The sequence below is a fragment of the Flavobacterium sp. 5 genome, from assembly GCF_002813295.1.
Lineage (GTDB): Bacteria > Bacteroidota > Bacteroidia > Flavobacteriales > Flavobacteriaceae > Flavobacterium.
On record NZ_PHUE01000001.1, the window covers coordinates 230,687 to 288,357 of the forward strand.

The window sequence follows — 57,671 nt, forward strand, 5'->3', positions numbered from 1 at the left end:
GCAACAGCTGGCGGCGGCGGTACTGGCAGCAGTCCAATAACCCCAAATGGAATAATACAAACTGGTCAGGGATTTTTGGTAAAAGCTAAAGCTCAGGGCAATATGATTTTTACCAACAGTATGAGAAAAACAAATACAGCTAATCCTTTTTTTAAGCAAAGTGCCTTAAAATCCAATACTGCAGAACCTGATATTGAGAGACACCGTATCTGGCTCAGCCTTGGTAGCAGCAATGGCGCTTTAAATACCATATTAGTGGGTTATGCAGCAGGAGCAACTAGCGGAATTGACTATGGCTATGACGGATTAAAGTTTGGAGGCTCAGGAAGTGAGCTGTATTCTGTTATAGCGGGCGATGCATACAGTATTCAGGGTAGAGCTTTGCCTTTTATAGCTGATGACAATGTTCCATTAGGTTTCAAAGCTGCAGAATCGGGTACTTTCACTATTGCAATTTATAAAACGGACGGATTATTTTCCGGAAATCAGGATATACTGATCAAAGATAATCTCACAGGAACAACAAACAGCATCAAAACTGCACCTTATAATTTCACCAGTGCCATTGGAACTTTTGACGGACGTTTTGAAATAGTTTACACAAAAAGCAGCTTAGGCCTTGACCCGCAGACGGCACTTGAAAACAGCGTAATAGTATACACAAAAAACAGTACACTATTTGTTCAAAGCAGCAGTGTTATAACTTCTGTTCGAATTTTTGATATACTCGGAAGATTACTTTCCGAAAATAAAAATATAAATGATACCCGCTTCCAGAGTGGCAAATTAAGTTTAACCAGACAGGTTGTTCTTGTTGAGGTCACAGATAACGAAAATAAAAAAGTTCTCAAAAAAATAATCCTTTAAAATATCCATAGGTTTTCTAAAGCCTAGGATTTAATGTTTGATGCCAATATACTTGATGTATGAAAAAGATGCCCCTTGTTATTATACTGTTTTTTTTAAGCAATACTGCATTTTGCCAGGATCCTCCAGATTTTGGCGATCCAAATGACGATAATCCTACAGATGCACCTATAGACACCCAATTACCTGTATTGTTAATAGGAGCCATTTTTTTTGGAATATATGTGATTACGAGAAAAAAAGACAGTCCGCTTAAACGGTTTACAAATTACTAGAAATGTTCCTGCAGTCATTAAGAGCGGAAAGGTTTTGTATATTTGACTAGCTGAATAATATGGGTTTTGTCGCATCTACAAATAACTTTTGCCTTTAAAGATTTAAATCTGATCCAATAAATACTAAAGGTCACTGTTATCCTAAGTCTATTATTCTTCAAACGGTTTATTTTAAATTAAGATTTACATTGAGTTATAGAGATGTCGAGGAAATAATGAAAATGCGTGGAATACAAGTGGATCATTCGACAATTCAGCGCTGGGTAATGTAAATATCTCAACAATATAGTCGAACAGGACCATCGCTTTATTAAGTGGAGAATACAAAATAGTTTAAGTTTCAAAAGTTTTGAATCTGCCAAAACAATCTTGGGAGGAATTGAAGTTGTACACATGTTGAGGAAAAATCAGATGCTTAAGCCAGGTACAACTATGTTTAAATCATTTGTAAATTGACGGCATAGTTTTCTGCTTTACAATTTCTTTCTGTTTTTAAATGGCAGATACAACAGAAACTTTAAAAAAGGTCAAAACAGGTATAAGGTGTTCAAATTTAAACCCTTACTGACAGTGCACAAAAAGACAAACAACGCCATTAGAACACAATGGCGTTGTTTGTCTTTTTGTGGGCGATAAGGGGATCAAACTTGTAAGTTTAAATTTCGTTCACAATCTTTAAATCTTGCAATAGATGGTTCGAATTTTGTACCGTCATAGCCACTATTGTATATAATCTTTTATTTAACGAAATGAAATCTGAACCAAATTAATTTAGTTTTTTTTTTAAATATATAACATGTACAACGCGTTAAAAAATTAGATCATTTTAGACTATCAAGAAAGTTTAAAAATACTATAAATAAAAAAGACAACGCTATTGGATGAAAATGACATTGTCTTTTTTTATTTTTTAGAAATGAGGGGGCGAAACCTTTTCAATTACCTTATCTTGACTAAAGTATAACTTTTCTCATGAAAATTTGTATCGTTTACAACGATATAATGAAATACTTTGTAAATTACCCTATTGGTATATTTGTTCAAAAATAATATTGTAAAACTCTATTTTACTGGTATTTTCAAAAGGTTTACGGAGCCTCTTTCTCTGCGAGCTGAAAAGCAAATGGTTACAAAACCCACTAAATTCAACAATTTAGTGGGTTTTTCTTTTTAGGACTATATCAAATTATTCATAAAATATCAAAATTTAGGTGTATTTCGAGGTGTCTGTAAAATGCTTGGACACAAAAGCCTTATAACTACACAACATTATGCTAAAGTTTTGGATAAAAAAGTAAGTGATGATATGATAATTTTGAGAGATAAATTTAAATCAAAAAATATAACTATTGAATCGGTTAATTCTAATTATTAAACGATTCAGCAAAAATTTTTTCACCTCTTCAATGCAAAATGCCCTTTAAAACTCCGTCCATCTTCCAATTGAATCGAATACCAGTAATCTGTTGCGGGCATTTGTTGACCAATATAAGTTCCATCCCATCCTTCACCTGCTGGATTGATTTCTTTTATCAATTTTCCATAACGATCAAAAATTCGAACAGTTGTTTTTGCATTGAAAACAGTATTGATTCCTTTTAAGTTCCAAGTATCGTTATATCCATCTTGATTGGGCGTAAAATAATTTGGAATCCCCAAAAGAGCTATCTCTTTTGAAACTAATCCACAGCCATTCATATCTTTTACAAATACTGTATGAATTCCAGCTGGAACATTAACAAATACATTGTTTCCTTGATAATCTCCAAATTCATTATCTAAAGAGTAAACATAATCACCTGCACCCTTTGCCAAAACGGTTATACTATTTTCTGTAGATAAATCAACAATATCAATCTGTACTGTTGCCTTATCAGAAGCGTTTACTGTAATCGTTCTTACTCTGGAACAGCCTTGACTATTGGTGGTTTCTACCTTATAAATTCCTTTTTTATTGACTGTCAAATCATACTGATTTTCGTCTATAATAAGGTTTCCATCTAATGTCCAAGTATATGCATAATTTGCCTTTTGAGTTTCATCTACTAAGCCTGCGTTGATAACTTTGGTGAAAGTTGGCAAATCACTACACACCAATTCATCTCCTGACAGTTGAATATTCGGAACTGGGTTTACTTTAAAAGGAATAGTTATAGTTGCCTCGCAATTAGGATTTACAGCATTGACAACCTCAACTTTTATATCTTGCGTGGCACTTACGAATGGATTAGGCAAAGGGCTAGCTAAAGCATTACCATTAGCATCAAAATAATTGACAATCATTCCTGTTTGATTGCCTAAAATAGTATTTTCAAAAGTCGAAGTATCAAAAGGAAATTTTCCATCCTGTTCTGCTGGATTAATTTCATCATCACAAACCGTTGTAAACGAAATAGGAATAGAAAAAACTTCAGGCAAATCATCTACTACAAATGCAATTGTAGCGTCGTATGAGCAAGCGGTTGGCCTATTGTTTGTTACTTTTACTTTTACAGTTTGAGTTGCTGTCACAAAAGGATTGGGCAACGGACTAGACAGTGGATTATTATTTTCGTCCAAATAAGAAATCGTAACATTTGTTAATCCTCCTAGAATTTGGGATTGAATTGTTGATGTATCGAATGCGAATAAACCATCCTGATTGTCGTCGCAATTTTTTTCCACAAGGGATTTTGCAATAGGAATTGATTCTACATTTAAAGTGATATAGCCCCCTAATCCCAAACAATCATTATTGAGTCTACTATCAACACGAACGTATATTTTTTGAGAATTGGCATAGCCAATATTACTGTAATTTGAAATATCTGTTATGTTGCTTTTTTCAGATAAAGCATCATTCAAGTTTTTATAATAGGTAATATCCAAAAGTTGTCCAGAAGGAAAAATAGCTTGAACCTGACTTGTAACACTACTAAAATCAAATGTTGCAATTCCATCCGTGTTGCTTCCATAAGCAACATCATCACACTGAGTGAAGGTTTTAGAAAAAGTCAGTGGAATTTGAGTTGTCGAAATAATCAGGTTTAATTTGGCAATTCTAAAGCAGGAATTAGCATTGCTGACTCTCACATAAACAACATCGTTACTCACTATGTTATTGGTATAACTTGTTGGATTGGCTATTGGATTGCTATTGTTTTGAGCATCGGTTATCGTCTTAAAGAAACTGATTGTTTCGTTTGAAGCATTTGCAGTTATTTTAGCAATGGCTTCTTCCAGATTAAAAACACTAAAACCGTCAATATCGTCATCACATTGTTTTAAATCAACTACTGCAGTAATCACAGGTAAAGCCAAAACTGTAATTTTAAATGAGGTTGTTGCTACACAGGCAGGATTATCCTTATTAGCTACTTTTACAAAAATAGTTTCGTTAGCTGCTATATTTTGATAGACAGTTGGCACTGCAATACCTTGTGTAAAACCTGCATCTTTATAATACGAAATCAAAAATTGAGAAGCTGATTGTCCATTTAAAATTGCAGTAGCTCTTTGTGTTAAATCGAAACTAATACGACCATCACTATCGGTTCCTACACTAGTATTATCACAATCAGATAAATCTGGAATGACTGTTGCTAAACCTGGTAATGGACTGTCAAATACATCAATTACAAAAGTTGTGGTGCTTTTGCAATCAGCGTTGGCAGTACTAGAAACTTCGGCAGTAATAGTTTCCTGTTGGTACGCAATAGTATTGGTATAAGTGCTCGGTGATGGAATAACAACTGTATTTGCAAAATAATTCACGGTATACAAATTGGGATCTTGTCCGTTTAAAATGGTTGCATTTTGAGTCGTTAAATCAAATGTATGAAAACCATCATTATTGTCATCGCAAACCAACATATTCTGAGGTTGCGTTGCAGTAGGAACTTTGGATATAACAATATCTCTGGTTTTGGTACTACTTCCACTTGGACCATTAGCAGTAACTGAGACTGTAAAAGTTCCAGCTGTCAGATAAGTATGTGTCGGATTGATATCCGTTGAAGTTGTTCCATCTCCAAAATCCCATGTTGCCGTACTGACAAGCTCATTACCGCTTAAAGAAAAAGAACTAATATCTCCAAAACAATTATCTTGAATAATTATTCCAATATTAAAATAGGATTGAATAAATTGTGGAAGACCTATTTCTCCTTTTCCATTTCCGAGAGAAACCGCATTTAAGACAAAATTACATCCTGTTCCTATAATATCTGGATTATTAATTGAACAAAGATAATGCTGGTCCATAACAGTTCCATATATTTTACCGTTTGTAGCCAATTGTAAAGCATCCAAAATAAGATTACTATTTACTGGAGCTGAAAATACTACTTTTTTTGTACTCGGAATATCTATGGATTTCAAATCAAATTGATATATATAACCTGAATTGGCAATATATAAAACGTTTCCTGATGGTGAAAATTCAGCACCATAACTAGTTTCCCTATTCAATAATATTTTAATCGGGTTTTTAATAATTCCCGTTGATGAATCAAAATCGAAAAGTTCAGTATCTGACCAACCACTACAATTTATTATTTTTTTACCATCTGGCGAAATTTTTAAATAACCAGTAAAATCAAAATCTGTGTCATCTCCTATATTACTAACGATTGGTACTAGATTTATTCCTGAAGATGTAACACTATATGCAAAGAAAGTATTATTACCAAATTCATGAGTTAAAACCCAGTAATCATTACCATTAGCATTTTTTACCGAAGTAAGTTTTTCACATGTGGGGGTAATTAATACACTATTTTTATTTGAATTTATATCACCCAGTCCATTATCTAAAGACATATCCACTTCTGAATAAGAAAGCCCTCCTTGGCCAAATGCTGCAACGGTAAAAAGATAGTAGATAGTAGAAGAACCTGGCTTAGGTACAATAATTGCAGACTGAGTACTTGATGAATCCCCTAATAATCCTGCTCCATTTGGCATAATCTGGTGATTCTTGTTCCAAACGCTAGATCCATCTGTATAAAATAATAACCTACCGGAAGAATTTGAAATAGTCGCACAACCTTCATGAGTTGACATTTGACTATCATTTAGAGCAACTGGAATCCCGCTATTAAAGTCTACTCCAGCATTTTCACCAAAATACCAAACATTAGCTTCGCCTTGTGCTAAGGACACTATTGAATAAAAACAGAATAAGAAGAGTAATTTTACTTTCAATTAATGTATTTTTAGATTTGTTATTTTGAATATGCCTACAAAATAAGCTCCTTCTTTTTCGTGGCCCGAGCTATAGCGAATAGGCGAAGCAAATTTATCTTTCCTATTCATTTGTTTTTTTGGTAAATATAAATATTCATAAAGAACCAAACTACAACTTTTTTAGGGTTGCAGTTTGGTTTTTCTCAACTTGTGGGCACGAGCCAGAGGCATCGCGCTAGCCTTTGATATTACTTCTGCTCGGACCAGCTGGGATACATCTAGTGATTCAACCCACTAATTACAAGGGAAATTACTATTCTTCTATTTTATAATCAAAGAAAGTATATTTTGAGTTTTTGTCACCCATGACTTCAACAGCAGTAAACTTTATCCCATCATCTGTAAGTTGGTAATCATAAATATCAGTGACACCATCATAATTATGAAGTTCATAATATTTCCCATTTTCAACCCACCATTTTCCATTCTCTGTATTTTGCGTTACTTTTCCTTTTTTATCTATTGCTATAAACAACAAAGTACTCGTGCCATTTTCAAATCTACAAGAAACCCAATATTTAGTCACCCCATTTTGTTGCTGGTCCATTTCTGAACCTTTCCAACAACCCACTAATTTAGTATCAAATGTTTTTGCCTCTACTTTTTCAATTTTTTGACCGAAAACTGTTTTTGTAAATAGCAACAGCAAAACAAGTATTATTTTTCTCATGTTTTAAATTATTTAATCTTTATTAATCTCTATAAATCACGAACTACATCTGTCCAATCAACTGTAGCACAACACACAAATAAGCAACTCTTTTTGTGAAATTTATATTTTCTACTTATTTGTCTTTTGCTAAATATAAATTTTCATAAAAACAACAAACTATAACTTTTTAGGGACACAGTTTGTTTTGCTCACTTAACTTTTAAGCTACGAGTGTGACACTTGCACTTGTACTTGCCCAATGGTCTTATCGTCGTCATCTCTAGTTTGTGGGCACGAGCCAGAGGCATCGCGCTAGCCTTTGACATTAATTCTGCTCGGACCAGCTGGAGTATTATTTTTGGTAAATTAATTATTAATATCAATCTTTTTCCCACTATCATTTACAAAATAAGTAAACCTTTTACTAACTGAATATTTTACAGATATTTTACAAGTTTTGTCGAATAACTTACTATAAAAACCACTACTGTAATCTATCGATTCATTCGGCATTAAAACAACACAATCCCTGATTATATTTTCTATAATAAAATCTTTGTCGTTTTTGTATAAAGTATTTGAAGCAAAGTTTTTATCATAAAGGTTATTGGCAAATTTGAGTTTTAAAGAATTTATTTTTTCATGATTCTCTTTTTGTTCTTTGCAAAATATCGTATTTCTAATAATTGGTTTCACAAATGGCGTCCCAATTGTTTGCGGTTTTCCCTCTTTGATAATAGACTTTCCTTTTATCACTGTTATAACAATATTTTGCTTCGATAAATATATTGTATCTTGACTATTATTTGTTATTTCAAATTCCAAAGTAGGAAAATCAGAACGGTACACATCGCTTCTAAAGCCTAAATATGTTATTTTTATTTTATTATCCAATTGTTTATCAATAAATGTATTACTCAATAAAAGCAAGCTAAAAACGCAAACATAAAAAACTTTTTTCATAATATTTTGTTTTAAAATCCTGGTATATTTTGATAATTATAACTTTTTGGACCTTTTGTATAACCAGATTGATAACTTCTATATTGCTGAGTCATACTGCTGTCAAACTTGTTTTTTAATGAAAAATCAATTGAATATTGATATGCGGAAAATTCCGAATAAGAAGAATTATAATTACTTCCGAATTTCATTTGTTGATATGAATGTACAAATTCGTGTCCAATTGTACTTTCCAAAAACATTGATGGATAACTTGCAAAAGTATCTGAAATATAAATACTATTTCCTCCTATTGTTACACCACCTACTGCTTGTTTTCCAACATATATTAATTCGTCTTTAGAATTGTATTTAGCAAGTCCGCCATCTGTTGCTATTCCTTTTTTAGGCATTTGACTGCCCCATTTAAGAGATTTTACATTATATTTAGTTTTATAATCTGCTCCAAATTTCTCTTTAGCATATGCGTCAAGATCTTGTTTTTCCTGTATTCTATGCATGGCATGATTGAGTCCACTAACCATCAGTCCAGTCGCTGCTCCTTGCCAAAAATTACCCCCAGTTAAGGCAGCACCGGTACCACCTGCAACTGTACCAAAGGCAATCATACCTACATCTGAACTTGCAAATTTACCAGCACCATGATAATTGCTGTTATTTCCACCACCACTCCATGCACTACTAGCAATACTGCTCAATGCACCCGCTGCAAAACCACTCCAAAATTTACCTCCAGAAATTGCCGTCATCGCCCCTTGAAAAGTTCCATGTGCTGCAGCTTGAAATGCAGCTTGCGAATAAAAATTCGTAAACATATTTCCTGCAGCGGTCCCTATCCCAAACGTAACAGCTGCACTAGCTGCTCCAATAAAAGTGGCTTTTGCTAAACCGCCTACACTAAACGGAACATCAGCTAATAATGCTGTTAGGGTATAGGTTGCCGCAGCAATTACTGCTCCTATAATTACAGCTACACCTAATGTTATAAGCTCTTCCCCACTCGGATCTGTGTACTTCAATGGGTTATTCCAACAATACCCATATTTATTGTAGTTTTGGGTATTTTCAGGCTCTTGCACATAATTATCCGGTTGTAAAAAACGGTGCAATTTTGGATCATACAAACGACCATTCATGTGTATAATCCCTACTCTCTGTAAATGCTCGTGACCTGTATATCCACGATCCAGAACCGTTAATCCTGCAAGTATATTCCCTGCACCATCTTGTACTTTTACAATATTTCCCCAGGCATCAAACAAACGTTTTTCTACAACTGCTCCACTTTCATCACTTATTGCGACAATTGTACCTTGATAATCTCGATGCAAATATAAATAATTTTGTGTTGTACCATCACTTTTTAAAACTATTGGTGCACTGTATCCATCACCACCAATATAAGTAACAAACTCTACTGCTTTTGTTACTGTATTGTATTTAACTTCCATTGTGCCATCAGCAGAGTAGTGTTTTTGATACGTTCTTAAAAGTTTATCTGTCTCAATTTGCAAACCACCATAAAACATACTGCTACGATCGTTACCATCATTGTAGGTAAAACTTATTTTATCTACTCCTATTTCTTCAATCTGCACAGGACTTTTAAAGGTATTATAAGTAATATTCAACTCTCTAGATGTTCCTGTACCTATATCACTTGTTTTGCGTATTTGTACATCATCAAACCAAATATTTCCAAGTCCATTATTATCTAAACGAATATTAAGTTTTTTAATATTTGCTGGGACCAGAACAGTTTTTATAAGTTGATACCATTGATTTTTCATGGTAGCTTTTACAGTACTTAGCTGGGTGTAATAATTGGTCTCCGTTGCCGTTTTCATAAATAAATGCAATTCCGCTTCAGGATTATCTGTATATACCCATGCTGAAAAAGTATATTCTGTAGCTACTGCATTATCAATACTAATCCATTTATCGGAGTGAGTATATTGTTGTGTTGTTGTTGTATTTGCAAATTTTATTGAATTATTTCCAGTATGAGAGTTTGTGGTATCATAACTGTAAAAGTTTGTAGCAGGAGATTTGACTGCTCCCCAACCAGTACGATCTTCCATACTATCATTAAAGATTCCTTCTCTTAGTCCATAATAACCTGAAGCTTCTGGATTTAGTGTTATTGCTTTGTTCTGATACGTTTTAGATGTATCATATTCATAGGTACCTATACTATTTTGTGTGATTCTTCCCTTATCATCATAATTTTGAGCTTCCTGAATTCCAAGTCCATTAGTATATGCAGTTAATCGGTCTAATCCATCGTATTGAAAAGTTTCATTTCGGCTAAACAAACTATTGCTACGGCTGTTTAAATTCCCTCTTTTAATTTCAAACGACGTACCAAGGGTCATAATATTAGTATTTGTTGCGGTTTTATCGTGTTTAATTTGTGTAGTATAACCATAAGTATCATAACTATTGGTTATTCCAATTCCGTTACCCAAAGCAGCCGTTAACAATTGTCCTCTCTCATTTACTGAATTGGTTTGCCATAAAACTTGTTGCGTTGTGTTATCTAAAATTTGCCAAGGAAAACCATTTTGATACGTGTTTTTTACTGTTTTGGCACTCGTTTTTCCAAAGGCAGTCGCAGTCGATGTTTCGGTATCTATCCTACCCAAACTATCAAAAGTAATTGCCTTGATAAACGTAGCATAAGGAGTCGTTTCTATTGTTTTGATAATTCTTTTTAAACTATCATATTCAAATGCAGTTGTAGTTGTTTTTGACTCCAAATTATCTACATAAGTACTAATTGTAATTTGATTAAAAGCATTGTAAGCATAAGTCGTTTTACTATTGGTATTTGTACCATTTATAGTTTTCTCAGTGGTTTTTCCAGCATCATCATATGTAAAAGCGGTTGTGCCGTTTGGGGTAGTTTCGGTTTTTAACTGACCAAAAGCATCATAACTATAGAGGTAAGTACCTGCACTTGGATCTACCATTTTTTCTTTATTGCCCCAGCCATTTATATCAATAGTCACTTTGTTTCCTTGATAATCGGATTCTTTAAGTTGACCGCTGGCATAATACTTAAAGTTAATTGTTCCTCCAGGATCAGTAGTCTGAACTTTATTACCCAATGCGTCTACAGTTGCTGTAGTGGTTTTGCCATCATCATTACTAGTGGTAGTTAATACTGAATAGGTTAATGTTTGTATTTTGCCCGTTGGAGCCGTTATTGTTGTTGGTCGCATCAAATAATCATACTGATACGTAGTCCATAAACTAGGTGATGAAGAATAAGGCTCACTCTCTTTTTGTTTTCTTCCTAATCCATCATATACAACTTGCTTAGATATAAGCGAATTAGTAGCAAAACCATTGGTTGAACTAATTACAGCCCGTCCTAAAACATCATATTGCGTAATTGTTTTAGCTCCCAAGTTATTAGTAGTCGTAGTAGTATACCCACCAGTTCCTAATTTTGCATAAACTGTTGTTGTTGAAATTGGTGTTATTGAAGTATTGCTAACAGTTGTATTTGTTAATTTTCCCCAATTATCATAGGTAAAACTACTGATAACCCCCATATAATCTTTAGAAGTCCCTACCTGCCCTAGTCTATTATAGGTAAACTCAGTTACAAAATTCTGATGATCCGTTTTTTTAACAACAAAACGTTTCGTGACATCATATTCATCTGCAATAGTTCTAGCAACAGGAGGTGTTGTAGCAGTAGGAGCCGAAATGGTTTTTGTTAACAGATTTCCTACTGCATCATAGGTCATGTCCTCAACAATAGCATAGGTATTATGCCCCTTTTTTTCTGTTTTTGTTAGATTATTTCCTGTATATGTATATACTTCTTCTGAGGTTCGCGTATCGTTTGAAGCTACATTATTAGCGGACGTATTTATTTTTTTTGGTCTTCCAATATAGTAAGTGCTTCCTGTACCTCCTTCATTACTGTCATACTGTGTATCTACTGTAGTAGATCCTTGTAAAGTAGCCCCACTATATTGTTTAGTCACATTTTTCTTTTCTAGACCAAAATAACCAGTCGCATTAACAAGACCATCATAGGTATATGTCTTTTCGGATTTTATACCAGATAATGCATCCAAAGTGGTTTGTGAATTCAGCAATACATTATACACTTTTGAAGTAGGATTGGTGTAAGTCGCAAAAACATTAGTTTTGGTACTAATTAAATTTGTTGGAGTTGTAGCAAAAACGGACGACCCAAGTGTACTAGTCCAGATAATAGTGTTTGCTCCTCTAAGAGCAACATCATTATATTGCGTTGTCCATATTTTTGTATCAGAAGGGGATAAATACCAACTACTCCTAGCTGTTCTAGTAAAACCAACCGTTCCGTAATTGTAATTCGACACATAGCCTCTATACCTAAAATCTTGATATTTAGAAACATTATTAATGGTAGCCGTTAATTTGGATACCAAATAACTTCCTGAATTCCTTATTATCTCAATATTAGGATAAGTTACAGCGTTGGCTGAGGAATAAAAATCGGTCGAAGCATTTCCTACACTACCTCCAACGGCTTCCATTGGTAAATAATCAATGGTTTGTTTAATATTACCACTAGACTCTGTTACCGATTTTAATCTATTATCGGTATCAAAATTTTTATTGAATTGGTAATATTCAATTTTATTGTAATGTCCTCTTACTATGACCAGATCTGTATTGGCTCCATTATATCTATAATTGGATGTAACCGGTATAGGTATATCCGGAGATCTTGAAGAGAAAACACCTGAATCATACGTCAAGGGAAAACCTGAAGCACCAACTTTACCAATATTATTGGTAAAAGCAGTTACCTGCCATTCCGTATCATGATCATTTATAGTCCAATTAGGTTTTAGATAAACACGTCTAACCCTAACCATATCCGATTTTCCATCCCCATTGATATCCATTGCATAATAACTACTCCAATGCCTATGGGTTTCATAATCCCCACCTGTGTCGGGTCTGTATTCAACAATATTCTGACTCTCTTTTACAAAGAATTCTCCTCCACCAGGTTTTGGATTGCTATAATAGGTATGCCATAAAGTATGTCCTTCACCTCCTTCGGTATCGGGTAGCATAATATCGGTTTTTCCATCTCCATTATAATCACCAAAAAGCATTTGTTTGGTAGCTGAATATTTGTCTAAAGCACCCGAACCTATAACTTCTAACTCAACCCAAGGAGAAACTGTTAATTGTTTAAAATTTACAATAGTATATGTTCCATTCTCCGCGATTACCATCACATCTGATTTGCCATCGCTATTAAAATCAGAAACATAAGTTGTAGTGTTATAATAATTCAAATAAATTCCTGAATTATTAGCAACTTTACTAAAGCCTATCGAACCTAAAGTAGTAGATGCATTAGGATTTAAATCAGCTAAATAAATATCTTCTCCATTGGGTTCGATAATTATATCACACCGGTAACCCCCATTTCCTCCATTAGTATTAGTGTAAATTTTGCGTTCTCGATGCCATTTTTCTTTTCTATTAATGATTAGCATTTCGCTAAGTCCATCACCATTAAAATCACCTTCCAAGATCTTACTTCTCAAACTAGGAGTCATAGGTTCGTTACAATAATCATGAGATCCGAGATCACTAGTGACATTTGGAAAAGTCATTACGTCAGCAGTTTGTACAAAATTATTCATAGTATCAGTTGTTATGGCTTTTGAATAACTCACTTTCAAACTATTATTTACCAAATTATATACCTCAAACACTTTTGAATTTGTGTATTGGTTTACGAGAACTATCGATTTAAATTGATTTACTGTATTATTAGAAAGTGTAGTTGCTAAAAATTTTAATTTCGTTGGATCAAAGCTGAAAGAAATTGGTGCATTTCCACTATCATTTTTAAACAAATTTGTGAAAATCTGATTATTTGCTACAAAATCTAATGTGCCGTCACCATCAAAATCACCAGCTAAATTTACTTCACTAAAATTAAGATTATTACTATAGTCTTTTTCTATTCTTGTAGTGATTGTATTAGTCGTGTTATACTCAAAAACAACAGGATTAGATTCTTCATCCTGAGCATTTACTTCATTTACTTTCTGTACCCTTTCATATCCAGAATCATCAACTATATGAGTTAATTTATAGGTCCTAAAAATTGAATTGTTGGCATATACCTGAATGTTTTGTAAAATTTGTGATGCATAAATAGGTACACCTTTAAAATAATCACGTTCTACTCGTTGAGCAGCTCTATAATTAAAAACAATTTTATCCTGAGCGGTAACACCTGCGGTAGTATTCCCACTAAAAACAATGGTGTCAATATACAATTGATTAGTACTATTGTACGTTACTGTTTTAAAGTTGTAATTAATAAAATTTCCATATACATCTTCATAACGAACAATATACCAAGAATTCACAGAAACTGCATTTTGATAAGTACCCGAACCTGTACTACCATACCAGCTACGAGAACCATCTGGAGCAGTAACTATAAAGAAAGCCATATTTCCTTGAATAACATACTCAATTTTAGTATTACTCTTATACTCCGTTTCATAAGTAGACCCTGTAGCCCAATACGTACCTGTTTTAAGTAATAATCGCTGACCATCTAAAGCTAACTTATCATCGGCATCAAAATCAACTCCATCTACAAAACCGTCAATATCTCGACGAGTACTTATACGGCTAATAGCTGAAATACTGTTAATGTTCCAGCCCTGGCCAGCAATCCCTCCTCTGACTCCACTGCTGTAGGTAAGATTTATTGTTGGCGCAACACTTTTTATACTAGGAGGAATTGCAATGGGTAAGTTATAGGTTGTAGTACCCGATGCGGAAATTTGTAATTCTCCTTTTGTATCAGTAAAATTTTGTGAAAAGGCAAAAGAAGTAACTAAAACTAAAATAAAAATGTATAATTGTTTCATAAGCGAATCTTATTGTTTAATAATTTTGATAGTTTTTTGATCTCCATTAGCGTATATTAAAGCGACCACATAAATTCCATTTGGGTAATTTTGAAAGGAAATATTTTGAGTATTTATATTTTCAGTTTTAGAATATGTTTTTAATACCTTCCCATTTACCTCATAAATTACAATTGATGAAACGTAATTTTCTGGAGCTTGTAACCATTTAAGGTATAACTCTTCTTTTACAGGATTTGGATAATAGGATATCACATCTTCTGATGAGAATTTTTTCAAATCTTTATCCGTAATCGCTTCAATGTCTTTCGGAATTTCTTTTGACAATCCAGAAGGTTTAGACGTACATCCTGAGAGACACAACGTTCTATTTGTTTGATTACCCGCTAAATCATAACTAAAAGTCATTTTATTACTTTGTGCGCTAGAAACTACACTAAATAAAAACAATAATATAACAAGAAATTTATTCATATTTAAAATTTTTCGCAAAGAAACTTTTAAATTAATTATTATACAATACCCACTTTTAGTGATATTTTATCACAAATTATTATATTAAAATTCTTGCAAAAATCATATATAAAAAAAAAGACACCATCACTAGCATCTTTCCTATTTCTTCCTCCTCCTTCTTCTCCAACTCCCATTATATTGCCAAACCCTCAACCCCTCATAAAACTTCCCTCTCAGATAAAGCCCTATAAACCAAACCACAATTATTTTATACTATTCCATATCTCAAATATAGAATGTCTGGTAAGTTATGTTTTCATCATTAAGTCTCTTTCTCCGCCAGTATAAAACAAAAACCCTTTAAATTATAAGATTTAAAGGGTTTTCTCTTTTAACTAATAGCCCATTTATTCTAATTATACCAATCATTAATTAAAAAAAAGAACAAATATTGCCTCTCATTGTGGATTAATAAGATTTATTCTATTTTCAATAAGTTCCATTTGATGAAAATTTAAAGGGTTAAATTTTTTAAAAGCAAAAACCGACCAAATACATAGTATATACTTGATCGGTTTTGCCAACTTAAATATGCAAAATTCAAATCTTTTATTAGAAGATTTAAAATTTTTAAGTGATTTAGTGTGTATTGTTTTTTAAATTTAAAAAAATTGATTTTTACTCTTCACAAAATTTATAAAGTTAAGTTAACACATCCACACTTAAAAAGATGGAAAAAGACTGGTTTTAGTAATTTTATCTGATGCAAAATCAACTGAAAGTCCATCTCCATAATTTTCTTGAAAATATTCTACACGAATTGGCTGAAGTCCTTTCTTCAATATTATTTCAGCTCTTTTTTCGTTAAAACCATGTAATCCATCATTATCAATTAGTAGTTCATTATTGATATAAAATTTACTACCATCATCAGAACCAATATAAAAAGTGTATTTTCCATCGGCTGGAATGTTTATCAATCCATTATACACTACACCATAACTAGCGGCATCATGTTTAATTTTGCTCAAATCAAAATTAGGAACGTACCCTTTATCAACTGGAGTAAGTTTATTAAAATCTGGCATTTTAGCCCAAGTTCCTTTATACAAACTATAATTTAAGCCTGTTTTTTTGTTATAAAATATTTTTGAAACAGCAGAGCTACAAACACCATTTCCTTCTGGGCATGCAACAGCATTTACACGTGCTGGAACTGCAACTTCAAACGCTTTTGTGCAAAGCTGTGAATTGCGGGTTGGAACAGAGCCATCCGTTGTATAATATATTTTATCACTTCCATTTGTTATAAACTCAACCTTTGCTTTCGTTTCAGAATCTACCTCACTTGCTGTTTTAAATTCAGGTCTTCCAGCAATGTTTCCGTATTTTTTAAGTAACTCATAATAAGGTCTGAAAGCTTTGTTAGTCTCGCAAGCAGATTGAATCACCAAAAGAGCATTATTCCAACGATCAGAAAATTTATCAACACCTGCTTTTACATCCCCCAGATTGTATTCTAAATTTTGACCAAATTCAGAAAGTGATATAATTCCAGAAGCGTTATACAATCCGTTATTCCAATTATTTGTTACACGAAACGTTTCGAATTTTTTCAAGTATTTAAGCTGTCCTTTTTTACCTGAAAGAAGTTGTTGATCGTAATCAGGGAATTGCACCTGAACTGAAACTGATTTATTAGTTGCGAATTCTGGTAAATAAACTTTAGTCTCAAAATCGTTTCCGACATAAAACCAACTACCCACTTTGGGGTCAGCACTGTATGGAATATTTTTTCCATTAACAGTTACACTTGTTGGTGGAAAAGAACATGGAAAACGAAGTTCATAACCTCTAGAAGTCAACATTCCTGGAAACGAGCCTTCAACTGGTGCTATAGTAATATTCATTGTATTACCTGAACGTTCCGATGTTATTGGAGTATAAGTGTAAGCGTTTTTCTTGAAATTATTATTGTTACCCTCATCTTCATATAGCCTCAACGCTCCTTTTTTACCAGGATAAAAAGAAAGAATTAAAGGATTAAGTGGTGCTTCATCGGTTCTTGAAACTTTTGGCTGCATAGGAATAATAGCTCCTTCTTTTACAAAAACCGGAATATCTCCTAAAGTAAAAGGCATTGTGATTTTTTTGCTTCCTTCCAGAATGCTTCCTGTGCTGCATTCGTACCATTTACCCTCAGGTAACCATGTTTCATGCGAAAGAAAAATACTGCCATTATCGATAGGCTTAGTAATAGGGTGTACTATCATATCACGACCAAACATATATTGGTTAGGTATAGAATAGGCGTTTTCGTCCTTTGGATAATCATAATACATTGGATGAACAGTAGAAACACCTGTATCATAAGTATTACGAGCTTCGTTATATAGATAGGGTACTAAAGAATATCTTAACAAATAAGCATCTCGCATAATTTGAAAATTCTCAAGCGGATATGCCCAAATACGACGTTCATGCTGCGGTTCAGAAGTAGCGTGAGTTCTAAATATTGGACTAAAAACCCCCCATTGAATCCATCTTGTATAAAGTTCAGGAGAACCCGCATCACCTTGGTGCCCACCAATATCATGACTCCAGTAACCAAATCCTACATTGGCTGCTGTAGATGTAAAATAAGGCTGATAATCCAATGATTTCCAAGTTACGTGAGTATCTCCAGAAAATCCGATTTGGTACCTGTGATTTCCTAATCCTCCCCAACGGTGAAATATAAGTGGACGTACCTTGTTTTGGCGTTCCATATCACTATAATGAACATAATTCAAGTAGAAAGTAGGGTTTACACCAGGAATATTGGTATTCCCCCATTGTTGCCAGTCAAGCCACCAAAAATCAACACCAGCCTTTTCAATTGGATGTAATACGAGATTCATATAATTGGTAGCAAATTTTTTATCCGTGATATCAAAAGGCACAAACTTTTTTGTAGCAGGATCAATTCCCATAGCTTTGGCCATTTCTGGATACGCTTCCTCAAAAGGCTGGATTCCTGAGGCTGGATGAAGATTCAAACAAGTTTTAAGATGTTGTTCATCTGTCCATTTTAAAAACTTTTCCGGAGAAGGGAAAAAATCCTTATTCCAAGTAAACCCTGTCCATCCAGCATCTTCTCCAGCCTGATCTCGTTGTCGTTGTCCGTTTTTGAAAAATTCAGGCAATGATTTTATATGCCAGTCAATATCAATTACAAATACATCAAGTGGAACATCGTGAGTCTTGAACTCATCAACAAGTTCACGAAATTCAGTATCAGTATATTCTCTATAACGTGACCACCATGCACCAAATGAAAATCGAGGAGGCATGGCAATTTTACCTGCAATATCCGTGTAGTCTTTTAGAACAATTTTATAATTTGAATCATAAGCAAAAAGATATAAATCCTGAGGTTTATCTCCTGGACGTGCCATTACCCAAGCCCATTCTGTATTGTCAAAAAGCGGGCGCTCACTATCATCTATCAAATACCATCCATCACGTGAAATGATACCTTGCTCAAGTTCCTTGGCAGCACCGTCAACTCCATCTAGAGTACGGGTTGTACCCAAAAGGTTTCCATTATTTGGCATTCCTGGTTTCCAAGTAGTATTTTTACCATTAACAATAAAATCAATACTCAAATTGTTTTCTGTGAACTTACCTGAACCTATTTTATATTTAAGTTTTACCACATCCGTAGTAATTTGGAGGACACCATTAGTCTCTTTTTTTGTAAAAGAGGGTACTGGAAGGTTACGATTAACAAAAGTTAAAGAAGCATTGTCTATAAACTTTGCATCTGCACTCCATTCCATGCGTATTACCCGTGGCGAAAGTACCGTAAATCTGGCATTCCCAGATACTACGGTTGCCAATGGGTTGGCTTCAGGTTTTAATTCCTGAGCAAATAACGTTGCCGAAGCAAAGCAAAAAATTGTAACTAAAAATTGTTTTGTTTTCATATTCTCATTCAAAATTAAAGCAAAATAATATGCTAAATCATTTTAGCATAAGCGTGCATTTTTTTTATATTTTTTATACTAATAAATTGATATTAAACAAAAAATGTTTTGAAATAATGTCAATCTATTCACTTGAAAGTATTTGTTTTTAAATAAAGTGTAATACATTTAATAGTGCTATTAAAAGATCAGACACTCTATTTTTAGGTTATTTTTTAATAAATTTCTTCACATATTCTGTACCATTCATTTGAATTCGCAGTATATAAATACCTGAAGTCAAATTCCCCACATACAGATCATTGTCAATTTTTTTAAGATTACTCAAAAGCCTACCTTGAACATCATAAATTTTTATATCTGCGGATGATAAATTAATGTCCGAAACAATATGTAATATCTGATCAACAGGATTTGTTGTTATAATTTCATGGCTTAGTTGTAGTTCTTTAATTCCTAAAGTACTTTCATAAAATTGTGCTTTCGTTATTACTTCCCTGTTTTGTAAAAAGTTTGACCATTCTAGTTTGCAAGTAGCAGCACTGCTATTTTCAAAATATTCTAATTTGATATCATATTTCTGACCAGCTACAAGAGAAATTTTACCTCTATATTCTCCTATATTATCAACCCAACCATCAATAATCAATTGATTGTTAACCCATAATCTTCTTCCGTTATTGCTCGTCACATAAAAAGTATATTCACCACTATACTTTGGTTGTACCTGACCTGTCCAACGTACCGTGAATTGATCTGGATTTACACTAGCATTTGGAGAAGTAAATGCCCAATCAAAATTAATACTAGTATCTACTCTGTTGAATACTGGTGTTTGAAAATTCATTCCATTAAAATAGCTTCCAGATATACCTGTTCCATTACCAATCATTGGATTTACATCTGGCATTAAATCAAGCTTCCAACGTTGGGCATTATTATTATTGTCTTCCCACTGTTGTATATTCGTGCCTGGTTCAGAAAGATTATTGTCAACGTCAAGACATTTAGTTGTGCCTTTATGGGTTATTTTGAAATAACCATCAGGCATTAAATCCAGTTTCCAGCGTTGGGCATCATTATCAGTATCATCATATTGGTGTACATTCCCACCATTATTACTACTATTATTATCAACATCCAAAACCTGGTTTGTTCCCTTGTGTTTCAACTGATAAAACCCATCACTTTCTAGTGTAACATACCAACGTTGCGCATCAACATTACCACTATCCGTCCATTGATGTACATTGGCCCCTGGAGTAGAACTGTCTTTATCTACACTTATGACCTGATTGGTTCCTTTGTGGGTTAATTTGTATAATCCTCCAGTAACAATTGGGATTTCGATTAATTCCAATTTCCAACGCTGTCCATCGCTTCCATTGTCTGTGTATTGTTTAACATTAGCAAGCGGAACATTACTATTTTGGTCTACCTCTAAACATTGATCGGTTCCTTTATGTGTTATCTTAAAATAACCATCTGTCATAGCTTCCAAATTCCAATGTTGTGCATCAATCCCAAGGTCAGTCCCTTGTTGCACATTTGCATCAGGCTGAAGACTTCCATTATCAACTTCTAAACATTGCTTACTGCTTTTATTAAGTATCTTATAAGAACCGTCTGACTCAAGAGTAATAGTCCAACGTTGCGAATCGTTACCACTATCTGTATTTTGTTGCACATTAGCCCCTGGCTGACTACTATTATCTGCTACTTCTAAACATTGATTAGTACCTTTGTGTGTCAATTTATAAATACCTCCAGTAACAATTGGAAATACGGGTAATGATGCGCATGAATTATCAGGTACTCTTGCTTTTACCCCATAATTGGTCATAGTTACTGGTTCTATTAAATCATTTGCATTAAAATACATGTGATCAATAGCAATTTTTCTATCTCCGCTTGATGCGTTTTCATAACGATGATAAACAATATAGTATTCGTCACAATCACCCATTTTTATAACGGAATGATGTCCTGGTCCTTTATCTTCTATATTCGAGCTGAGTACACTCCCCTGATATGTCCAAGGTCCCATAGGTGAATTAGAAGTTGAATATTGTACATTATAACTATCATTACCCCAATAACCATTAGAATACATCATATAATAAATGCCTTTGCGCTTTACCATATAGGGTCCTTCGGTATAATTCTGAGGTGTTATATTTGTAGAGGCAGAGGACAAAGTAACCATATCAGAATTTAATTTACGTACCGCTAATTTGCTTTTGCCTGATCCTCCGTAATAAATATAGGCTTGTCCATCATCATCCGTAAATACCATTGCATCAATGATATCGTCTGTAAATGGATCCGTTGCAATAAGGGGTGAACCCAAATCTGTAAATGGCCCAGTTGGAGAATCCCCTACTGCAACTCCAATTTTAACTTCGGCTGTATAATAGAAATAGTATTTATTATTTCTGTATGCCACCCCTGGAGCCCAACCATTATTATCAGCCCAGCTACATTGAGGGCCAATATCAAAAATAACACCTTCATCTACCCAATTTGTCAAATCTAATGATGAATAAGCATGAAATTGTTTCCCTGCGGCGGCTGTAGGATAGATGTAATATTTGTTATTAAAATAATGAATTTCGGGGTCTGCTCCCGAAAATAAAGGATTTCCATTAGTTTGTGCTATCACAGGAGTAGCCAAATATATAAACATTAAAAAGACAGTAATACGCAGTCTCCATTGATCCATCAGATTATAACTTTTTTGTATAATTTGTATCATAATTTCTATTTTTAAGACATTCTAAAAACTATATTTTTATCATTTTTAACTTCAAAAAAGTAAGTTTTTAGAATGTCTAAATATTAAATCAATTCTAATTTCTAATAAGAAGAAAATATTATTTGGTATTATTTTTTAATAAATCGTTTTGTATTTTTTGTTTCATCTTTATCAAAAACAACAAAATAAACTCCTGATTTTAAATCTGAAACATCCAAACTATTACCCTTCATTTTTTGTTCCAAAACTGAGCTTCCTGTTAGAGAAAAAACACGAACTTGAATTCCTGTCATTTCGGAAGTAAAGAAAAGTGTATTCTCTACTGGGTTTGGATATACATTTATAGCCATTGGCATAACCTCATCAGTTTTTAATGTAGATTTGGATAATTTGGATGTCCCTGTAGTGAGTTTTATTAAATCCAACTTCCAACGTTGTGCATCGTTACCAAGATCGGTCCATTGCTGCACATTGGTTCTGGGTTCTGCCAGATTATTTGCTACATCCAGACATAAATTGGTGTTTTTATGGGTAACTTTAAAATAGCCATCACTCATAAGTTCAAGTTTCCAACGCTGTGCATCGGTACCAAGATCTGCCCATTGTTGTACATTGGCGCCAGCTTGAGTACTATTGTTAGCAACATCCAAAACCTGGTTTGTTCCTCTATGAGTTAATTTATAAAAGCCATCTGCTTCCTTTGTAATAACCCAGCGTTGTGCATCATTCTCACTAGTGGTATATTGTTGCACATTTGCACCTTGAAGAATACTAGCATCACTTACATCTAAGCTTTGATTAGTTTCTTTATGAGTCAGTCTATAAATCCCTCCTGAAACAATTGGAACTTCAATAAGATCAAGTTTCCATCGTTGTGCATCATTATTGGTAGTAAGATTATCTCCCCATTGGTGCACATTGGCTCCTGACTGATTACTATTGTTATCAACATCCAAACATTGAGTAGTTCCTTTGTGAGTCAATTTACAATAACCATCTGACATCATTTCGATTTTCCAACGCTGTGCATCGGTACCAAGGTCTGTCCATTGTTGCACATTGGCGCCAGCCTGACTACCATTGTTATCAACATCCAAAACTTGAGTGGTTCCTTTATGAGTTAATTTATAAAAACCATCTGCTTCCTTTGTAATAATCCAGCGTTGTGCATCATTACCATTGTCTGTACTTTGTTGCACATTTGTTCCCGATTGACTGTTATTTTGAAAAACATCCAAACACTGAGAAGTTCCTTTGTGCGTTAATTTATAAATACCTCCCGAAACAATATTTTGTGCAGGACAGGATTGATCAAGTACCCTAGGTGCAACACCATAATTAGTCATATTAACTGGATCAATCAAATCGGAGGAATTGAAATACATTCTATCAATAGCAATTTTTCTGTCCCCTGATGTGCCATTTTCATAGCGATGGTAAATCATGTAATACTCATCACAGTTTCCTATTTTTAATACTCCATGGTGCCCTGGCCCTTTGTCTTCTGAGTTCGAACTTAAAACCTTACCTCTATATGTCCAAGGTCCCATAGGTGAATTAGAAGTAGAATATTGTACATTGTAAGTATCATTAAACCAAGATCCATTAGAATACATCATATAATAAATACCTTTACGCTTTACCATATACGGTCCTTCGGTATAGTTTTGAGGTGTTATATCTGTAGGTCCAGTTGATAAACTAACCATATCAGCATTTAATTTGCGCACCACCATTCTGCTTTTCCCAGATCCTCCATAATAAATATAGGCCTGTCCATCATCATCAACAAAAACATCCGCATCAATAATATCATCCGTATAAGGATCTGTTCCAATAAGTGGAACTCCTATATCTGTAAAAGGTCCAATGGGTGTATTACCTACAGCCACACCTATTTTGGTCTCTGCTGTATAATAAAAATAATATTTATTGTTACGGAAAACTACTGCTGGTGCCCAGCCGTTATTTTGTGCCCAAGGACTATCTGGATAAAGATCAAAAATAAGACCTTCGTCGTACCAATTGGTTAAATCATTTGAAGAATAGGCATGAAACTGTGTGCCATAAGTAGCTGTAGTATAAATATAATATTTATTGTTAAAATAATGAATCTCGGGATCAGCTCCTGTAAATAATGGATTACCGCTGAGTTGCGCCTGAGCAGGAATCACAATACCTATAAACATTAAAAACACTGCAAAACGCAATCTTAATTTATCAATCAGATTATAACTATTTATTTTAATTTGTATCATAATTTGTAGTTTTTGGTCTTATTTTTTAATAAATCTTTTTGTGATTTTTGTACCATCTTTATCAAAAACAATAAAATAAATTCCTGTTGCTAAACCAGAAACATCCAGATTATTATCCGTTACTTTTTGTTCTGAAACTGTACTTCCTGTTTGTGAAAAAATACTAACCTGAGTTCCCTTCATATCCGTTGTAAAAAACAGCGTGCTCTCTACTGGATTCGGGTATATATTTATCGGTAATGTAGCAACTTCGTTTTGGTTTTTTAATGAGAATTTCGATAATTTGGATGTCCCAACTGGAATCAATTTCCATTGTCCACTAGATTGATTTGTATTTTCCCATTGTTGTACATTTCCTCCGCTTACAGTACTAAAACCGGCTACCTCAACTAATTTCCCGCTATGTTTCGCTACCAATTTATAATAACCATCTCCTGTTGAAACAGCAACGAATTGCTGATTAGCAGCACCAACATAAGCCCATTGATGAACATTGGCTCCATTGTCTACACTCACTCCTGCAATATCTATAGCCTTACCACTATTAATCGCTTGAATTTCATAAGCTCCATCTGCTACATCAATGAATTTGAATTGCTGATTGTTAACTCCTGTATAACTTCCTTGTGCAATATTACCTCCATCAGCAGTGCTTAATCCCCAAACGTCCATATACAATCCGCTATTGCGATTTTGCAAATAGTAAGTTGTGTTTCCTAAACTAGCAGTACCGTTGGTACGAATGCGTAAAGATGTTGTCCTGTCATTCCAATCTCCTGCCCAATCAGTAGTAGAAGTAAACTCTTTTGAAGCTCCTGTAAAATTATCTCCGTCATAGACAGTTACTTTATATCCTTCAGTGATTTTTAAAGAAGTAATATCGTTATCTAATATCCCTTTGGCTCGGAGTTGCGCCAGAGTGTAATCTCCAACATTAAGACCAGCTGTATACCCTGTAAAGGTTATATCTTGATAAACATTAACTAAAGAACTGTTAGTGTCCACTATTTTTAAGGAAGAAATTCTATCATTCCAATCGGCAAGCCAAGCGCTATTCGCTGTAAATATTTTGGAAGTTCCTGTAAAATTATCATTCTCATAAACCGTAACAACATAACCCGAAGGAATAGTTAAAGAAGTGATATCATTATCGGTAACTCCTCTTGCCTGTAGTTGTGCTAAAGTGTAAGTTCCTGTTGAAAGTTGAGAATAAAACCCAGCGTAATTAATATTTTGATAAACATGTACCTTGTTTAAACTAGCAACAGATTCAAACAAATGAAGGCCAGTTGTTTGAGTAGATAAATCTATCGTGCCATTTGGCACTGAATTCCAATCTGAATTAATTAAAAAATTAGATTTATTCACAGCATTAGCCCATACATAATTACTTGTATAATTGATGACACTTAAATACCTATCTTTCTGAGCTTGTGTTAAATTTCCCATACGAACAAATTCTATAAGCCACTTCGCAAAAATTCCTTTGAATAAGCCACCATCTCCTTGCCCATTTTCGTTCAGAAAAAATACTCCCCCATTATAATTTCTATAATTCATCATGAACTCACATGCCTTGATACCGTCATCTATATATGATTGTGTACCTGTAACAAGATTGAGTTCCAAAGAAGCTGCAATGAACATACCTGAATTATAAGAGAATTGCCAGTCAGGATCCATATTTGTTGGAGTGTCCCAAATACCTCCTTGAGCATTAAAAACATTTGCTTTCATCCAGGCATGAATATCTTTTGCCATTTGCAAATTGGTATTATCTCCTTCTAATTGATACAATTTGGCTGCAATAACGATTGCGGGTCCGTTTGCAATAGAATTTCTACAAGGAGTTGTACAGCCCTTTTTCCATGACATTACACCATTTGAATATCCTGTTTTAATTTCTGTCCAAATCTGATGTACTGCATCTAAAAACTCTGGATCTTTGGTAGCGTTATAGCAATTGAAACATGCTAAACAAAGCCACTCCAAATCATCGTAAAAATCATTATGATACGTTCCTGCACCATACGAATTGTATTTTCTGATGCCTGCAATTATACTTTTCATTCGGTCTTTATAAACCGTATTGCGAGTTCTTTGATACGCATCCGCTAATGTTTCAAGCGTATGTGCCTGTATCCAATACCCATAACCATACGGATCATTATCTGAAGCACTGTTATGTTTATAATAACTTTTATCTGCAGACATAAAAATAGTATTAGTTCCATTCTGCAAGTTTTCTGCTCTTTGATCGGCTGTTTGTGCAAATAAATTAGAAACGCATAGCAAAAAGAATATAGTAGCACATACGCTCCTAATTTTAAATAGATTTTTCATAATTTACTTTTTAAGATTAATAACCAGATAATAAATGATGTAAAATAAAAAGCCTAACTAAATCAACTTAGTAGAAATAGTTAGACCTTAAAAAACTTATTTCTTTATAAATTTTATAGCCATTTGATTTTTATTTGTAATAATAAAATACGTTCCTACTTTTAATTTAGAGACATCAACACTATTATTGTTATCTACTTTTTGTTTTAAAACTAAACTCCCTGTTGGAGAAAAAATACTAATATTTATTCCTGCCATCTTCGTACTAAAGAAAAGCGTGTTCCCTACTGGGTTTGGATAAATAAAACTTTTTTCCTTTTTAGGACTAGCTAAACCAAGACTTGTAGAAATATTTTTTATGCTTATTTTATTAGTCTCTAAATTAACAGTTACCTTATATGTTCCTGTTTCTCCAACCTGTACTTTCCACATGTCATCAGGAGTTGTACATCCGTCTACTTTTGTAAACGCTGTGCCAGATAGAGTTTGGTCTGTTTCCGATGCGTACAACCATGCATCCTCGCACAAGCCACCACCTGAATGAAATTTGAATTTCCCTTCGGTACTACCATTTGTAGCGGACAATATTCCTGTCCATTTAAAAATGTTTAAGTTCTCATTAGATTGCTCCATCAATAACCCTTTACTATCATTACCTGCAGAAGTTGCGTCTCCAACAATTGATAATGACTCTAGTATTGTTTTTTGGAAACTTACTTTTTTAGTTTTAATATCAACAGTAACCTTATATGTTCCTGTTTCTCCAGCCTTTATTTTCCATTTATTATCTGCAGAAGTACATCCGTTAGCTATCGTAAAACTATTATTAGATATTGATTGATTATCTGTAGTTGAATACAACCAGATATCGTCACAGATGCCATTTAACCCTGAATGAAATTTTAATTTCCCTTCTGTAGTTCCATTAGCTGCTGATAAAGTTCCAGTCCATGTATAAATGCCAGCATTATCAGTAGATTGCTGCATTGGAAGTCCTTTGGGATCCCATCCTATTGAAGTAGCATCACCAACTATTGCCAGAGAAGTAATCATTTTTTCTATATTGATTGTTTTGGCAACGACATCAATAGTAATCTTATAACTACCCGTTTCTCCTGCTTTTACTTTCCATTTATTATCTGGTCCCGTACATCCCGGAAAAATTTCATATGTATTTGCAGATAAAGATTGATCGGCAACTGAGGCATACAACCAAGTATCATCACACCAATTATTAGGACCAGAATGAATTTTAAATCTTCCCTGCGAAGTACCATCGCTTGCAGTTAATGTTCCTGTCCATGTAAAAACATTAGGGTGATCTAGATCATGATTCATTGGCAGTCCTTTGGGATCCCAACCTATAGAAGTAGCATCACCTGTTATAGACAAAGTGGCAAAATCATGAAGCTTTTCTATTTTGACTACATTTGTAGCAACATTCACCGTTATTTTGTACGTGCCATTTTCTCCAGTTTTTACTTTCCATTTATTATCTGGATAAGAGCAACCATTTGCAATAACCATAGATGTTGAAGACAAAGACTGATCGGAAGAATTTGCATAAATCCATACATCATCACATTGTCCTCCTGTTCCATTATGAAATTTAAATTTCCCTTCGGTTTTACCATTACTAGGAAATAAATGACCTGTCCATGTAAAAACATTCAAATCTTCAAGCGATTGATTCATAGGTAATCCTAACATATCAAAGTTCATGAGATCTGTAGCATCTCCTACAATAGATAGTGAATTGATTGCTGGTGTTTTTTGAATCACATATTTTAATGTAGATTCATCAAATGTTACACTGTAATTACCATCCGAATTTATCGTAAATGAAATTGTATTACTACTATCAGTAGTTTGCATAGCATTTCCAGATAACCCTACTGCACCTCCCCATTCAAATCCATTTGCATTTTTACTCTGAATAAATTTTAATGTGTATGTCTGACCAGCCTTTAAATTTAGTCCATCAAATTTCCATTTCTTATCACCAACATTTATCATTGGAGTTAAATTTGCATTAAAACTACCTTTAAGAAACATTGTATTTACCATACTTAAATCAATATTCTGATTATTGTCTGGTATAAGTGGTATGTAACGAACCGTACTTGTAGACCAAGCTGAATATACAATACCATTATCTGTAACATATCCTGTTCTGCTGATACGATTTATGTTTTTGCTTCCTGCTGTCTGGCTGATTACAACTTTTAATGAATCAGCATTGTGTTTTGTTACATTAATTTCATGAGTTGCATAATCATTTGTTTTGTAACCAAATCCATCACCATCATCATGATAAATTTCGCCAGTAGCAGTCCCATCTTCCAATGGATTTATCAAATAGGTAATATTGTCACTTTTATAATCTGTTGTACTTTGAACTACTTCTGTAATAGGAACTACTGAACCCGGTCTTACATATAGAAGAGCTTGGTATTTATCATCTTCAGTAGCTTCAAGCTTTACTTTATTCCAATTTCCTTTTGGCAGATTTGGATTCACAGCCCATCTCGGTATTACCAACAAATCTTTCCCGACCATAAAGGCCTGCTGTTCGCTTCGTAAACTCAAATCCGTATTATCAGCAAAAAATACTGGTCTCATCAAAGGCATTCCTGTTTGCGAAGCCTCTCTTAATAGTGTGTACATATATGGAAGTAGACGATATCTGCGATTAACTGCTGTTCGGGATACGTTTTCAATTTCCGAACCAAAAGCCCAAGGTTCTTGATTAATAGATCCCGATACAGAATGATTTCTTGAAAAAGGATAATAAGCACCAAGAGCCATCCAATGACCAAGTAAGTCAGGGGTGCAATCGTTGTTAAAACCACCAATATCAGCACCAGAAATTGGTTGACCAGAAAGACCTAATGTTATAGACATTGGGATAGATAGTTTTAAATGTGCCCAGGTAGATGAGTTATCTCCCGTCCAAGTAGCAGCATATCTTTGACCTCCTAAAAAATTAGAGCGCGATAAAACAAATGGCCGTTTATCAGGGTTTGCTGCTGCAATTCCTTCACGACTTGCTTTGACCATCATATAGCCATATACATTGTGATATCTTAAGTGACTTCCCGCAGGCATGTCTCCGCCTCCACGATGTAAATTGTCTTCCGGCATGGTTTTGTTTGAAGTTTCAAATACAGAAGGTTCATTCATGTCATTCCAAATTCCATCTATGCCTTTTGCCATAAAATCTTTATACAACCCACTCCACCATTTACTGGTTTCTGGGCGGGTAAAATCGGGAAAGGCAACATCACCTGGCCAGACTTGACCATTAAATTCTGTACCATCAGCTTTTTGTACCCAATGATTACCTGCTTTTCCTTGATCATACACGAAATAACCTGTCTCTTTTTTTACGCCAGGGTCAATCATGTAAACAGCTTTGAAGTTTTTAGTATGCAAATAGTCATTCAATCCTTTAGGATTACTAAATGTACTAGGATCAAAAGTAAATATCTTAAACTTGTCCATATAGTCAATATCCATCCAAAGTACATCACACGGAATTTTTCGATTTCTGAATTCGTCAGCAATACTTTTTACCTTTGAATCTGGGGTATAGGTAAATCTGCTTTGCTGATAACCCAGTGTCCATAAAGCAGGGAGATCAATTTTTCCCGTTAAATCTGCAAGTGTTTTCAATAACTCCTGAGGGCTATTTCTTTCGATGACAATTACCCTGAATCCAGGACCATCAGAAGTTATAGTTATTGGATTTGATATTACAAAAGATTGTTTCCAGGTATGATCAGCAATAATTCCAAAAGCAGTACCATTGGGACGGATACCCATAATCCAGGGATGTGACTGATAAAGACGGGTACCATTATCAATCCAATAATTTGGCGCTTCACTATTCCATAATGTTACTTGAGTATCATTACGTTTCAGTGGTCCCGAAACTTCTCCGTTACCATAAAAATCAACACTTCCTGTATAAGAGATTTTTACTACGCTTTTACCATTTGCTGTGCTAAAAACAGGTTTTATTGACCATGATGAAGGAACACTTCCCTGGTTAGTAAAATCATTTACAAAAATCAGAGACGGTAATGTACCAGCAGGATTGAAATTGTTTGGGTAAAAAACTGCAACATTGTCGCCAACCATATTTGAAGTCTGACTCCAGGATATGAATATATTCAATACCAACATAGGAACTAATGCGAGTAGTTTAAATCCTTTTTTCATAATTGTTTAGTTTTCATTTTTTTTGTATTCAAAATTTATTGAACCTCAAAGAGATTTTTTTTTATATTTTTTTATGATTTTTTTTCCATCTTTAATTATTACAATTCAATACAAATGCAGTTAATACAGAAAAATATTGCGAACAATAGAGCTAGTTCAAAACACTTTATTTGAACACTTTAGAAATAATAATAAATAAAAAAAGGATATTAATATTTCTTTTATGCAGAGTAAAGTTTTACATCATATTTTAAATTTTATAGTACTTACCTTTTTAATATACCTTATTAATTTCTCTAATAAATCTTAAAAAAAGAAACCAAAACTCTCCAATCCTATTTAGATTGAAAAGTTTTGACTTCATAATTGGTAATTAATTTAATTAACTTGAAAATATATTTATTAATATGTCTATAGCTTATTTAGCTGAATAGTCATTTTTACAGGATCTACGATAAGTTCGTAATTACCAGTGGTTTCAATATCCCATTTGTTATCACCACTTACAGTATTGTTAAAATACATTGGTACAGCATCAGCATCAGGTATAAGTATAGTATGAGTTACTTTTGGCATTAAGCATGGAGCACCCCAGTCGCCTGCCTTAAAAAAAAGTTTAAATCCTTCATAATCTTTTATTCCTGCCGGACCATTAAATTTTCCTTTATAAGAAAAGACTCCATTTTTAGCATCCCAGTCCATTGGTTTAGCCTTTCCAATATCCCAGCCAATGCCATCTATTGCATGTCCAACCATATAAATATTTGGATAAGGTGCTTTTGCAAAAACATACGTTTTTTGTTCAATATCCATATAAAAAGAATAACGACCTGCTTCGGTTACTTTAAAAACATTATCAACTGTTCTTGGCTCAGTTTCATTATACACTATAGTATTTCCAGCCGCAGGATCGTAAGAAGGTAATTCGCTCCCTGGTTCCTCAATAACCTTGAATGACCCTACGGAAAAATCGCCTACATAAGTATATATTGATCTTTCCGTTATTTCTGGCAAACTTTTACCTGTACTGTAATCCCAACTACCACTTATAGCATCACCCACCATAAACAACGGTAATGGCCCTAGGCTATAACTTGTAGCAACAAAACTCGATGTAGATACTTCAGGAAGCTGATATTGTGTTCCGCCATTTACCTGTGCTATTATCTGCACTTCAAGATTCGTTAGAGTACCACCTGGGCGTTTAAAATGCTTCAGCAAAATAGAGTTCAACTGTTTTACTGTATAGGATTTAGTAAAAACACCAACAGGAATCTCTTCTGTAATCACTGTTTTTTTAGTTACATCATCAATATCTTTACTGAAATTATTTCCTAAGATATCCATACGGAAGAAGTACGTCAAGTTAGTTCCCTCTCCTCTATCATTTCCTTTTGTCCATGTAAAAGTTATTGCATTTTCATTGGTATTTTCATCAATCAACACAACATCTTTACTAGAAAGAGTTAAAGTCAAAGGATTGGCAAAATTTGGTTCCTGAAGCCAATCCTGATTATCAAGTCCTTTCTCCTCGCAAGAAAAAAGAACTATACTCATTATTATAAATGAGATAATATTTTTTATGTTTTTCATTTCGTTTTGTTTTAATTAGTTGGCCCAGAAAGGTGATTGAACTAAATTTGGATTTTTTTCGATTTCTGCTAAGTATATTGGAAACCAGTAAAATGCTTTTTTATATACTCTTGTCTGGTACGCTGTTCTTTTATAGAATTCAGCTTCATTTTTACCATTAAAGTTCATTCCATAAGCAGGACCATTTAGAACGGTTTCTGCTAATTTCCATCTTCTTAAATCATCATAACGTATTCCTTCAGTACAAAGTTCAACTCTTCGTTCCATTCTGATAATTTTTCTGATACTTGCCTGATCACTATCGACATGAATATTTTGAGTATCAGTTGCTCCTGTTGTATAGGTTCTTACACCAGCTCTCTCTCTGATTTTGTTAACATATATCAAGATATCTGCATTGCCAGGATCTGACTCATTAAGTGCTTCGGCATAGTTTAAATAGGCTTCTCCTAATCTATATAGAATTCCTTGACGCGGTGCAAAATAATCCCGAAGAGGATCTCTTGTCGGATCTGTTCTTTTTCTTACCAAATATCCATTTTGTGGCGCATCATGTGTATGGTTATTATCTTTTCCACCGCTAAAAAAATCAAGTTTTCTACCTTGATCCTTACCTGCATTTGCACCATCTGTATACCATGCCCTATCAAAGTTAACTGCCAGATAAAATCTTGGTTCACGATTGCAATACATATTATAAGTACCCGCTACAGTAACTAAGCCAGGACTTTTAACTTCATTCCATTTTGTTGACCCATTGGTCCAATACCCATCTTCAGCAGAAAAACCATTTTCTACATATCCAGAAGCTGGGTCTGTTATAGGCAATCCATTTGCTGTAAAAAAAGCATCTACCAGAGATTGTGTTACACCATATCCTCCAGCCCCTCCGCTTCCGCTTGGTGCTGTATGTCTGTCATATTCTTTGGATTCAACACTTGGACGAGCAAACAGTACTTCTTTATTTCCTTGATTATACTCTACAAGATGTAATTTTTGACAAGATAAAAAAGGATCAATTTTTCCTGTAACAGCATTCATTTCTACATACAATTTATAACCAGCTACTTCTGCACTTATAATCAAATCTTTGCTGGCATCTGCTGCAATTTTCCATTTATTGGCATCATAAGAAGCGCTAAATAATGGTTTTCCATCTTTGGAAAGGTGACCAGCATAATCTGGATTACCATTAACAAGAGGACTTGCTGCAAAAAGCAACATTCTGGCTCTAACTGCTTTACACATAATTGATGTGGCACGACCATATTTACTATCCGTGTAAGATGGGGGTAAAACTTTTTCAGCCTCTTTTAATTCATTATCAATCCAGCTTACAATCTCATCATAAGGAGTCTGACCTACCTGCAAATCAGAAAGATTAAAATCTACCGGAGTAATTTCATCTGGATTAAAAGGGACTGGTCCATACGTACTTATTAAAAGTGAGTAGTAATATGCTTTTAAAAAACGGCACTCACCAATCATCAGCTTTACATCACTTTCAGTTAAATTTTGTGAAGGTATTGGCTTAATATTTTTAATTAATATGTTGCATTCCCTGATTCTTTGAGGCAAATTATTCCAGTAACCTGGACCCCATGTTGAACTCACCGCCCAGTCACCAAGTGCGAATGGTATAACCTCCCAACCATATTGACGCCATCTCTCTGACGGGCTCATATCGTCTGCCAAAATTTCCCATCCTAAGCTACGGGTATACCCCCAAGTAGGGTCTGGAATCCGAGAGTAACAGCTTGCCAGCCAATTTTCTGTTTTTGTTTTACTTTCAAAAACAGCATCCAAAGTAAGCTCGACATCATCCTCTTTATCTAAGTAATCGGAACACGAAGACAATAAAAATAATCCTATAAAAAGGAATATTAATCTGATATATAAATTTTTCATTTTCATTATTTTAAAATTATAGACTTATATCTAATCCAAAAAGAACAGATTTTGTTGATGGATATTTTAAACCATTTGATGTGTCTAACTCAGGATCCCAAAGTTTAAAATTTGAAATGTACCATAAGTTATTACCGCTAACATATACTCTTAACCCTTGTAGTCTCATTTTTTCTGCGGTATTTTTCTTCAATGAGTATCCAAATTCCATAGATTTCAATCGGCCAAAACTCATATCTTTTTTCCACCAAGTAGATGGAAGAGCATTATTAATATTTGGTCCATAGCTCAATCTTGGATAAAATACATCTTGATTAGGATTTTCTTCAGTCCAACGGTCTTGGTAGTTACCATAAATATTTCCCAAAGTACCCTCACCACTTCCTGGTATAAAAGTGCTTCCTCCTATGATTCGTTCAGATTTTGCTATCCCTTGAAAGAAAAAGCTAAAATCGAATTGTTTGTATTTGGAGGTATTTCCAAAACCATATACAATTTGAGGATCAGTTGTACCACCTATAAAACCTTGGTCTAAACCATCTATTTTTCCGTCGCTATTTCTATCTTCATATTTTATATCTCCTGGACGTACTGCCACTCCAAACTGTGGGATGGCAATACCGGGAGCTAACACATTATCCGAAACAAAATCTTCCTTAGTATATAACCCTGTTGCTATATACCCATATAATGTATTGTGCGAAATACCTGTTGCAGAGCGGTAAGTTCCTTTAACAGTATCTGCTTCATCCTTTTCGGTAACTTTATTTTCAACAAAAGTAAAATTGGCACGCCAGCTCATAAAGAAATCGGGAGTTATCTGCTTATTGAAATTTAGTGCTACTTCAAATCCTTTATTTTCCATTTTTCCAATATTAGCAAAAGGCGCATTGATAAATCCTGCTTGGGTTGGAACAGTATTACGTCGGATAAGGATGTCTTTCCTTTTGTCCTGAAATACATCTACTGTCAAATCAATCGTATTCAATATTCCTAATTCTAAACCAATATCAGTTTTTGCAACTTTTTCCCATGTCAAATTGGTTACTCCAATTTCTCCTTCCTCTATACCTTCATATTTTACACCTTGCCCCGTACCCCAATTATAGTCTGAATTATTATTATCACTAATTGTAGTTTGATAAGCAAATCTTCTGTTTCCTCCGATATTATCATTTCCAGCTAACCCATAAGATCCACGAAGTTTAATTTTATTAAAAACATCCTTAAGAGACTCCATAAATTTTTCTTCGCTTGCTATCCAGCCCATAGATACAGATGGGAAGAATCCATAACGCTGCCCTTTTGCAAAATTCTCTGACCCATTGTATCCAAAATTTACTTCTCCAACATATTTTCGGTCAAAAGTATATGAAGCCCTTCCTGCCAATCCTTGATGTTTAAATGCTTGAGGTGGTGTTCCATCATCATAACTGTCTTGATTATATAACAATAAACCTGTTACATCATGTTTTCCAAAAGCATGACTATACGAAACATTCGCTTCCAGATAAATACGTTTATTTCCAAAATAATCATGCTCATAATCTTTATTGAACCCTAGATAGTCTTGACCATAACTCTGAATGCTATGAATTAAACTTCCATCAAGATCTCTTTTAGTAGCTACATCATAATAGTTAGGTGATTTACCACGCTCCACTTTATTTTCAGAAAAAGAATCAAACGCATAGGTAAATTTCGCTTTCAATCCTGGAGTAATAGATTTAAAATCTTGTTCCAATGATGCCAAACTTTCAATTTTGCTACCACTTAGTTTATAAAATCCTTGCTGTGTACTCATAGCCCATGGGTTTGGACGATTTATAACCTTAGGAAAAGTCCCGTCTGAATAGACTGCTGGATGAGCAAAAGGAGTGGTTTCAAAAGCAGTATTGAACAAATCATCAGTACTGCTATTTCCTTTGTTAAGATTTTGTAAAAAACCTCCAATATTTAATCTGAATAAAGTTGTTTTAGACAAGTTTACATCAACATTTGAACGGATATTTGCTCTGTTCAATCGCGTTTCTGTATCATAAGATAACTTTGGATCCGCAGCTAGCATTCCTTTCTCACTATAATAAGAAGCTGTTAATGCATATCTCAGAATTTCCGAACCTCCAGCAATATTTAAATTAGTTCTAGACGTATACGCATAATCTTTGGTGATTTCGTCCACCCAGTTTACATCTGGATACAGATCAGGATCATATTTATTAGCAGTTTTTGCAATACGATCTGCTGAATATGGTTCTACTTTACCACTGTCAACAGCTAATTCATTTAGCAAACTCATGTAAGGTGCAGCACCAATAAATTTTGGCAATTTAGTAGGTTCCTGAATGGAAAATTCAGTTCTTACTTGTATTTTTGGAGTACCAACAAAACCTCTTTTAGTATTTATCAAAATAACTCCATTTGCACCCCTAACACCATAAACAGCACCCGCAGCAGCATCTTTTAAAACTGAGAAAGATTCAATTTCTGAAGGGTCAAGATCGTTTAGGTTACGTTCAATTCCATCTACTAATACAAGCGGATTTTGCCCTCCCGCAAAAGTAGAGATTCCACGGATTTTTATATCCGATTGATCATAACCTGGTTCACCTGATCTTTGAACGGCCATTATACCTGTTACTTGACCTGCCAGATTGTTCCCTAATGTACGAGAAGTTCCTACCTGTAACAACGAAGGCTTTACACTACTGATAGCACCTACAACGGATGCTTTTTTCATCGTACCATAACCTACAACTACAACAGTCTGAAGATCGTTAGTTTCATCTGCCATTTGTACATTTATAGTTGTAGCATTGTTCAAAGGCCTTTCGGTATCTTTCATTCCAATATACTTAAATACTAGTATCGCTTGGGGAGACGATACAGTAATAGTAAAACTTCCATCAAAGTCTGTCGTTACCGCGTTTTTTGTACCTTTTTCAAATACAGTAGCATTGGGTAATGAAACCCCTTTAGAATCAGTTACTTTTCCAGTAATTTTTACGGGGTCCTGTAAATAGATGGTTTCTGCATAACTATTTCCAGTGCAGAGCAACAGAAATAGCAAACAAATAAATCCAACCTTACTAAACTTTAATTTACACAAGGTAAATAAGCTCAGTTGAGTTGTTGACATTTTCCAAGTCGTTTTAATTTTCATTTGAGTTTGATTTTTTTTTGGTTGTTAATTAGTTGGGTTGTTTTAAATTAAAAAATGACTTTTTATAGACTTTATAGTATTCAAATTATAAATAGCATTACAACTACCTAAAAAGGTCTTAAACTTTATAATTTTGGATACATATTAAATTATTAAGGCTTTTTTTATTAATACTATAATTTATATCACTAAAAAATATCATTTTAATTTTTGACCAAATTAGGATATAGATAACATAATTTTAGTCCCATTTTGTTTCATAATTATGTTCAAATGGTTCATACAGCCCTTAAAAACACTAGGAAAATGTAATATGAATCAAAACAAACGCTTATGGCACAAATGGAAGGGTAATTTTTAACGAAAAAATTAACAAAACGATAACAAACCATAAAATATTCATAATAAAGGAATTGATTACACTTTAATTTTTATCCCCTACAGTTTTTGCAAAACCTATTATTTTAAACATTATATCGATGAAATGGTTAATCGAATAATGAGGATCTCAAAGGTTTTTAATCGTTTAGTACTAAAGAAAATTTGAAACTTTTTTATAACTGATAAGCACCCATTAAGATTTTTCGAAATGGAATAAACCAAAAAATAATATTTGGATAAAAACTAGACAAGGGAATGCAATCGTATGTTAAAAAGTTAGAAAAAAAATCACTTTTATACGAAACACTTAATGATATAGATCATTATTTATGGAGTGAATTATGGTATTTTCTTTATACTCAATTGATAACAAAAGTCATGCTAAAAAAAAGATGTATTAACATTAACCTTTTTCTATTTAAAAACAACAATTGTTATTTCTTAAAACCATAAAAAAAAATAAACAAATAATGTTTATAAATGGATAACATTTTAATTTAAAATCTATAACAATATTTTTAAATTATTTAATCAAATGTTGTTTTACTCCTTCGTTAGTTATAGCAACGGGGTTTATCAAACCATTTTCATCAAAATGCATTTCTTCTATACAAGTTTCTCTAGAGTTTGCATCAGTTTCGGTAAGCGGCCGTCTATGGTAGACAATATAATAATTATCCGAATTTGGTGTTTTTATAACGGAATGATGCCCCGCTCCTCTCGCAATTTTCGGATCCTGTTCTAAAATTTTTCCAATTCTTTTGAATGGTCCCATTGGAGAATCTGAAATAGCGTAAGCCACACAATAATCAGGACCTGTCCAACCTCCTTCAGACCACATGAAATAATATTTATTGTTTCTAATAAACATAAATGGACCCTCAACATAATTTTCAGGTGTAATTTCTTTGAAAACAGTTTTGTCTTCAAAAGGAACAAAACCAGTAAAATCAGCCTTTAATTTTGCAATATTACAATGTTTCCATCCTCCATAAATTAAATAACATTGCCCGTCTTTATCTTTAAATACAAACTGATCAATTGGCTGTGCACCATTATAAAATTTATCAACTAATGGTTTACCTAAATAATCTTTGTAAGGCCCTTCTGGTTTTGATGCAACAGCAACACCAATCCCTCCTATTTCGTTATCATTCTGAATGTCATTTGCTCCAAAAAATAAGAAATATTTATTTTTATGTTTAATAATCGAAGGTGCCCATATTGCTCTATTTGCCCATTTTACATTTGAGGTATCTAAAATTTTGGCATGTTTTGTCCAATGTGTTAAATCTTTTGAAGAAAAAGCATCCAAAAAAACTTGTTTTTCATAAGGAGCTGAAAAAGTTGGGTAAATCCAATAGGTCTTATCAAAAATAATTCCTTCAGGGTCAGCGTACCAACCTTTAAATATAGGGTTGTTCTTTTTTATATTATTAACAACTTTTTCTTGCGCAATTGTTTTACAGCAAGAAATAACAATAAGAAGAGAGAATAAAACTTGTTTCATCGTTTTCATGTTTGTAATAATGCTAAGCAAACATACTAAACCGATTTAGCAAAAACAAGATTTATTTTATTTTAAATATTTTTAAAATAATTATACCGTTAAAATAATATCAAATTAGCACATTGGGTGTAATTCAGTTTTTTTTATTTTTTAACCACATAGCAACATAGATTTTATAAATTTTTAAAGGTAATTTACTTAATTGGAGATAAACATAACTATATAAACCCAACTGGCTAAAATGATATTTTAACACAATTAAAATTATACTTTTTATATAAAACAATTATACTTTTTGTATAAATCATTTATACTTTTTGTATAAAACAATTATACTTTTTGTATAAATCATTTATACTTTTTATATAAAACAATTATACTTTTTGTATAAAACAATTATACTTTTTGTATAAATCATTTATACTTTTTATATAAAACAATTATACTTTTTGTATAAAACAATTATACTTTTTGTATAAATCATTTATACTTTTTATATAAATATTATATACTTTTTGTATAATTAAAACTCATTGGGTGTAATTCAATTTCTTTCATTTTTTAAAATTGAACCTTAAAGATTTCTTTTGAAACAGATGATTCTCTTATTTTTAATTCAGCTTGAAGTGAAATATTTTTAACTTTTTCATTTTTAACCTCTTTATTTTTCAAGAGTTGTAATAAAAGTTTCATCAATTCATTACTAATTTCAGTCAAAGGCTGAGAAACTGCAGTTATTGTAGGATTGTAGATTTTAAAAAATTCATTATCATCAAAAGTGATAATTCCTAAATCATGAATTAAATGAGATGCATTTTCTTTAAAAACTTCTAAACCAGACTGAGTAAGATAATTAGTTGCAAAAAAAACAGCATCTAACTTTTTATATTTATCTATGAAGTTTTTTATAGATGATTTACATATTCCATTGCCTGTCCCATTATATGGAATTTTTAGAATAAATTTATTCAAGTTACAATCATTTATAGCTTTTTCATATCCTAATAAACGATCCTGCATTTGTGTCTGATCAGAATCAGTTGTAATAAAGCCAATGTTTTTAAAACCGTTTTGAATTAAATGACTAGTTGCATTAAAAGCAGCTTCATTATTATCAATAACAACACTATTACATTCTAATCCAGTAAAATATCTATCTAATAAAACTACTGGTATATTATCATCTATTAATTCTTGAATTGAACTTTTTATTCCTGGTGAAGGAACAATGATAAAACCATCTACTTGTCTGAATTTAAACAAAGTAATAAGATCATTTGACTTTTCGTCGTCATTTTCATTACTGCAAAAAATTACTTTATACCCTTTTTCATATGCGATATCTTCTATTATGCGAGCTAATTTAGAGAAGAAACTGTTCGAAATATCTTCGACCATAAAAACCAATAATTTTGATTTACCTGTTCTAAGACTTTGTGCAATTTGATTTGGTTTATAATTTACTTCTTTAGCATAATCTAAAACCTTTTGAGTTAGTAATTTGGAAATATGTTTTTCATTAGCCTTCCCATTCAATACAAAAGAAACTGTCGTGACAGAAATGTTAAGATTTGTCGCAATAGTTTTTATAGATACCGCCTTTTTTTTCATCTGTAATACTTCTAAAATATTTTTAAATTACAAGTTCAATTTTAATCAATAATCATAAAAAAATTGAACAAATAGATGCTATAAAAATAACAAAAGCATATATATTAGATTAATAGTATAACCTCAATAGACAATAGTATTTTGACAATAAATAAATTATCTCCTAAAGTCATTTTACAAAGTAACGATATCATCTTAGTTGAAAATACTTAGTATTAAAAACAAAACGACATTTAACGGATTAACAAAATATTCACGTTGAAGACAAACTAGGACATTGCCCTATTACTTTCGATTACTTCAAAACTACTTTGTTTGCAGACTTTCAGATAATTCTTCTAAAGTTCTTCCTTTGGTTTCAGGCATTTTAAAGAAAACCCAAAACAATTGAAACACCATCATAATACAAAAAATGCTAAATACGGTAGTCGCTCCAATTTCTTTGAATAAAAATGGAATAAAAGAAGGAATTAACGCGGCTAAAACCCAATGAACAGATGTTCCAAAAGAAGTTCCCGCTGCTCTAAGTTTGTTTGGAAATACTTCGGAAATAAAAACCCAAATAACCGAACCTTGACCAATGGCATGCGAGGCTATAAATAAAAAGAAAAATAACGGTACTGCCATTCCTTTCCATTCATTATAAAAAGCTAAAGTTACTAAGCCCAACGAGATGATATATCCAAAAGAACCTATGTACATTAAAGTTTTCCTACCGTATTTATCAATTAAAGAGATTCCAATTAATGTAAAAATCAAATTAACCAACCCAATTCCAATACTGCTAAAAAGCGAAGCTGATTTTTCTAGACCTGCCAATTCAAAAATTCGTGGAGCATAGTATAAAAAAGCATTAATCCCTGAAAACTGATTGAATAAGGCTATGAAGAAAGCGAGCATCAATGGCTTTCTATATTTTTTTATAAAAATAGATTCATTTTGAACTTCTTTCAGGCTTTCATTTTCCATAGCTCCAATTTCTAAATCAACCTCTTTATCTGTATGTACTTGTTTCAAAATAGTAATTGCTTTTTCATACTCTTTTTTGTATTCATACAACCAACGAGGACTTTCAGGAATTCCAAAAACAAGTAAAGTATAAATCAAAGCTGGTACCATTTGCACACCTAACATCCAGCGCCAAGCATTAGCCCCGAAGTCCTGTAACAAATAGTTAGACAAAAAGGCAATTAATATTCCGAACACAATATTAAATTGGTACAATGCTACCAATTTCCCTCTGTCTTTTGCTGGAGCAATTTCAGAAACATAGGTTGGCGCTGCTATTGTTGAAGCTCCTATTCCTAAGCCACCTAGAAAACGAAAAAACGAAAAAATAATGGCGTTATCTGCAAAAGCTGTTCCTATAGAGGAAAGGAAAAACAAAACACCAATTACTATTAATGTTTTCTTTCTACCTAATCTATTAGTCGGAATTGCTCCAAAAATAGCTCCAATTACGGTTCCCCATAATGCCGAAGACATAACTACCAATCCATGATATAAATCGGAAGTATTCCATAATTGTTGCAATTGCTTGTCAGCCCCAGAAATTACCACAGTATCAAAACCGAATAAAAAACCTGCTAATGCTACTACAATAGACCAGTACACTATTTTTTTATTTTTCATTTTGCCTTTTTAATTAGTTAATTTATATTTTTACGAATTATCCATTATGCTTATTAACAACTAAACATTCAATATTATTTTTTCGGTGTTAACCTTGCTGCCCAGCCACCATTTTTTACCATTTTAATGAAAATAACCTGCTCCTGTTTTACAAGTCTTTGTTGTTTTTTATAATCCATTGCTTGTCTTCCTGCATTAATTCCATCTTCAAAAGAGGTCATATCATATTCTTTATTTTTATCTAAAAAATCAAGTTTAACTTTAAATTCTCTGTTCTCTTGACTTCCATTGTTTATACCTCCGATAAACCATTGATCTCCTTTTCGTTTAGCTATTAAAGCATATTCACCAGCTTTGGCTTCAAGAGCAATTGTCTCATCCCAAGTGGTAGGCACCTGAGTTATAAATTCAGTACATTCTTTGTTTTGGTAATAATTGGTTGGATTATCAGCAAGCATTTGTAAACCACTTTCAAAAACCACATATAATGCCATCTGAAACGCTCTGGTACCCATACCTGCGGAATTTGGTCTCTCACTACGATATACTTCAGGCTGCATGTTTATCATGGCACCAGGCGTAAAATCCATTGGTCCTACAGCGTTTCTCATAAAAGGCAGGTATAAACTATTACTAACTGTTGCTCCTCCCATTTGTTCCAATCCTCTAACACCTTCATAAGAAAGAAGATTTGGGTAAGCATATTCTAAACCTGCTGGTTTGAATGATCCATGAAAATCGACAAACATTTTGTATTTGGCAGCTTCTTTTACTACTCTTTCATAATAATTCACCATCCATTGATCGCTGCGATCCATAAAATCAATTTTTACTCCTGCAATTCCCCAATCACTAAAAGTCTTGAATAAATCAAAATGATGCTCTACTGTAAGCCAAGTAAGCCAAAGTACAATCTTAACATTCTTCTTTTTACCATATTCAATAAGTTTAAACAAATCGATATTAGGATTTGGAGTAAATGGATCTGTAGTTGATTTTGCCCAGCCTTCATCCATAATAATATAAGATATGCCAAAATTAGAAGCAAAATCTATATAGTACTTATACGTTTCTTCATTATAACCCGACACAAAATCTACATGATATGGAGACGCATCATTCCACCATTCCCAACTGACCTGACCTGGTTTTATCCATGAAGGGTCTTTTATTTTATTAGCCTCGGCTAAATTATAAGTCATGGTATTTTCTAAGAGCTGTTTGTCTTCTTTGGTTATTACAAAATAACGCCATGGAAAATTCCTTTTACCAGCTGTCTTTGCTATATAATTGGCATGCGAAGTAATTTTCATACTGCGATCACCTTCGTCCTCAAAAGTTAATGGAACTTTAGGGAAAACACCTTTCATCTTATTTGGCGCAATTCCTTTTAAAAACATGGCTGGGTAATCCGTAAGATTAGACTCGGAAATTAATATTTTATGATCCTGTGCCGTATTAAGAAGTACAGGCAGAGTAGCCATTTTAGTTTGAGAATTAAAATCCTGAGTATTCATTTTAGAATAAGCATCTTCATATGATGTCTTAAAAGATCCCACTTGTTGAAGATGAGCTGTAAAATTAGTCGGCGTATTTACTATAAATTCTTCATCAAAAATTTCAGAATCTGTTTGTTTTAAATCAGTAATAAAACGGTAAGCAACCCCATTGTTATAAGCTCTAAACTCTACACTATAATTATCTTTAAAATTTAGTTTTAAAGTATTGTAATGATTAGTAACTGTACTAAATTTTAGCGGAACTACTGGTTTGTCTTGTTTGTTAACTTGTTCTGCTTTTTTTCCTATTAGTTTGGGTTGTTTTCCTAAAACCTGATCTTTAAGTTTTAAGTTTAAACTGTTATTTTCAAAAATTTTCTCATTACCTAAAAACACAGAATAGGTAATACTGTCTTTTAGATTAATCTGAATTTTTATGCTTCCATCTGGGGAAGAGAGAATTTCCTTTTGAGCAAAAATGTTCACTGAAAAGAACATGAGAAATAAAAATATGAATTGTTTCATTAAATTAAGTTTTAAAAATTATTGAATGAACTTATGTATTATTTAGCTTTAATTTACTTTAACTACTTTTTTCAACTTAACATCTTGTGACGAAGAACCAATTAGAATTCCAAATTCGCCTGGATCAAATCCAAAAGCTTTTAACTTAACAACAAACTTACTAAAACGTTTTAGTATTTAAAATATAATTATTAATTTATTAAAATTTTCATCAAAATTTCAACAAAGTTTTGATAATTACGTTAAATTTTGACAAATAAAATCAAATATCCCATAATCATGAACATTTTGCAATCATTTAAAATCTAAAAAAAAAAAAGATGTAATAATTGGATAAATTATTGTGCAAAATCTGATTTACAAGTAGATAAAATATCTGATTTTATTAAATATATTTTGATTATAAAACAACACCGCATAAGATTTTTACATACAGCAAATCTTATACGGCATTGTTTTTTAAAAAGCTTTTTTTCTATTGTTTGTTTACATTTTTGTTAAAGGAGAAATAATAAATGAATAACTTAAAGTCTTACTTTCAGGAACTCTGTATTTTTCTAATGTAATTGGACCACAAGTAGAATTCCCAACACCTTCCTGAACACAATCTAAACTAAGATAGGTTTGTGGTTTTTTAATGTCGACCAAAGCAAAATCATGCTTAGCATCCCATAATGCTTGATCGCTGTAATGAAGAGCGCTAAATGCCAATCCGTCCTTAGCAGTAATTTTTAATCCTTTTCCTTTTCCATCTGTTATGTTTAACCAACGAACATCTTCTCGGTTCCCCATACTTTGGGATGTTACATAATGTTCTGCTGCCATACCATCAACTGTAGTTTTAAAATCTCCGAAAAAAGCGCTGGCTTTACGATCCTGATAATTTTCATGAGGTCCACGACCAAAGTAATTAATAGCTTCAAAATTTGGTGCTAGCTGAACTTGAAGTCCTGCACGGTGAACAATAAAGTCTCTTGTTGGCGTTTCAAAAGTTCCATCTACTTCTATGTTTCCATCATTATAAATAGTATAAACCACTTTGTAAGGTAATTTTGTGGCTTTTTCATTAGCTATAGTAGCATAAGCCTCCACAGTAATTTTTACCGATTGTCCATTATCCGCAAGTTTGTAATCAAATTTTTGTGCATCAAAAGTTGTTGTATAATACTTTTGATCAGCATATTTATCATTACTTAAACTTCTGTACCAATTTAGTTTTAAACCCTCACCATTATAGATCATGTTTGTTCCATTATAAACCAATGCATCCAAAACTCCTGTTGTCACATCTACTGACGAACTAAAACTATCTCCATTAATATTCAAATGATTAGCCTCTTTTTTAACTGTTAAAGATTTAGCACCCTTTGAAGCTTCAAAAGTGACGGCTGGTCTGTCATTAATTCTTAATTGCTCCTCAGCTACCAAATGTCCTTTATCAGCCCAGATTGTTTTTTCTTTTAAACGAAAATAAACATTTACAAAATATTCTGATCCCACTTTGTAGTTGGTATCTAACGGAATTTGAATAGTAGTTTTTTGATTTGGGTCAACTGCAACTGAAGGCAAATTACCCGATTTGATTATTTTTCCATTTTCTAATTCTTCCCAAGAAATAGTAAATCCATCAAGGTTTGTAAAATCATATTTATTCTCTATTTCTATTTTTCCGTTCTTACTATCAAGTGCGCGTATTTTTATATATTGATATACTTTTTTTAGCTCTATCAATTTTGCTGTTTCTCTACGATCTGGTGTTGTAAGTCCATTATCACAAAAATCTAGATCGGTTGGTGTATCACCAAAATCACCGCCATAATAAAAGATATCCTTGGGATTTATAACACTATTTACCTTTTGATAAGCTACTGGAACAGTACCTTTTGTAGATTTTTTATCAAGCAAACTATTACTATCTCCCCCAACAGGGATTGGTCTATTTACGGCTTGATCTACCCAATCCCAAATACAACCACCAATTAAGCGGTTTGAATTTTCGATAATATCCCAATATTCCTGCAAATTACCCATAGCATTACCCATGGAATGAGCATATTCACAAATAAAATAAGGCTTTTTAGAGCCATTTTTGTCTCTTTTTTCTAAATCTACTACATCAGGATACATTTGACTATCCATATCAGCACATTCATTTTTCCCTTCATAATGCACAGGTCTTGAAGGATCTATCTTACGAGTCATATTTGCAATAGAGTCCATATTTTGTCCAGCACCACTTTCATTACCCATAGACCAAAAAATTACTGAAGAATGATTTTTGTCACGCTGTATCATACGACTAACACGATCCTTAAATGCAGGAATCCATGATGGCATATCGCTGATGGATTGATTTCCGTGGTCTTCAATATCTGCCTCATCCATAATGTACAATCCGTAATAATCATAAAGAGCATAACTCTTAGGCTGATTAGGATAGTGACTTGTACGAATCATATTAATGTTATATTGTTTCATCATTTTAACATCGGTAATGATGGTTTCCAAAGGAATCGCTCGACCAAACTTAGGGTCTGACTCGTGACGGTTTGTTCCTTTAAAGAAGATCTGTTCATTGTTTACATATACCTTACTTTCTTTTATTTCAATTTTTCTAAATCCAAATTTTGAAGAAAGCACTTCGGTAACTTTTCCTTTATTATCTTTTAAAGAAAGTATGGCTGTATACAAATAAGGCTTTTCTGCTGACCATAGATTAGGTTTGTCTAAGTTTCCTTCAAGAACTAATTCTTTTTCTTCGTTTTTCTTTAAGGCACTAATTTTTGAAGAAACATTTAGCACTTCTTTTCCATTACTATCTAAAAGGCTTACCTGCAAAGTAGCTTCATTTGAACTAACATTTCCACTATTCACCAACTTTCCATTCACTATGAATTTAGCAGAAGTAAGATCCGCTTTTAAAAAGTCAGATTTTAGTGCAAAATCCCTAACATGAACTTTTGGAGTTGCAAATAAGTAAACATCTCGATGAATACCACTCATTCGAAACATATCTTGATCTTCAAGATAACTACCATCAGTCCATCTGAATACTTGTACAGCTATCGAGTTTTTGCCAGGTTTTACAAAATTGGTAAGATTAAATTCTGAAACATTATTTGCTCCTTGGCTGTACCCCACTTTTTTACCATTTACCCAAATGAAGAATCCGCTGTAAACACCATCAAAATGAACAAAAATTTCACTTCCATTCCAATTTTGAGGAATATCAAAATCTCTTTTATAGGATCCAACAGGATTAATTTCGACTTCGTTAGTATACCCTTTTTGAGGTTGAATAAAAGGTGGATTATTTTTAAAAGGATACGTTATGTTTGTATAAATAGGTGTCCCATAACCATACATTTCCCAACTAGAAGGCACTGGAATTTCCTTCCAATCTGATGTATTAAAGTCTGTTTTGAAAAAATCCAATGAGCGCTCAGATGGTTGCTTTACCCAATTAAACTTCCACATTCCGTTTAAAGAACGATACAAATCTGATTTTGGTTCAAGCCATGGTTTTTCAAAAGCGGCATCTTGCTTGAGCGATTCCAAAGAAGTGTAAGGAATATAGGTAGCATGACCTGGTTCTTTATTGACAGCAAAAATAGTCTCATTCTCCCATTCATTTTCTCCTCTTACGGGTCCTGGCGGTGGCATTTTTAGTTTTGAAGGTACTAACTTCCAAACCTGTTTTTGTGGTGATTGTATAATAGTTACACCTGCTTTTTCATCAGCTTTAAAACCAAGATACATTTTACTATTTCTTTGAATCATTTCATAATCACCATTTTCTAATTGTTTAATACTCCAATGTTGATTAGAATTATCTGGTGTTTTATCCCATTGAGCAACAGGATTTCCAGTTCCTGAATTTTTATTAAAATTATCTATGCTTTTTTTAGTAAAAGGATTAGTAATAAGATAAAAACCATCCTTCAATTTGGTAATTACCCATGCTTGCCCTTGATCTTTAGGTTTGGATACTTCCAAAAAAAGATTGGCCGCATTATTAGCATCGCCATTATTGCCCACAACCAATCCAGATGGGCTTTGAAATGTGTATAACTTGTTGGACTCAATTTGCTGGGAATGGCCTGAAAAACCAAAAATAAACGTTGTGAGAATAAGTACTACTAATTGAAAAAATTTCATTTGTAAAGATTTATAAGTGATAAAAAATGGCATTATATTTATATCGTATTATATAACAATATGTTTATTATAAAATTCATAATAACCACAAAATCATATCAAAAGATTTGTGGCAGTAATAAAAGTATAGTTCCTTGAACACAAATTCCTTAAGTTTGATTTTATGTTTTTCGGAACCATACTTTCCATGTCAACTCAACTCAATTAAAAAACTATTAATTTGTTGGTCCCGAATTTGCAGTCGTAGGCCAATTTGGATTTTGATAAATCGGAGATCCACTTGCATCACCATTTGGAGATGTTATTAAAAAATGCTGCATTGCAATTGGACTTAGATAATGTGCCATTGTCCAACGGTATCCATTATAAGCTAAAGTTGTAGGATTTTTTTGATTTACACGTAAATACGAACTAATAGCCGGATCTGACACCGTGCTTTTGTCGCCAATTCCGTACGTTAGCTTAGCCGGATTATACCAATCTTTCATAGGCCCCCATAACTTGAAACCTTCTATTTGATAAGGAGTTGAAATCATTTGATCCATTGCTCTCCATCGTTTTAAGTCATTAAGACGGAAACCCTCACCCAACATTTCTACACGTCTCTCTCTACGAATATTATACAATGTAGCATCTATCAATGAACCCTCAGAATAAGCTCCCCAGTCATTTTTGGCTTCCATACTCATATCAGTAGCAGCAATGGTTTTGTTAAAATCAGAATCTACACCCGCTCTTTCTCTAATTTGTTTCCAATAAGAAGAAGCTGTACCATCTATAGATCCATTTTTCTCATAACTAGCTTCAATATAATTAAGGTACGCTTCAACTCCTCTAAAAGCAATACTCCCCATTGAGCTACCAGTATGCTGACCATAATTAACACCATCATAATTATTTCCTTTTGTATGATGATACCCTGTAGGCTGATCATGATTCCCTAATAAATTCATTATATCTGGAACAATTGCTACATCTGTACCATGAGTATTTAAAGCAGACGGATATAAAATATTTATCTGACCCGGTTCCGCCAACCAAAGGTTTAAACGCATGTCTCTTTTCGTTCTTACATCAGCAAGGTAATCATCACCCGCATACCCAGATCCAGGTGCATATATTGGCAAACCATTTGCCATTAAACAATTGTCTACAAAACCTCGGGTATATCCATCACCACCACTTTGCACACCAATAGCATATGAATTACCTACTCCAAGTCCCACATCAAAAGCACGCCATAACAATACTTCATTATAAGGACTCAAATCAATTTTACTAAACATACCTAAATAAGGATTCGAATCGCATGCTTTAGCAAAATCTAGATACGATTGACCAGGCACCTCTACTTTTTGTGTATTTGGAGTTAATAAAATATGATCTGCGGCAGCTTTTGAAGAATTCATAGCTTGTGTCAAAAAATAATCTATCTCTCCATCAATACTTCCTGAAGGAAACTGATAATTCTTATTATAATCCTTTTGTAGCCCTGGCCATCCTGGACCGTTGGGTACAAAAGGGGTTCCTTTAAAGTATTTTTCCCAAGTACCCTCATAAAGAGCTACTCTAGATTTCATCAATAGTGCCACTTGCTTTGATAATCTATTTCCTTTTCCATCAGGACTAAAGTCATGCATCAATGTCGTTGCAGAATCCAAATCTGAAATTATAAAACGAGCTACCTCGTTTCTAGGATTTCTTTGACTTAATGCAGTCAATTGATCGATATCCATGTCGGGATTAAATTTTAAAATTGGAAAATCTCCCAACGCAACCAATTTTTGGAAATAAATATAGGCTCTCAAAAAATACATTTCGCCAATATAATGGTCAACGTTAGAAGGGTTACCTGTAATTTCATTTTTTTTCCATTTAGGAATTACTTTACCCATGAAATAGTTACATTGATAAATATTACCAAAATCCCAGTCCCCTCCTCTATCTGGAACAAGCCATTGCCCAGGAACATAGCGATTATCATATCCTCTATCAGCCTCCGTATCAGTATCACTATCTCTTCCATAATTCTCCATTACAGGAAATACATTATATAAATTGATAGTGTAAGCCGCTAGTTGTGACTCATCATCTAGGTATTTTTCTGGAGTAATTTGAGATTTTGGCTCTTTCTCAAGAAAGTCGTCCTGACAAGAACTAAAGACAGCTAACATAGCTGCAACAAATAGTACAATTTGATTTGATCTCATTATATTAAATTTTTAAATTTTTATATCGTTTTTAAAGAGAAAGATTAACCCCTATAGAATAGGTAGTTGATAATGGATATATGTTTCCATTTTGTCCAAGATCAAGAGTTTCAGGGTCAAACATTTTCGGGATTTTAGTCCAGGTTATAACATTATCTGCTGAAAAATAGATACGTACTTTGGTCATTCCAATTTTTTGAACCACTTGGTTACTTAATGAATACCCAAACTGTATATTTTTCAACCTCATATAGGCCGCATTTATAAGATACCTAGATTGAGCTTTTTGATTTTTATCTTGTCCTTCTACGGGACGAGGATAATACGAATCAATATTTAGTCCAAGAGGACTGTTTGCATCATCTCTAAAATAATCCAAATGTTGTACCAATCCGGTAGACCCCCAAACACCGCCTTTCATACCCCAAAAAATAGGTGTATCATTCCAGTAATCTCTTTTCAGGACACCTTGAAAAAATGCTCTAAAATCAAATCCTTTATAGTTAGCTCCTGTATCAAAACCAAGAGTATAACGTGGTTTATTATTTCCGATTTTAACCAAATCACCATGGTCGGTAAGGGTATTAGATCCTTGATCTATTTTGCCATCACCATTTACATCTTTATACATAATATCGCCTGCATTCCAATTATTACCTAAACTATTCTGACCGCCATTTGGTAAAGAGTTTAAATGGGCATTCATTTCTGCAGTAGTCTTTGCTATACCAATGGTTTGGTATCCCCAAATATTACCATCTAGCTCTCCTGCATTATATTGACTCAAAGTTCCAGTTTGATTTGGATACTTTGTAATTTTAGTACGGTTGTCAGCAAGTAAAGCTGTAGCATAATAACCAAAACCATTACTTAATTGCTGTTTCCACGAGATATTCATATCAAAACCATAGGTTTCTAAATCCGTATTATTTGCTCTTGGAACACGAGTTCCTAAAATAACAGGCAATTCTATTGCAGGACCCACCATATTTTTTGTTTCTCGGTTGAAATAATCAAACGATCCAGTAAGCTTATTATCGAATAAAGCAAAGTCAACCCCCACATCCCAAGTTTGAATTGTTTCCCAAGTAAGTGCCTTGTTTCTTAATTCTGGAGCACTGGCTGTATTCGGTCTAGTACCATTAACTAACCAAGATCCATTTGCAATTCCAATAGGTTGTGTTAAATAGGTCGGATAATAATTACCATTTGCATCATTTTGATTACTCAAAGTACCAAAGGATCCTCTTAATTTAAACATGCCTACTATCTCTTCTAATGGTTTCCAAAATTCTTCTCTAGCGACATTCCATCCTAATGAAACAGAAGGAGACCACACCCATCTGTTATCAGAACGGTAACGCGAAGAACCATCATAACGAAGATTACCTTGAATCATGTAACGCCCATCATAATTATAATCGATACGTCCAAAATAACCATTAAGAGACCAGTCTTTATAGTCCCCATTTACATTAGGTGGTACAGTCTTCCCTGAATAATCTGTTCCAGATGTAGCATCTATTGCTGTAATTTCGGGAAGAATAACTCCTTGTCTAGTTGCTCCAAATGCTCTATAATCTGTTGATTCAGCTTGCATACCTAATAAAGCATTAAAATGATGTTTACCAAAACTTTTAGTATAATCTGTATAAATATTAGAGTTATAATAATCTTCTTTATAAGCATCTTCATGTACCTCAGATCTATTATGTGCTACATAAGGAATACCATTGACATCATGATTGTACGTATATTGTAAATCCCAATGCTGAAAAGCATTTTTTGTTTGATATGTGACATCCCACTTGATTTTCCAATCTAAAGAAAGTTTAAAAACTAAATTTAATTGTTGCACAAAAGTATCCTCTACTTTATTTTGTCTACCTCCATCTCTTAGGCGAAGAGCAGGTGATGGACTATTATATAAATAACCATTAGGATCATACAAAGGTAAAACAGGCCAACCTTGTCGGGCTAAGTCAGCAAATGCTCCATCAGTCATGTAGGATGGTCTTGCATAATCTTCTCTAATAAACCTATTTGTGTACGTCAAAGACATCCATTTAAATACATCGGCATTTATTCTTAAAGTCGTATTATATCTCTTATATTGATCTCCTCCAAAGTTCATAAAACCAGGCTGATCAAGATATGCACCAGAAAGATAATAAGTCAATCCTTCCTTACCACCACTTATACTTACATTATTTTCATGTGAAATTACTGAAGGCTTAAACACTGCTTTATACCAATCAACATTATCATTCCCTTGATCATAACCATCGCCCCATACATTAGAATTTGTACCTTTTGGTGGAATTGTTGTTGTTATTGTACCATTCATAAAATCCTTTATACGTTGTAAACGTTCGTCAGTAAAAAATGGCGTTTTCCCAGCATTTTTGAAAGCATCATTAAAATAATTCGCAAAAGAATACGAATCAAGAATATCTGGAATTAAAACTGGCTTACTAATTCTAGTACTTGAACTAATATTTACTATAGTTTTTCCAGATTTTCCTTTTTTAGTAGTCACCAAAATAACACCAAAAGGAGCCCTGGAACCATAGATAGAGGAAGCGGCTGCATCTTTTAAAACAGATATATTATCAATATCTGAAGGATTTATCGTAGCAAGATCTCCTTCAGATCCATCGATAAGAATCAATGGATTAGCCGATGATCCATCTCCAATAGTACCCGTCCCACGAATATTTATATTTGGCTTACTATCTAAAGTACCTCCTCCTCCTGATTGTGTAATATTTAAACCCGCAACCATACCTTGCAGTCCTTGTACAGCATTTTGCACAGGGCGATTTTCTAATACCTTACCACTAACGGTAGCAATTGCACCAGTTACATTTGTTTTCTTTTGAACACCATAACCTACAACAACTATTTCATTTAAAATATTACTTTCCTCTACTAAGGATACATTAATTTTAGATCTATCACCAATTGCAATTTCTTGAGATTTAAAACCCAAAAAAGAAAATACTAATATTGATTGTTTGCTTGTAACATCAATAAAATATTTACCATCAAAATCGGTGGATGCAGCGTTTTTTGTACCTTTTTCTTGTATTGTACAACCTGGAAGAGGAATCCCTTTAACATCCGTAACAATTCCAGATATCTTAGCTGCTTGAACTTGTTTAGCAGGAACTTTTGCATTACTCTCTTCATTCGAATTCGACTTTAATATAATTTGTTTGTCCATCAGAACATACGATATATTAGTGCCCTTAAAAAAATTATCTAGAACCATTTGTAAAGGCTTATTTTTAACCTTTATCGACACCAATTGTTCCTCATCAATTTTTTTATTATTGTAAACAAATTTATAATCTGTTTGCGACTGTATTTCTAAAAATACGGAACGCATTTTTACATGTTCAAGGTTTAATGTTATTTCATTTTTTTGGGAATATGTCTTACTGTGAACAGGGAAAATAGAAATCATGAGACATAAAAGTGTCATTTTCACGCTTCTAGTAATTTTTAGGCAACAGGGAATTTTTATCCCCATCCTATTGCTTTTTTTCATAATTTTGGTTTTTTAATTAGTTAACTTTTAATAGTTGATTATCACTCTAAAACGGGAAATTTTGGCGAATTTTCCGTTTTTTTTTTACTACGAGTATTTCTAAATTTTCAATAGGCATTTTTTTTAGTTAATAAATAATAATTTGATTGTTTGTCATTTTGTATTCAAAAGGGGTATCAACCCTAAAAGTATCCAAAACCTGATTTATCGTTTTATTTGAAAATTCGGCAGTATAAATTTGTTCTTTAAGATTTTGATTTCTGTTTTCAATCTTCACACCATAAAATCTTTCGAGTTTGGTTATTATTTTATCAAAGGGAAGTTCATCAATTACCAATCCTTTTTCCATCCACTTGGTATAAACGGATGTATCAACCTTAGAGAAAGCAATTTTTTCATTATTAGTAGTCCATTCCGCTTTAAATCCAGGTTTTAGAAATTGAGCTTTCTTTTCATCTTTTCCAGCTAATTTCACAGATCCTTCGACAAGTACTGTATTTATAGTTGTGTCTTCTGGATAAGAGCTAACATTAAATTTGGTACCCAATACGGTAATATTAAGATTATTAGCATTTACAACAAACGGATGCTTTTTATCTTTACTCACTTCAAAAAAGGCCTCCCCAAGAAGTGTTACTTTTCGAAAACCTTTTTTGCAAAATTTAGTAGGGTATTTTAATGAGGAACCAGCATTTAAGTGTACCAAAGTTCCATCAGACAATCTTACATTAAAATTTTTGCCGTTGGGAACCTTTAAACAATTATATGCAATTTCATCTTGCGTAACAGTTTTGGTATAATCAATTTCGGATTGATTACTTGTCCCAACAAAATTGCCAGAATCATCAATAATGTTTTGTAAATTATTAGAAGAAAGCGCTATAATTTTCCCATCTCCCATATTCAAGGTTACTGAATTTGGATCTATGACTATATTTGGTCTGGAATATTGCCAAATACTATATCCGCCAACAAGAAAAATTACAACTATAGAAGCATATTTCATGATAGAAAAAATCAGCCGTTTTTTTCTTTTTGCTCTATAATTTAATATTAATTTATCAAGTGCTAAGACTGAATCTAAATCATCAATAACAGGAATATTCCCTCTCTGAGTTTTGGCTTCCTTGAGTCGCTCAAAAACAGCTTGGTTTTCATCAGAAGATTCAAACCATTCTATGAATGCTTTGTTTTCCTCTTCGTTAAGTTGATTATTTAATTTTTTAATAATAATTTCAGCTATATCCATTTTTCTAATAATTGTAGGTCTATAATAAAGACCCCTAACTATCGAAAACGGGTAGTGAAAAAATAAAAAATTATTCTGCTAATAAAAAAACAGAAATAAGTGTAGAGATTAAACTAATAAAATATTGATTGTGAAGTATTACACGTAAAGTTTTAAAGCCTTTTTTTAAATGGTACTTTACAGTATTTATGGAAATATTAAGAGTGTCAGCTGCTACTTCGTATTTTAAACCTTCTAGAACACAAAGTTCAAAAACTCTTTTAGATTGATCAGGCAAACTACCGAGTGCATCTAGTATATAAGCACTTTTTTCAAAAGCAATTAAACCATCTTCATGCGAAGGTATAAAGATGTCACTTTCGATCATTTTTGTTAATTTACTAGCTTTTCTAAGTCTCTTAAGACTCGTGTTTTTTATCGCTACGAAAATATAACTTTTGATATCTAAAATTTTATTTACATCATCTAGTTTGCATAAAACCTTCTCAAGGACATCTTGAACGATATCCTCAGCTTCATCCATGTTTTCTACATAACTATAGGAAACCAAACACCATTCACGGTAGTGAGTAAGAAATAAATCTTCGATTTCTTTTGAAATACAGTTGTTCATCGATAAAAATTTTATGAAACCTATTTAAATAAAGTTTTTATATAATTAAATATTTCTATTCTTCAACCATTTATTGCTATAAATTACTTACTATAAAGTTTTATTATTCTGATTTATTTTTAAAAATAATAAAACTCAATCGATTTAGTAAAAAAAACACTTCAAATTTTGAATTGATAATAATTCGTAATTTTGAATTTATATCAAAAAAAATAACATTCTAAAAAAGAATAACTAGCCAAATTTACAAGGAACGCTTCTGCGAAGACTCTCGTATTTTTAATTCTGCATTAAGTATAATCTTCTCCGAAATTTCTTTTACATCTTTTTGTTTTAACAATCTCAACATCAATTCCATTAATTTATTTCCTATTGCTTCTAATGGCTGAGAAACTGCTGTAATTGTAGGACTGTAGATTTTAAAAAGCTCATTATCATCAAAGGTAATTATACCTAAACTATGTATGAATTCTGGATTATTCTCTTTAAAAGCTTCTAATCCAGCTTGAGTTAAATAGTTTGTTGCAAAAAATACCGCATCTAATTTTTTAGTCTCATCAATAAATTTTTTTATAAAATCTTTTGATTTTCCATCATTAGCTTCTTTATATGGGATTTTAAGAACATGCGGTTTTAAATTATTCTCAACAATTGCATTTTCATAACCAAATAAACGATTTTGCATTTGCATTTGATCTGAATCCGTAGTTATAAAAGCGATATTTTTATAATTATTCGCAATCAAATGGTTTGTTGCATCAAAAGTTGCTTCTTGATTATCAATAACAACACTATTACATTCTAAATCAGAGAAATATCTATCTAAAAGAATGATTGGATGATTCTCCTCAATTAATTCTGCAATCATACTTTTTATTCCTGGAGAAGGAACAATTATAAAACCATCAACTTGTCTGTTTTTAAATAACTCAATTAACTCAAGTGATTTTGTATCTTGATTTTCGTTGCTACAAAAAATAACCTTATATCCTTTATCATAGGCAATATCTTCAATAATTCTAGCCAATTTAGAAAAAAAGTAATTAGAGATATCTTCAACCATGAAAACTAATATTTTTGATTTTCCAGTACGCAGACTCTGTGCTATTTGATTTGGTTTATAATTAACCTTTTGAGCGTAATCTAAAACTTTCTG

25 protein-coding genes and 1 pseudogene (2 of these 26 running past the window's edge) are annotated in these 57,671 nt (G+C 33.0%); 3 read left to right on the forward strand and 23 right to left on the reverse strand.

Going from position 1 to position 57,671, the window contains the following annotated elements:
* The 3 genes and pseudogenes from CLU82_RS00900 to CLU82_RS21135 form a co-directional block, all read left to right on the forward strand.
* Window positions 1–867: the end of a T9SS sorting signal type C domain-containing protein gene (locus CLU82_RS00900; RefSeq protein WP_100841314.1), read on the forward strand. The gene continues 6,135 nt to the left of window position 1, outside the view; the window shows 867 of its 7,002 coding nt (coding positions 6,136–7,002); its start codon lies off the left edge, out of view; the stop codon is at window positions 865–867.
* 59 nt (window positions 868–926) lie between these two features.
* Entirely contained in the window at window positions 927–1,142 is a 216-nt protein-coding gene (locus CLU82_RS00905; protein ID WP_100841315.1) for a hypothetical protein, read from the forward strand.
* 270 nt (window positions 1,143–1,412) lie between these two features.
* A pseudogene (locus tag CLU82_RS21135) lies at window positions 1,413–1,598 on the forward strand (DDE-type integrase/transposase/recombinase); the annotation flags it as partial.
* Window positions 1,599–2,537: 939 nt separating this feature from the next.
* Here the strand turns inward: CLU82_RS21135 and CLU82_RS00915 are convergent.
* The 23 genes from CLU82_RS00915 to CLU82_RS01025 form a co-directional block, all read right to left on the reverse strand.
* Entirely contained in the window at window positions 2,538–6,326 is a 3,789-nt protein-coding gene (locus CLU82_RS00915) for a T9SS type B sorting domain-containing protein (RefSeq protein WP_157813291.1), read from the reverse strand.
* A gap of 295 nt (window positions 6,327–6,621) precedes the next feature.
* Window positions 6,622–7,038: a hypothetical protein gene (locus tag CLU82_RS00920; protein ID WP_100841317.1), complete on the reverse strand. Its 417-nt coding sequence runs from the start codon at window positions 7,036–7,038 to the stop codon at window positions 6,622–6,624.
* Window positions 7,039–7,386: 348 nt separating this feature from the next.
* Window positions 7,387–7,983 (reverse strand): hypothetical protein, encoded by a 597-nt coding sequence (locus CLU82_RS00925; RefSeq protein WP_100841318.1) that lies wholly within the window; start codon window positions 7,981–7,983, stop codon window positions 7,387–7,389.
* 11 nt (window positions 7,984–7,994) lie between these two features.
* Window positions 7,995–14,906 carry an RHS repeat-associated core domain-containing protein gene (locus tag CLU82_RS00930; protein WP_100841319.1) on the reverse strand — a complete coding sequence of 2,304 codons (6,912 nt, stop codon included), beginning with the start codon at window positions 14,904–14,906 and terminating at the stop codon, window positions 7,995–7,997.
* 9 nt (window positions 14,907–14,915) lie between these two features.
* Window positions 14,916–15,380, reverse strand: a complete 465-nt coding sequence (locus CLU82_RS00935) for a T9SS type A sorting domain-containing protein (RefSeq protein WP_100841320.1) — start codon at window positions 15,378–15,380, stop codon at window positions 14,916–14,918.
* A gap of 704 nt (window positions 15,381–16,084) precedes the next feature.
* Window positions 16,085–19,330, reverse strand: coding sequence for a TIM-barrel domain-containing protein (locus CLU82_RS00940; RefSeq protein WP_100841321.1), 3,246 nt, complete (start codon window positions 19,328–19,330; stop codon window positions 16,085–16,087).
* A gap of 208 nt (window positions 19,331–19,538) precedes the next feature.
* Window positions 19,539–22,085: an RICIN domain-containing protein gene (locus CLU82_RS00945; protein ID WP_100841322.1), complete on the reverse strand. Its 2,547-nt coding sequence runs from the start codon at window positions 22,083–22,085 to the stop codon at window positions 19,539–19,541.
* A gap of 128 nt (window positions 22,086–22,213) precedes the next feature.
* The gene (locus CLU82_RS00950; protein ID WP_100841323.1) at window positions 22,214–24,343 is read right to left on the reverse strand and encodes an RICIN domain-containing protein; all 2,130 of its coding nucleotides are present in this window, start codon (window positions 24,341–24,343) and stop codon (window positions 22,214–22,216) included.
* 18 nt (window positions 24,344–24,361) lie between these two features.
* A complete protein-coding gene (locus tag CLU82_RS00955) occupies window positions 24,362–26,686 on the reverse strand; it encodes an RICIN domain-containing protein (protein ID WP_100841324.1) in 2,325 nt (774 codons plus the stop codon).
* A 96-nt stretch (window positions 26,687–26,782) separates the two neighbouring features.
* Window positions 26,783–30,910, reverse strand: coding sequence for a TIM-barrel domain-containing protein (locus tag CLU82_RS00960; RefSeq protein WP_100841325.1), 4,128 nt, complete (start codon window positions 30,908–30,910; stop codon window positions 26,783–26,785).
* 411 nt (window positions 30,911–31,321) lie between these two features.
* Window positions 31,322–32,503, reverse strand: a complete 1,182-nt coding sequence (locus tag CLU82_RS00965; RefSeq protein ID WP_100841326.1) for a SusF/SusE family outer membrane protein — start codon at window positions 32,501–32,503, stop codon at window positions 31,322–31,324.
* A gap of 15 nt (window positions 32,504–32,518) precedes the next feature.
* A complete protein-coding gene (locus CLU82_RS00970; RefSeq protein ID WP_198520169.1) occupies window positions 32,519–34,411 on the reverse strand; it encodes a RagB/SusD family nutrient uptake outer membrane protein in 1,893 nt (630 codons plus the stop codon).
* A gap of 16 nt (window positions 34,412–34,427) precedes the next feature.
* Complete coding sequence (locus CLU82_RS00975) at window positions 34,428–37,574, reverse strand: TonB-dependent receptor (RefSeq protein ID WP_232735187.1); 3,147 nt, start codon at window positions 37,572–37,574, stop codon at window positions 34,428–34,430.
* 904 nt (window positions 37,575–38,478) lie between these two features.
* On the reverse strand, window positions 38,479–39,465 hold the full coding sequence (locus CLU82_RS00980) for a glycoside hydrolase family 43 protein (RefSeq protein WP_100844887.1): 987 nt from the start codon (window positions 39,463–39,465) through the stop codon (window positions 38,479–38,481).
* Between the two features lie 561 nt (window positions 39,466–40,026).
* Window positions 40,027–41,076: a substrate-binding domain-containing protein gene (locus tag CLU82_RS00985; protein ID WP_100841328.1), complete on the reverse strand. Its 1,050-nt coding sequence runs from the start codon at window positions 41,074–41,076 to the stop codon at window positions 40,027–40,029.
* Between the two features lie 306 nt (window positions 41,077–41,382).
* Window positions 41,383–42,708 (reverse strand): sugar porter family MFS transporter, encoded by a 1,326-nt coding sequence (locus CLU82_RS00990; RefSeq protein WP_100841329.1) that lies wholly within the window; start codon window positions 42,706–42,708, stop codon window positions 41,383–41,385.
* Window positions 42,709–42,782: 74 nt separating this feature from the next.
* On the reverse strand, window positions 42,783–44,732 hold the full coding sequence (locus CLU82_RS00995; protein ID WP_100841330.1) for a glycoside hydrolase family 97 protein: 1,950 nt from the start codon (window positions 44,730–44,732) through the stop codon (window positions 42,783–42,785).
* Between the two features lie 486 nt (window positions 44,733–45,218).
* On the reverse strand, window positions 45,219–48,890 hold the full coding sequence (locus CLU82_RS01000; protein ID WP_100844888.1) for a glycoside hydrolase family 2 TIM barrel-domain containing protein: 3,672 nt from the start codon (window positions 48,888–48,890) through the stop codon (window positions 45,219–45,221).
* Window positions 48,891–49,105: 215 nt separating this feature from the next.
* Window positions 49,106–51,100, reverse strand: coding sequence for a RagB/SusD family nutrient uptake outer membrane protein (locus CLU82_RS01005; RefSeq protein WP_100841331.1), 1,995 nt, complete (start codon window positions 51,098–51,100; stop codon window positions 49,106–49,108).
* Between the two features lie 31 nt (window positions 51,101–51,131).
* Window positions 51,132–54,491 carry a TonB-dependent receptor gene (locus tag CLU82_RS01010; RefSeq protein WP_232735188.1) on the reverse strand — a complete coding sequence of 1,120 codons (3,360 nt, stop codon included), beginning with the start codon at window positions 54,489–54,491 and terminating at the stop codon, window positions 51,132–51,134.
* 289 nt (window positions 54,492–54,780) lie between these two features.
* Window positions 54,781–55,902, reverse strand: coding sequence for a FecR family protein (locus CLU82_RS01015; RefSeq protein WP_100841332.1), 1,122 nt, complete (start codon window positions 55,900–55,902; stop codon window positions 54,781–54,783).
* Window positions 55,903–55,972: 70 nt separating this feature from the next.
* Window positions 55,973–56,515 carry an RNA polymerase sigma factor gene (locus tag CLU82_RS01020; RefSeq protein ID WP_100841333.1) on the reverse strand — a complete coding sequence of 181 codons (543 nt, stop codon included), beginning with the start codon at window positions 56,513–56,515 and terminating at the stop codon, window positions 55,973–55,975.
* A 244-nt stretch (window positions 56,516–56,759) separates the two neighbouring features.
* Window positions 56,760–57,671 carry the 3' portion of a LacI family DNA-binding transcriptional regulator gene (locus CLU82_RS01025; protein WP_100841334.1) on the reverse strand. 120 nt of this gene lie beyond the right edge of the window, so the window shows 912 of its 1,032 coding nt (coding positions 121–1,032); its start codon lies off the right edge, out of view; the stop codon is at window positions 56,760–56,762.

Bases quoted from the DNA above. Each gene is read 5' to 3' on its own strand.
- CLU82_RS00905 (WP_100841315.1), top strand. From the start codon at position 927: ATGAAAAAGATGCCCCTTGTTATTATACTGTTTTTTTTAAGCAATACT.
- CLU82_RS00920 (WP_100841317.1), bottom strand. From the start codon at position 7,038: ATGAGAAAAATAATACTTGTTTTGCTGTTGCTATTTACAAAAACAGTT.
- CLU82_RS00925 (WP_100841318.1), bottom strand. From the start codon at position 7,983: ATGAAAAAAGTTTTTTATGTTTGCGTTTTTAGCTTGCTTTTATTGAGT.
- CLU82_RS00930 (WP_100841319.1), bottom strand. From the start codon at position 14,906: ATGAAACAATTATACATTTTTATTTTAGTTTTAGTTACTTCTTTTGCC.
- CLU82_RS00935 (WP_100841320.1), bottom strand. From the start codon at position 15,380: ATGAATAAATTTCTTGTTATATTATTGTTTTTATTTAGTGTAGTTTCT.
- CLU82_RS00940 (WP_100841321.1), bottom strand. From the start codon at position 19,330: ATGAAAACAAAACAATTTTTAGTTACAATTTTTTGCTTTGCTTCGGCA.
- CLU82_RS00945 (WP_100841322.1), bottom strand. From the start codon at position 22,085: ATGATACAAATTATACAAAAAAGTTATAATCTGATGGATCAATGGAGA.
- CLU82_RS00950 (WP_100841323.1), bottom strand. From the start codon at position 24,343: ATGATACAAATTAAAATAAATAGTTATAATCTGATTGATAAATTAAGA.
- CLU82_RS00955 (WP_100841324.1), bottom strand. From the start codon at position 26,686: ATGAAAAATCTATTTAAAATTAGGAGCGTATGTGCTACTATATTCTTT.
- CLU82_RS00960 (WP_100841325.1), bottom strand. From the start codon at position 30,910: ATGAAAAAAGGATTTAAACTACTCGCATTAGTTCCTATGTTGGTATTG.
- CLU82_RS00965 (WP_100841326.1), bottom strand. From the start codon at position 32,503: ATGAAAAACATAAAAAATATTATCTCATTTATAATAATGAGTATAGTT.
- CLU82_RS00970 (WP_198520169.1), bottom strand. From the start codon at position 34,411: ATGAAAAATTTATATATCAGATTAATATTCCTTTTTATAGGATTATTT.
- CLU82_RS00975 (WP_232735187.1), bottom strand. From the start codon at position 37,574: ATGAAAATTAAAACGACTTGGAAAATGTCAACAACTCAACTGAGCTTA.
- CLU82_RS00980 (WP_100844887.1), bottom strand. From the start codon at position 39,465: ATGAAACAAGTTTTATTCTCTCTTCTTATTGTTATTTCTTGCTGTAAA.
- CLU82_RS00985 (WP_100841328.1), bottom strand. From the start codon at position 41,076: ATGAAAAAAAAGGCGGTATCTATAAAAACTATTGCGACAAATCTTAAC.
- CLU82_RS00990 (WP_100841329.1), bottom strand. From the start codon at position 42,708: ATGAAAAATAAAAAAATAGTGTACTGGTCTATTGTAGTAGCATTAGCA.
- CLU82_RS00995 (WP_100841330.1), bottom strand. From the start codon at position 44,732: ATGAAACAATTCATATTTTTATTTCTCATGTTCTTTTCAGTGAACATT.
- CLU82_RS01000 (WP_100844888.1), bottom strand. From the start codon at position 48,890: ATGAAATTTTTTCAATTAGTAGTACTTATTCTCACAACGTTTATTTTT.
- CLU82_RS01005 (WP_100841331.1), bottom strand. From the start codon at position 51,100: ATGAGATCAAATCAAATTGTACTATTTGTTGCAGCTATGTTAGCTGTC.
- CLU82_RS01010 (WP_232735188.1), bottom strand. From the start codon at position 54,491: ATGCGTTCCGTATTTTTAGAAATACAGTCGCAAACAGATTATAAATTT.
- CLU82_RS01015 (WP_100841332.1), bottom strand. From the start codon at position 55,902: ATGGATATAGCTGAAATTATTATTAAAAAATTAAATAATCAACTTAAC.
- CLU82_RS01020 (WP_100841333.1), bottom strand. From the start codon at position 56,515: ATGAACAACTGTATTTCAAAAGAAATCGAAGATTTATTTCTTACTCAC.